Origin of the sequence: Escherichia sp. 93.0816 (genome assembly GCF_013368855.2) — a bacterium.
Taxonomy (GTDB): Bacteria; Pseudomonadota; Gammaproteobacteria; order Enterobacterales; family Enterobacteriaceae; genus Escherichia; species Escherichia ruysiae.
In genome coordinates this window covers 284,256-341,572 of sequence record NZ_JABWNC020000001.1, presented here as the reverse complement: position 1 = coordinate 341,572, position 57,317 = coordinate 284,256, and the positions used below count along the sequence as shown (strand labels likewise).

61 protein-coding genes (2 of these 61 cut by a window edge) are annotated in these 57,317 nt (G+C 50.3%); 38 read left to right on the top strand and 23 right to left on the bottom strand.

Features of this window, described 5'->3' with window-relative positions; all coding sequences use genetic code 11:
* From xthA to ynjE, 9 genes are all read left to right on the top strand, one after another.
* Positions 1-804, top strand: the 3' portion of a protein-coding gene (gene xthA, locus HEM79_RS01775) for an exodeoxyribonuclease III (protein ID WP_176241153.1). 3 nt of this gene lie to the left of the window's left edge; the window shows 804 of its 807 coding nt (coding positions 4-807); its start codon lies beyond the left edge, outside the window; its stop codon occupies positions 802-804.
* A 166-nt stretch (positions 805-970) separates the two neighbouring features.
* A complete protein-coding gene (locus HEM79_RS01770) occupies positions 971-1,681 on the top strand; it encodes a TVP38/TMEM64 family protein (protein ID WP_010356792.1) in 711 nt (236 codons plus the stop codon).
* A gap of 4 nt (positions 1,682-1,685) precedes the next feature.
* A complete protein-coding gene (ydjY, locus tag HEM79_RS01765) occupies positions 1,686-2,363 on the top strand; it encodes a lipoprotein YdjY (protein ID WP_176241154.1) in 678 nt (225 codons plus the stop codon).
* A 14-nt stretch (positions 2,364-2,377) separates the two neighbouring features.
* Positions 2,378-3,085: a TVP38/TMEM64 family protein gene (locus HEM79_RS01760; RefSeq protein WP_176241155.1), complete on the top strand. Its 708-nt coding sequence runs from the start codon at positions 2,378-2,380 to the stop codon at positions 3,083-3,085.
* The gene (locus HEM79_RS01755; protein WP_176241156.1) at positions 3,085-3,633 is read left to right on the top strand and encodes a carboxymuconolactone decarboxylase family protein; all 549 of its coding nucleotides are present in this window, start codon (positions 3,085-3,087) and stop codon (positions 3,631-3,633) included. Before HEM79_RS01760 ends, HEM79_RS01755 begins: the two co-directional genes overlap by 1 nt.
* Before the next feature lie 9 nt (positions 3,634-3,642).
* Positions 3,643-4,809 (top strand): ABC transporter substrate-binding protein, encoded by a 1,167-nt coding sequence (locus tag HEM79_RS01750; RefSeq protein ID WP_176241296.1) that lies wholly within the window; start codon positions 3,643-3,645, stop codon positions 4,807-4,809.
* Positions 4,782-6,317 carry an ABC transporter permease subunit gene (locus HEM79_RS01745; protein WP_176241157.1) on the top strand — a complete coding sequence of 512 codons (1,536 nt, stop codon included), beginning with the start codon at positions 4,782-4,784 and terminating at the stop codon, positions 6,315-6,317. Before HEM79_RS01750 ends, HEM79_RS01745 begins: the two co-directional genes overlap by 28 nt.
* Positions 6,317-6,970: an ATP-binding cassette domain-containing protein gene (locus HEM79_RS01740; protein WP_176241158.1), complete on the top strand. Its 654-nt coding sequence runs from the start codon at positions 6,317-6,319 to the stop codon at positions 6,968-6,970. Before HEM79_RS01745 ends, HEM79_RS01740 begins: the two co-directional genes overlap by 1 nt.
* A gap of 66 nt (positions 6,971-7,036) precedes the next feature.
* Positions 7,037-8,344, top strand: coding sequence for a thiosulfate sulfurtransferase YnjE (gene ynjE, locus HEM79_RS01735; protein ID WP_176241159.1), 1,308 nt, complete (start codon positions 7,037-7,039; stop codon positions 8,342-8,344).
* An 8-nt stretch (positions 8,345-8,352) separates the two neighbouring features.
* Here the strand turns inward: ynjE and HEM79_RS01730 are convergent, their stop codons facing one another.
* A complete protein-coding gene (locus HEM79_RS01730) occupies positions 8,353-8,973 on the bottom strand; it encodes a CDP-alcohol phosphatidyltransferase family protein (RefSeq protein ID WP_176241160.1) in 621 nt (206 codons plus the stop codon).
* 86 nt (positions 8,974-9,059) lie between these two features.
* On the opposite strand from HEM79_RS01730, the gene nudG reads away from it, so the two are divergent.
* Positions 9,060-9,473 (top strand): CTP pyrophosphohydrolase, encoded by a 414-nt coding sequence (nudG, locus tag HEM79_RS01725; protein ID WP_105284794.1) that lies wholly within the window; start codon positions 9,060-9,062, stop codon positions 9,471-9,473.
* Here the strand turns inward: nudG and HEM79_RS01720 are convergent.
* Positions 9,433-9,705, bottom strand: a complete 273-nt coding sequence (locus tag HEM79_RS01720; RefSeq protein ID WP_000085251.1) for a YnjH family protein — start codon at positions 9,703-9,705, stop codon at positions 9,433-9,435. The two genes, nudG and HEM79_RS01720, sit on opposite strands and share 41 nt — an antisense overlap.
* A gap of 323 nt (positions 9,706-10,028) precedes the next feature.
* Here HEM79_RS01720 and gdhA point away from each other — a divergent pair, with 323 nt between their 5' ends.
* A complete protein-coding gene (gene gdhA / locus HEM79_RS01715; RefSeq protein WP_000373052.1) occupies positions 10,029-11,372 on the top strand; it encodes an NADP-specific glutamate dehydrogenase in 1,344 nt (447 codons plus the stop codon).
* Positions 11,373-11,444: 72 nt separating this feature from the next.
* On the opposite strand, the gene topB is transcribed toward gdhA, so the two are convergent.
* From topB to HEM79_RS01700, 3 genes are all read right to left on the bottom strand, one after another.
* The gene (topB, locus tag HEM79_RS01710) at positions 11,445-13,400 is read right to left on the bottom strand and encodes a DNA topoisomerase III (RefSeq protein WP_176241161.1); all 1,956 of its coding nucleotides are present in this window, start codon (positions 13,398-13,400) and stop codon (positions 11,445-11,447) included.
* A gap of 4 nt (positions 13,401-13,404) precedes the next feature.
* Complete coding sequence (gene selD, locus HEM79_RS01705; RefSeq protein ID WP_010345861.1) at positions 13,405-14,448, bottom strand: selenide, water dikinase SelD; 1,044 nt, start codon at positions 14,446-14,448, stop codon at positions 13,405-13,407.
* 116 nt (positions 14,449-14,564) lie between these two features.
* Positions 14,565-15,116 (bottom strand): NAD(P)H nitroreductase, encoded by a 552-nt coding sequence (locus HEM79_RS01700; protein WP_176241162.1) that lies wholly within the window; start codon positions 15,114-15,116, stop codon positions 14,565-14,567.
* A 161-nt stretch (positions 15,117-15,277) separates the two neighbouring features.
* Between HEM79_RS01700 and sppA the strand changes: the two genes are divergently transcribed.
* The 4 genes from sppA (at position 15,278) to pncA (ending at position 19,760) form a co-directional block, all read left to right on the top strand.
* The gene (gene sppA, locus HEM79_RS01695; protein ID WP_001259800.1) at positions 15,278-17,134 is read left to right on the top strand and encodes a signal peptide peptidase SppA; all 1,857 of its coding nucleotides are present in this window, start codon (positions 15,278-15,280) and stop codon (positions 17,132-17,134) included.
* Between the two features lie 115 nt (positions 17,135-17,249).
* The gene (locus HEM79_RS01690) at positions 17,250-17,960 is read left to right on the top strand and encodes an SIMPL domain-containing protein (RefSeq protein ID WP_176241163.1); all 711 of its coding nucleotides are present in this window, start codon (positions 17,250-17,252) and stop codon (positions 17,958-17,960) included.
* Between the two features lie 131 nt (positions 17,961-18,091).
* Positions 18,092-19,108, top strand: coding sequence for an asparaginase (gene ansA, locus HEM79_RS01685; protein WP_176241164.1), 1,017 nt, complete (start codon positions 18,092-18,094; stop codon positions 19,106-19,108).
* Positions 19,109-19,118: 10 nt separating this feature from the next.
* Positions 19,119-19,760, top strand: coding sequence for a bifunctional nicotinamidase/pyrazinamidase (gene pncA / locus HEM79_RS01680; protein WP_176241165.1), 642 nt, complete (start codon positions 19,119-19,121; stop codon positions 19,758-19,760).
* A 156-nt stretch (positions 19,761-19,916) separates the two neighbouring features.
* On the opposite strand, the gene HEM79_RS01675 is transcribed toward pncA, so the two are convergent.
* Entirely contained in the window at positions 19,917-20,189 is a 273-nt protein-coding gene (locus HEM79_RS01675) for a YeaC family protein (protein ID WP_010345857.1), read from the bottom strand.
* 41 nt (positions 20,190-20,230) lie between these two features.
* A complete protein-coding gene (gene msrB, locus HEM79_RS01670) occupies positions 20,231-20,644 on the bottom strand; it encodes a peptide-methionine (R)-S-oxide reductase MsrB (protein ID WP_001284609.1) in 414 nt (137 codons plus the stop codon).
* A 341-nt stretch (positions 20,645-20,985) separates the two neighbouring features.
* On the opposite strand from msrB, the gene gapA reads away from it, so the two are divergent.
* Positions 20,986-21,981 carry a glyceraldehyde-3-phosphate dehydrogenase gene (gapA, locus tag HEM79_RS01665; protein WP_000153502.1) on the top strand — a complete coding sequence of 332 codons (996 nt, stop codon included), beginning with the start codon at positions 20,986-20,988 and terminating at the stop codon, positions 21,979-21,981.
* Positions 21,982-22,065: 84 nt separating this feature from the next.
* On the top strand, positions 22,066-22,950 hold the full coding sequence (locus HEM79_RS01660; protein ID WP_176241166.1) for a D-hexose-6-phosphate mutarotase: 885 nt from the start codon (positions 22,066-22,068) through the stop codon (positions 22,948-22,950).
* Between the two features lie 50 nt (positions 22,951-23,000).
* On the opposite strand, the gene yeaE is transcribed toward HEM79_RS01660, so the two are convergent.
* Together yeaE and mipA are read right to left on the bottom strand one after the other, a co-directional pair.
* Positions 23,001-23,855: a methylglyoxal reductase YeaE gene (gene yeaE, locus HEM79_RS01655; RefSeq protein ID WP_176241167.1), complete on the bottom strand. Its 855-nt coding sequence runs from the start codon at positions 23,853-23,855 to the stop codon at positions 23,001-23,003.
* 89 nt (positions 23,856-23,944) lie between these two features.
* On the bottom strand, positions 23,945-24,688 hold the full coding sequence (mipA, locus tag HEM79_RS01650) for a scaffolding protein MipA (RefSeq protein ID WP_000163764.1): 744 nt from the start codon (positions 24,686-24,688) through the stop codon (positions 23,945-23,947).
* A 435-nt stretch (positions 24,689-25,123) separates the two neighbouring features.
* On the opposite strand from mipA, the gene yeaG reads away from it, so the two are divergent.
* From yeaG to yeaK, 5 genes are all read left to right on the top strand, one after another.
* Positions 25,124-27,058 carry a protein kinase YeaG gene (gene yeaG / locus HEM79_RS01645; RefSeq protein WP_001019882.1) on the top strand — a complete coding sequence of 645 codons (1,935 nt, stop codon included), beginning with the start codon at positions 25,124-25,126 and terminating at the stop codon, positions 27,056-27,058.
* 123 nt (positions 27,059-27,181) lie between these two features.
* Positions 27,182-28,465 carry a YeaH/YhbH family protein gene (locus tag HEM79_RS01640; RefSeq protein WP_000219690.1) on the top strand — a complete coding sequence of 428 codons (1,284 nt, stop codon included), beginning with the start codon at positions 27,182-27,184 and terminating at the stop codon, positions 28,463-28,465.
* A gap of 280 nt (positions 28,466-28,745) precedes the next feature.
* Positions 28,746-30,089, top strand: a complete 1,344-nt coding sequence (locus tag HEM79_RS01635) for a sensor domain-containing diguanylate cyclase (protein ID WP_176241168.1) — start codon at positions 28,746-28,748, stop codon at positions 30,087-30,089.
* A 180-nt stretch (positions 30,090-30,269) separates the two neighbouring features.
* Positions 30,270-31,760 carry a diguanylate cyclase DgcJ gene (gene dgcJ, locus HEM79_RS01630; protein ID WP_176241169.1) on the top strand — a complete coding sequence of 497 codons (1,491 nt, stop codon included), beginning with the start codon at positions 30,270-30,272 and terminating at the stop codon, positions 31,758-31,760.
* 42 nt (positions 31,761-31,802) lie between these two features.
* Entirely contained in the window at positions 31,803-32,306 is a 504-nt protein-coding gene (gene yeaK, locus HEM79_RS01625; RefSeq protein WP_176241170.1) for a mischarged aminoacyl-tRNA deacylase, read from the top strand.
* On the opposite strand, the gene yoaI is transcribed toward yeaK, so the two are convergent.
* Positions 32,307-32,411, bottom strand: a complete 105-nt coding sequence (yoaI, locus tag HEM79_RS01620; RefSeq protein WP_176241171.1) for a small membrane protein YoaI — start codon at positions 32,409-32,411, stop codon at positions 32,307-32,309.
* 168 nt (positions 32,412-32,579) lie between these two features.
* On the opposite strand from yoaI, the gene HEM79_RS01615 reads away from it, so the two are divergent.
* The gene (locus HEM79_RS01615; RefSeq protein ID WP_176241172.1) at positions 32,580-33,026 is read left to right on the top strand and encodes a DUF441 domain-containing protein; all 447 of its coding nucleotides are present in this window, start codon (positions 32,580-32,582) and stop codon (positions 33,024-33,026) included.
* On the opposite strand, the gene HEM79_RS01610 is transcribed toward HEM79_RS01615, so the two are convergent.
* The gene (locus tag HEM79_RS01610) at positions 33,010-33,804 is read right to left on the bottom strand and encodes an AraC family transcriptional regulator (protein ID WP_105284788.1); all 795 of its coding nucleotides are present in this window, start codon (positions 33,802-33,804) and stop codon (positions 33,010-33,012) included. The two genes, HEM79_RS01615 and HEM79_RS01610, sit on opposite strands and share 17 nt — an antisense overlap.
* A 96-nt stretch (positions 33,805-33,900) precedes the next feature.
* Between HEM79_RS01610 and nimT the strand changes: the two genes are divergently transcribed.
* Both nimT and HEM79_RS01600 read left to right on the top strand, forming a co-directional pair.
* A complete protein-coding gene (gene nimT, locus HEM79_RS01605; protein WP_176241173.1) occupies positions 33,901-35,082 on the top strand; it encodes a 2-nitroimidazole transporter in 1,182 nt (393 codons plus the stop codon).
* 54 nt (positions 35,083-35,136) lie between these two features.
* A complete protein-coding gene (locus HEM79_RS01600) occupies positions 35,137-35,484 on the top strand; it encodes a DUF488 domain-containing protein (RefSeq protein ID WP_176241174.1) in 348 nt (115 codons plus the stop codon).
* A 21-nt stretch (positions 35,485-35,505) separates the two neighbouring features.
* On the opposite strand, the gene HEM79_RS01595 is transcribed toward HEM79_RS01600, so the two are convergent.
* The gene (locus HEM79_RS01595) at positions 35,506-35,760 is read right to left on the bottom strand and encodes a putative hemolysin (RefSeq protein ID WP_000691925.1); all 255 of its coding nucleotides are present in this window, start codon (positions 35,758-35,760) and stop codon (positions 35,506-35,508) included.
* Positions 35,761-35,944: 184 nt separating this feature from the next.
* Here HEM79_RS01595 and HEM79_RS01590 point away from each other — a divergent pair, with 184 nt between their 5' ends.
* From HEM79_RS01590 to yoaJ, 3 genes are read left to right on the top strand one after another with little or no spacing between them, the layout of a single operon-like run.
* Positions 35,945-36,970, top strand: coding sequence for a sensor domain-containing diguanylate cyclase (locus tag HEM79_RS01590; RefSeq protein ID WP_010349484.1), 1,026 nt, complete (start codon positions 35,945-35,947; stop codon positions 36,968-36,970).
* Between the two features lie 32 nt (positions 36,971-37,002).
* Positions 37,003-37,101 (top strand): YoaK family small membrane protein, encoded by a 99-nt coding sequence (locus tag HEM79_RS01585; RefSeq protein ID WP_032225340.1) that lies wholly within the window; start codon positions 37,003-37,005, stop codon positions 37,099-37,101.
* A 2-nt stretch (positions 37,102-37,103) separates the two neighbouring features.
* On the top strand, positions 37,104-37,178 hold the full coding sequence (gene yoaJ / locus HEM79_RS01580) for a protein YoaJ (RefSeq protein ID WP_001386836.1): 75 nt from the start codon (positions 37,104-37,106) through the stop codon (positions 37,176-37,178).
* Between the two features lie 57 nt (positions 37,179-37,235).
* Here the strand turns inward: yoaJ and HEM79_RS01575 are convergent, their stop codons facing one another.
* The 5 genes from HEM79_RS01575 to dmlR form a co-directional block, all read right to left on the bottom strand.
* Complete coding sequence (locus HEM79_RS01575) at positions 37,236-37,484, bottom strand: GlsB/YeaQ/YmgE family stress response membrane protein (RefSeq protein WP_000512152.1); 249 nt, start codon at positions 37,482-37,484, stop codon at positions 37,236-37,238.
* Between the two features lie 147 nt (positions 37,485-37,631).
* A complete protein-coding gene (locus HEM79_RS01570; protein WP_000513737.1) occupies positions 37,632-37,814 on the bottom strand; it encodes a DUF1869 domain-containing protein in 183 nt (60 codons plus the stop codon).
* A gap of 3 nt (positions 37,815-37,817) precedes the next feature.
* Positions 37,818-38,177 (bottom strand): DUF1971 domain-containing protein YeaR, encoded by a 360-nt coding sequence (gene yeaR, locus HEM79_RS01565; protein WP_000939314.1) that lies wholly within the window; start codon positions 38,175-38,177, stop codon positions 37,818-37,820.
* 170 nt (positions 38,178-38,347) lie between these two features.
* Positions 38,348-38,986, bottom strand: a complete 639-nt coding sequence (gene leuE / locus HEM79_RS01560) for a leucine efflux protein LeuE (RefSeq protein ID WP_000457207.1) — start codon at positions 38,984-38,986, stop codon at positions 38,348-38,350.
* 132 nt (positions 38,987-39,118) lie between these two features.
* Positions 39,119-40,036 carry a DNA-binding transcriptional regulator DmlR gene (gene dmlR / locus HEM79_RS01555; RefSeq protein ID WP_016158134.1) on the bottom strand — a complete coding sequence of 306 codons (918 nt, stop codon included), beginning with the start codon at positions 40,034-40,036 and terminating at the stop codon, positions 39,119-39,121.
* 102 nt (positions 40,037-40,138) lie between these two features.
* Here dmlR and dmlA point away from each other — a divergent pair, with 102 nt between their 5' ends.
* The 4 genes from dmlA (at position 40,139) to yeaX (ending at position 45,262) form a co-directional block, all read left to right on the top strand.
* Positions 40,139-41,224, top strand: coding sequence for a multifunctional D-malate/3-isopropylmalate/tartarate dehydrogenase (dmlA, locus tag HEM79_RS01550; RefSeq protein WP_000978479.1), 1,086 nt, complete (start codon positions 40,139-40,141; stop codon positions 41,222-41,224).
* A gap of 250 nt (positions 41,225-41,474) precedes the next feature.
* Positions 41,475-43,085 carry a BCCT family transporter YeaV gene (gene yeaV, locus HEM79_RS01545; RefSeq protein WP_016158133.1) on the top strand — a complete coding sequence of 537 codons (1,611 nt, stop codon included), beginning with the start codon at positions 41,475-41,477 and terminating at the stop codon, positions 43,083-43,085.
* 31 nt (positions 43,086-43,116) lie between these two features.
* Entirely contained in the window at positions 43,117-44,241 is a 1,125-nt protein-coding gene (yeaW, locus tag HEM79_RS01540) for a carnitine monooxygenase, oxygenase subunit YeaW (protein ID WP_176241175.1), read from the top strand.
* A 55-nt stretch (positions 44,242-44,296) separates the two neighbouring features.
* Positions 44,297-45,262, top strand: a complete 966-nt coding sequence (gene yeaX, locus HEM79_RS01535; protein WP_176241176.1) for a carnitine monooxygenase reductase subunit YeaX — start codon at positions 44,297-44,299, stop codon at positions 45,260-45,262.
* Between the two features lie 53 nt (positions 45,263-45,315).
* Here yeaX and rnd read toward each other — a convergent pair whose 3' ends face one another.
* The 5 genes from rnd to HEM79_RS01510 form a co-directional block, all read right to left on the bottom strand.
* Entirely contained in the window at positions 45,316-46,431 is a 1,116-nt protein-coding gene (gene rnd, locus HEM79_RS01530) for a ribonuclease D (RefSeq protein WP_176241177.1), read from the bottom strand.
* 81 nt (positions 46,432-46,512) lie between these two features.
* Positions 46,513-48,198: a long-chain-fatty-acid--CoA ligase FadD gene (fadD, locus tag HEM79_RS01525; protein WP_010349478.1), complete on the bottom strand. Its 1,686-nt coding sequence runs from the start codon at positions 48,196-48,198 to the stop codon at positions 46,513-46,515.
* Positions 48,199-48,402: 204 nt separating this feature from the next.
* The gene (yeaY, locus tag HEM79_RS01520) at positions 48,403-48,984 is read right to left on the bottom strand and encodes a Slp family lipoprotein YeaY (RefSeq protein ID WP_176241178.1); all 582 of its coding nucleotides are present in this window, start codon (positions 48,982-48,984) and stop codon (positions 48,403-48,405) included.
* 39 nt (positions 48,985-49,023) lie between these two features.
* Positions 49,024-49,719 (bottom strand): tRNA (adenosine(37)-N6)-threonylcarbamoyltransferase complex dimerization subunit type 1 TsaB, encoded by a 696-nt coding sequence (gene tsaB, locus HEM79_RS01515; RefSeq protein ID WP_176241179.1) that lies wholly within the window; start codon positions 49,717-49,719, stop codon positions 49,024-49,026.
* A 57-nt stretch (positions 49,720-49,776) separates the two neighbouring features.
* On the bottom strand, positions 49,777-51,687 hold the full coding sequence (locus tag HEM79_RS01510; protein ID WP_176241180.1) for an ATP-dependent DNA helicase: 1,911 nt from the start codon (positions 51,685-51,687) through the stop codon (positions 49,777-49,779).
* Positions 51,688-51,818: 131 nt separating this feature from the next.
* On the opposite strand from HEM79_RS01510, the gene HEM79_RS01505 reads away from it, so the two are divergent.
* Entirely contained in the window at positions 51,819-52,163 is a 345-nt protein-coding gene (locus HEM79_RS01505) for a RidA family protein (RefSeq protein ID WP_024191110.1), read from the top strand.
* A 441-nt stretch (positions 52,164-52,604) separates the two neighbouring features.
* Positions 52,605-52,904 carry a DUF1889 family protein gene (locus tag HEM79_RS01500; protein WP_001111982.1) on the top strand — a complete coding sequence of 100 codons (300 nt, stop codon included), beginning with the start codon at positions 52,605-52,607 and terminating at the stop codon, positions 52,902-52,904.
* A gap of 185 nt (positions 52,905-53,089) precedes the next feature.
* On the opposite strand, the gene HEM79_RS01495 is transcribed toward HEM79_RS01500, so the two are convergent.
* Positions 53,090-53,269, bottom strand: a complete 180-nt coding sequence (locus tag HEM79_RS01495) for a YoaH family protein (protein WP_000457334.1) — start codon at positions 53,267-53,269, stop codon at positions 53,090-53,092.
* 73 nt (positions 53,270-53,342) lie between these two features.
* Between HEM79_RS01495 and pabB the strand changes: the two genes are divergently transcribed.
* From pabB to HEM79_RS01475, 4 genes are all read left to right on the top strand, one after another.
* Entirely contained in the window at positions 53,343-54,704 is a 1,362-nt protein-coding gene (gene pabB / locus HEM79_RS01490; RefSeq protein WP_176241181.1) for an aminodeoxychorismate synthase component 1, read from the top strand.
* 3 nt (positions 54,705-54,707) lie between these two features.
* Positions 54,708-55,286 (top strand): CoA pyrophosphatase, encoded by a 579-nt coding sequence (locus HEM79_RS01485; RefSeq protein ID WP_176241182.1) that lies wholly within the window; start codon positions 54,708-54,710, stop codon positions 55,284-55,286.
* A 183-nt stretch (positions 55,287-55,469) separates the two neighbouring features.
* Entirely contained in the window at positions 55,470-56,834 is a 1,365-nt protein-coding gene (gene sdaA, locus HEM79_RS01480; protein WP_000624293.1) for an L-serine ammonia-lyase, read from the top strand.
* A 129-nt stretch (positions 56,835-56,963) separates the two neighbouring features.
* Positions 56,964-57,317 carry the start of an EAL domain-containing protein gene (locus HEM79_RS01475; RefSeq protein WP_021550657.1) on the top strand. The gene runs 1,245 nt beyond the window's last position, so 354 of the gene's 1,599 nt are visible here — the first part of the coding sequence; the start codon lies at positions 56,964-56,966; its stop codon lies beyond the right edge, outside the window.

Here is a 57,317-nt window from a genome sequence, read left to right as displayed (position 1 = left end):
AAATTTGTCTCTTTTAATATCAACGGTCTGCGCGCCAGACCACACCAGCTTGAAGCCATCGTCGAAAAGCACCAACCGGATGTGATTGGTTTGCAGGAGACAAAAGTTCATGATGATATGTTTCCGCTCGAACAAGTAGCAAAGCTTGGCTACAACGTCTTTTATCACGGGCAGAAAGGCCATTATGGCGTGGCGCTGCTGACCAAAGAGACGCCGATTGCTGTGCGTCGCGGCTTCCCCGGTGACGGCGAAGAGGCTCAACGACGAATTATTATGGCGGAAATTCCCTCGCCGCTGGGTAATGTCACCGTAATCAACGGTTACTTCCCGCAGGGCGAAAGCCGTGACCATCCGATTAAATTCCCGGCGAAAGCGCAGTTCTATCAGAACCTGCAAAACTACCTGGAAACCGAACTCAAGCGTGACAATCCGGTGCTGATTATGGGCGATATGAATATCAGCCCCACCGACCTCGATATCGGCATTGGTGAAGAGAACCGCAAACGCTGGCTGCGTACCGGTAAATGCTCTTTCCTGCCGGAAGAACGCGAATGGATGGAGAGACTGATTAACTGGGGTCTGGTGGATACTTTCCGCCATGCGAACCCGGAAACGGCAGATCGCTTCTCGTGGTTTGATTACCGCTCAAAAGGTTTTGATGATAACCGTGGTCTGCGCATTGACCTGCTGCTCGCCAGCCAGCCGTTGGCGGAATGCTGCGTAGAAACCGGCATTGATTATGAAATCCGCAGTATGGAAAAACCGTCAGATCACGCCCCGGTGTGGGCGACCTTCCGCCGCTAATTTCTCTGTTCTCCTGACTCGCTCTGGGTCAGGAGAATTAACCTTGAGAAAAATCAACAAACTGTCAGTAATGATTTGTTGCCTGCCGTCCTTTGTTATACCGTCACTGCGTTTTTAGTTGTCTGACCACTTCTCTATTATCAAGTTTGATATAGGAAACTCCACGATGAACGCTGAGCGTAAATTTCTTTTTGCCTGTCTTATTTTTGCGCTGGTCATTTACGCTATCCACACTTTCGGTTTATTCGATCTGCTCACCGATTTACCTCACTTACAGGCGCTTATTCGCCAGAGCGGATTTTTCGGTTATAGCCTCTATATTCTGTTATTCATCATCGCCACTCTCTTTCTGTTACCGGGTAGCATACTGGTGATCGCCGGAGGAATAGTCTTTGGCCCGCTCTTAGGGACGTTTCTTTCATTAATTGCCGCCACGCTGGCCTCGTCATGCTCCTTCCTTTTGGCACGCTGGCTGGGACGTGATTTACTGCTGAAATACGTTGGTCATAGCCACACTTTTCAGGCCATAGAAAAAGGTATTACGCGTAACGGTATCGATTTTCTTATTTTGACCCGCTTAATCCCGCTATTTCCTTACAATATTCAAAATTATGCTTATGGATTAACCGCCATCGCCTTCTGGCCTTATACCCTTATTTCGGCATTAACTACTCTGCCCGGAATAGTTATTTATACCGTAATGGCAAGCGATCTCGCCAGTGAGGGCATTACGCTGCGCTTTATTTTAAAACTCTGTCTGGCAGGACTGGCGCTGTTTATTCTCGTTCAGTTCGCCAGACTCTACGCCCGACACAAACACGTGGATCTGTCTGCTTCGCGCCGCAGCCCACTAACTCACCCCAAAAATGAAGGATAGAACGATGTTGCAACATTATTCAGCGTCATGGAAAAAAGGACTGGCTGCACTGTGTTTACTGGCAGCCGCAGGGCTTAGTGGCTGCGATCAAAAAGAAAATACGGTGGCAAAAGTGGAATACGACGGGCTTTCCGCCAGCCAGCCACTGCGTGTCGATGCCAATAACCATACGGTCACCATGCTGGTGCAAATTAATGGCCGTTTTCTGACAGACGATACCCGCCACGGCATTGTGTTTAAAGATGGCTCCAACGGACATAAATCGCTGTTTATGGGTTATGCGACCCCGAAAGCATTTTATGAAGCTCTGAAACAGGCCGGTGGCACGCCGGGCGAAAACATGACGATGGATAATAAAGAAACGACCCATGTGGCGGGCAGCAAACTGGATATTTCGCTCAACTGGCAAGGGGCGGCAAAAGCGTATTCCTTCGATGAGGTGATTGTCGATAGCAATGGCAAGAAACTGGACATGCGCTTTGGCGGTAATTTAGCGGCGGCAGAAGAGAAGAAAACTGGCTGCCTGGTGTGTCTCGATAGCTGCCCGGTCGGTATCGTCAGCAATGCGACATACACTTATGGGGCAGTGGAAAAACGCGGTGAAGTGCAATTCAAAGGCAATGCGTCGGTTCTCCCGGCAGATAACACGCTGGCAACGGTTACCTTTAAAATCGCCGAATAAAACCAGGATAAAGGATGATGAAAATGCAATCGCGTAAAATCTGGTACTACCGTGCCACCATCATCATCCTGTTGTTCGCTGTGCTGCTGGCATGGGCGCTGCTTCCCGGCGTCCATGAGTTTATCAATCGCAGCGTTGCGGCGTTTGCCGCCGTGGATCAACAGGGTATAGAACGTTTTATTCAGTCTTACGGCACACAGGCGGCTGTGGTCTCGTTCTTCTTGATGATCTTACAGGCCATTGCCGCACCGCTGCCTGCGTTTTTGATAACCTTTGCCAATGCGTCGCTGTTTGGCGCATTCTGGGGCGGTTTGCTATCGTGGACCAGTTCGATGGCGGGTGCGGCGCTGTGCTTTTTTATCGCCAGAGTGATGGGTCGCGAAGTAGTGGAAAAGTTAACCGGTAAAACCGTGCTTAACAGCATGGATGGCTTTTTTACCCGCTACGGCAAACACACCATCCTGCTATGTCGGTTATTGCCTTTTGTCCCTTTCGATCCTATCAGCTATGCTGCCGGATTGACTTCAATACGTTTTCGCTCGTTTTTTATCGCCACCGGGCTTGGTCAGCTACCCGCAACCATCGTCTATTCCTGGGCGGGCAGCATGTTAACGGGAGGCACATTCTGGTTTGTCACCGGGCTGTTTATTCTGTTTGCCCTGACCGTGGTGATATTTATGGCGAAAAAAATATGGCTTGAACGCCAGAAGAGGAATGCCTGATGGGTTTACCGCCGCTTAGCAAAATTCCTTTGATTTTACGTCCGCAGGCGTGGCTGCATCGTCGCCATTATGGCGAGGTGCTAAGCCCAATTCGCTGGTGGGGGCGAATTCCGTTTATCTTTTATCTGGTGTCGATGTTTGTCGGCTGGCTGGAGCGCAAACATTCACCGCTCGATCCGGTGGTGCGATCGCTTGTCAGTGCTCGTATAGCGCAAATGTGTCTGTGTGAATTTTGCGTAGATATCACCAGTATGAAAGTCGCGGAGCGTACCGGTAGCACTGACAAACTGCTGGCGGTAGCTGACTGGCGGCAAAGCCCGCTGTTCAGCGATGAGGAGCGGCTGGCGCTGGAATACGCCGAAGCCGCGAGCGTCACACCGCCAACGGTCGATGATGCCCTGCGTACCCGACTGGCTGCCCATTTTGATGCTCAGGCGCTCACCGAGCTGACAGCATTGATCGGTTTGCAAAATCTGTCAGCCCGTTTTAATTCTGCCATGGACATTCCCGCTCAGGGGCTGTGCCGTATTCCTGAAAAACGTTCTTAAGGAGAGATGATGCGCCATTGTGTGTGGTTGCTGGGATTGTTATCACTGTTTTCTTTGGCAACACATGCCAGTGACTGGCAGGAAATCAAAAACGACGCCAAAGGGCAAACCGTCTGGTTTAACGCCTGGGGCGGCGATACGGCAATTAACCGCTATCTCGACTGGGTTAGCGGCGAGATGAAAACCCATTACGATATAAACCTGAAGATTGTCCGTCTGGCGGATGCCGCAGACGCAGTAAAACGCATTCAGACGGAGGCCGCTGCCGGGCGCAAAACAGGCGGTTCGGTGGATCTTCTGTGGGTAAATGGTGAAAACTTCCGCACCTTAAAAGAGGCCAATTTATTACAAACGGGCTGGGCGGAGACTCTACCCAACTGGCATTACGTCGATACGCAACTGCCAGTACGGGAAGATTTTTCTGTACCTGTCGAAGGTGCAGAATCTCCGTGGGGTGGCGCACAACTGACGTTTATCGCCCGCCGCGATGTTACTCCACAGCCACCACAAACGCCGCAAGCGTTACTGGAGTTTGCCAAAGCCAATCCCGGCACGGTTACTTATCCGCGCCCACCGGACTTCACAGGCACGGCGTTTCTGGAACAGTTGCTGATTATGCTGACGCCAGACCCCGCAGCATTAAAAGCAGCGCCGAACAATGCGACTTTCGCCCGCGTCACTGCGCCCTTATGGCAATATCTTGATGCACTGCATCCGTATTTGTGGCGCGAAGGAAAGGATTTTCCGCCTTCGCCAGCACGGATGGATGCCCTGCTAAAAGCCGGTACATTGCGTCTGTCGCTAACCTTTAACCCCGCTCATGCCCAACAAAAAATAGCCAGCGGCGATTTGCCAGCAAGCAGTTACAGCTTCGGCTTTAGCGAGGGGATGATTGGCAACGTCCATTTCGTCACCATTCCTGCCAACGCGAATGCCAGTGCTGCGGCGAAAGTTGTCGCCAACTTCCTGCTCTCACCCGATGCGCAACTGCGTAAAGCGGATCCCGCTGTCTGGGGCGATCCTTCCGTTCTCGATCCGCAAAAACTGCCTGACACGCAGCGCGAAACATTGCAATCAAGAATGCCGCAGAATCTGCCGTCGGTACTGGCGGAACCACATGCAGGCTGGGTAAATGCGCTGGAACAAGAATGGCTACGCCGTTACGGTACGCATTAATCTTTCTGCTGTGGGCGATGGTGGCGGTGATTTACGCTCCGCTGATCCCGGCAGCTTTCACGCTGATAGCGCCTGCCCTGTCGCTGACACACTGGCAGGCGTTATTTGCCGATCCGCAGTTACCACAGGCATTACTGGCGACGCTGGTTTCGACGACTATCGCGGCGGTCGGGGCGTTGTTGATTGCCCTGCTGGTGATTGTCGCGCTGTGGCCTGGCGCAAAATGGCTGCATCTGTGCGCCCGTCTGCCGTGGCTGCTCGCAATTCCCCACGTGGCTTTTGCCACCAGCACCCTTCTGCTCTTTGCTGACGGCGGCCTGCTTTACGACTATTTCCCGTATTTCACTCCGCCAATGGACAAATTGGGTATTGGGCTGGGTTTCACTCTGGCGGTGAAAGAAAGCGCATTTCTGCTGTGGATCTTGTCAGCCGCGTTAAGTGAAAAACGGCTGCTACAACAGGTTATAGTGATGGATTCACTGGGCTACAGCCGCTGGCAATGCCTGAACTGGCTGCTGTTGCCTTCCGTCGCTCCTGCTCTGGCAATGGCGATGCTGGCGATTGTCGCATGGACGCTGTCGGTCGTGGATGTAGCAATTATCCTTGGGCCAGGTAATCCACCGACGCTGGCGGTAATTAGCTGGCAGTGGTTAACTCAGGGTGATACAGATCAACAGATTAAAGGCGCGCTCGCCAGCCTGCTGCTGATGCTGTTACTCGCCGCCTGTGTTTTGCTGGGCTATCTGTTATGGCGCGCCTGGCAGAACACCATTCCTCCTGAAGATGGCGTTCGCAAACCAGCCACGCCTTTACTGCCCGGCTATACGCTGGCGAGGTTATTACCATTAACGGGGGTGCTCTGTGTGGTTCTGCTGGCGATCCTCGCGGATCAGTCGACTAACAATCACGAGGCGCTCATCAATAGCCTGACGATGGCTCTGGTCGCGACATTCATCGCTCTGCTTCTGTTACTGCTGTGGCTGGAATGGGGGCCAAAGCGTCGCCAGTTATGGTTATGGATGCCCATTTTATTACCGGCACTGCCATTAGTGGCAGGTCAATACACGCTGGCGTTATGGCTCAACCTGGATGGTAGCTGGACGGCGGTGGTCTGGGGGCATCTGCTGTGGGTGATGCCGTGGATGCTGTTTATCCTGCAACCCGCCTGGCGGCGCATCGACTCGCGATTAATTTTGATTGCACAAACGCTGGGCTGGTCACAAGCCAAAATATTCTGTTATGTGAAATTCCCGCTTATGCTACGCCCCGCGCTAATTGCGTTCGCTGTCGGATTTTCAGTGAGTATTGCGCAATATATGCCGACGCTGTGGCTCGGTGCGGGACGTTTTCCGACGCTCACCACAGAAGCGGTGGCGTTAAGCAGCGGCGGCAGCAATGGTATCCTCGCCGCCCAAGCTTTATGGCAACTGCTGTTACCGCTTATTATTTTTGCCCTGACCGCCCTGCTTGCAAAATGGGTAGGTTATGTCAGACAAGGACTCCGCTAATGCTCTGCGTGAAAGATGTTTCGCTACGTTTGCCAGGAACCAGCTTACTAAAGAACGTCAACTTTACGACCACTAAAGGTGACATTGTCACGTTAATGGGGCCATCAGGCTGTGGTAAATCCACGCTGTTTTCCTGGATGATTGGCGCGCTGTCCGGGCAGTTTTCTTGTACAGGTGAGCTATGGCTCAATGAGCAGCGGATCGACATGCTGCCGACTGCACAGCGCCAGATTGGCATTCTTTTCCAGGATGCGCTGTTATTTGACCAGTTCAGCGTCGGGCAAAATTTACTGCTGGCGCTACCGGCGACACTCAAAGGTGTTGCAAGGCACAATGCCGTGAATGATGCGCTTGAGCGCGCGGGACTTGGTGATACTTTCCATCAGGATCCGGCGACTCTGTCTGGTGGTCAGCGGGCACGGGTAGCTCTGCTACGCGCCCTTCTCGCCCAACCCAAAGCATTATTACTCGATGAACCATTCAGCCGTCTTGACGTGGCTTTGCGCGACAGTTTTCGCCAGTGGGTGTTCAGCGAAGTTCGCGCCCTGGCGATCCCGGTCGTTCAGGTAACCCATGATTTACAGGATGTTCCCGCTGGTGGCCTGGTTCTGGATATGATGCAGTGGTCAGAAAATTACAACAAACTGCGATAACGCAAAGTTTTTCCTCATGCGCCAGTTCAGAATGGCGCACTCAAAACTACAATGTCGGGATTTTCGATGAAACGTGTTTCTCAAATGACCGCGCTGGCAATGGCTTTAGGGCTGGCTTGCGCTTCTTCGTGGGCCGCTGAACTGGCGAAGCCTCTTACTCTTGACCAGCTTCAACAACAAAATGGCAAAGCGATAGATACTCGCCCCAGTGCGTTTTATAACGGCTGGCCACAAACTTTAAATGGCCCTTCCGGTCATGAACCTGCCGCCTTAAACCTTTCTGCAAGCTGGCTCGACAAAATGAGCGCCGAACAGCTCAACGAGTGGATCAAGCAACATAACCTGAAAGCCGATGTGCCGGTGGCGTTATACGGTAATGACAAAGATGTCGAAGCCGTCAAAACGCGTCTGCAAAAAGCAGGCTTTACGCATATCTCCATCCTGAGTGACGCGCTAAGCGAACCTTCCCGCCTGCAAAAACTGCCGCACTTTGAGCAACTGGTTTACCCGCAATGGCTGCATGACCTGCAACAAGGTAAAGAGGTTACGGCAAAACCTGCCGGTGACTGGAAAGTCATTGAAGCAGCCTGGGGCGCACCAAAGTTTTACCTTATCAGCCATATTCCCGGCGCTGACTACATCGATACCAACGAAGTTGAAAGCGAACCGCTGTGGAACAAAGTTTCTGATGAGCAACTGAAAGCAATGCTGGCAAAGCACGGCATTCGCCATGACACCACGGTCATTCTGTACGGGCGAGACGTTTACGCAGCAGCACGTGTGGCGCAGATTATGCTGTACGCAGGCGTGAAAGATGTACGCCTGCTGGATGGCGGCTGGCAAACATGGTCTGATGCGGGGCTGCCCGTTGAGCGCGGTACGCCACCGAAAGTGAAACCGGAACCTGACTTCGGCGTGAAGATCCCGGCGCAACCGCAACTGATGCTCGATATGGAACAGGCGCGTGGGCTGCTGCATCGTCAGGATGCTTCACTGGTCAGCGTTCGTTCATGGGCTGAATTTATCGGCACCACCAGCGGCTATGACTACATCAAGCCAAAAGGTGATATCCCGGGTGCTCGTTGGGGTCATGCGGGTAGCGACTCAACGCATATGGAAGATTTCCATAACCCGGACGGCACCATGCGTACTGCGGATGACGTCGCGGCAATGTGGAAAGAATGGAATATCCTGCCAGATCAACAAGTCTCGTTCTATTGCGGCACCGGCTGGCGCGCCTCAGAAACCTTTATGTATGCGCGCGCAATGGGCTGGAAGAATATCTCCGTTTACGACGGCGGCTGGTATGAATGGAGCAGCGATCCGAAAAATCCGGTAGCAACCGGTGAACGCGCTCCGGACAGTAGCAAATAACACGGCAATTACTGACGCTGAAGCGACTTCAGCGTCAGATATCCACTCCACACTCGCGTAAATGTTGTCATCCAGCACAGCGCGCCAAATATCCACGCAAACCATGGGAAATAGGCAGGAAAGAGGCAACTCAGGACAAACAGCAAAATCGTCTCGCTGCCTTCGGTTAATCCCCCCAGATAGTAAAAAGACTTATGTGCATAGCCGGGGTTATCAATCTGGTGCTTCGCCGCCAGCGCAGCAAACGCGAGAAAACTGCTGCCCGTGCCGATAAACGCAAACAACAGCCAGCCTCCGGCCAGCGCGTTTTGTTCTGGTGCGGCGAGAATAAAACCGAACGGCACCAGCGCGTAAAAGAGGAAATCGAGAGAAATATCAAGAAAACCGCCTGCGTCAGTTAACCCTCTGCGCCTCGCCAGCGCGCCGTCCAGACCATCAAGCAACCTGTTGAGCAAAATGGCAATCATCGCCGCCAGATACCATCCCAGTGCCAGAAACGGCAAGGCCAGCACGCCGATGGCAAACCCCACTAACGTTAAACTATCTGGCGTTATACCGGGTCTATCAAGAACCCGCACGCACTGATGCAACAACGGTTTAATTCGCGGATGAAGATGGCGGTCTAACACGGGCACTCCTTAAATATAAAGCCCTTCTGATCGGGCAACACTGCGGATATTATGGCATTTTTCCTGTATTCGACCGTGGGTAATTTATGAAAATGATTGAAGTTGTTGCTGCCATTATCGAACGAGATGGCAAAATTTTACTCGCACAACGCCCCGCCCATAGCGATCAGGCGGGGTTATGGGAGTTTGCCGGTGGCAAAGTCGAGCCAGATGAAAGTCAGCCACAGGCGCTGGTACGGGAATTACGCGAAGAACTGGGCATTGACGCAACGGTTGGTGAATATGTTGCCAGCCATCAGCGGGAAGTGTCTGGCCGGATTATCCATCTTCATGCCTGGCACGTACCGGACTTCCACGGTACGTTACAGGCACACGAACATCAGGCGCTGGTCTGGTGTCTGCCAGAGGAAGCATTGCAATATCCGCTGGCTCCTGCTGATATTCCACTACTTCATGCGTTTATGGCTTTACGCGCCGCCAGACCAGCGGATTGGTGCTAATGGTTTTGTCATCCCTCTGACATTGCAGCAGTATCCCCTCCGCTTTAATCACTGCGCCCTCCGAATAATTTTGATCCTGATAAACGCAGCACTGGTTACAGGGCTGCGCCGATTTCCCGCCAGAACTAAACACCTCCGGCGGCACATTCACTTCCACATCCGGACGATATTGCGGGTTAGCCAGCGCAAATAATGGAAATACCAACGCTACGGCGAGTAATGCTCGACTCACAGGAAACTCCTTATTTTTCGTTGCCTCTGGTTCTGATAACGGTAACCAGGCGGGAAAACTTTAGCGTCTGGTTGCCGGATGCGGCGTGAACGCCTTATCCAGCCGACGGATCACTCTTGAAAATGCGCCCGGTTTTCCAGGTCTGATAAAACGCACCTGACATTAGGTGACTTTTATAACTTCCATACATTATTAATTTGCTTTCCGGTGTCATTTTTTTCTTGCTTACCGTCACATTCTTGATGGTATAGTCGAAAACTGCAAAAGCACATGACATAAACAACATAAGCACAATCGTATTAATATATAAGGGTTTTATATCTATGGATCAGACATATTCTCTGGAGTCATTCCTCAACCATGTCCAAAAGCGCGACCCGAATCAAACCGAGTTCGCGCAAGCCGTTCGTGAAGTAATGACCACTCTCTGGCCTTTTCTTGAACAAAATCCAAAATATCGCCAGATGTCGTTACTGGAGCGCCTGGTTGAACCGGAGCGCGTGATCCAGTTTCGCGTGGTGTGGGTTGATGATCGCAATCAGGTACAGGTTAACCGCGCCTGGCGTGTCCAGTTCAGCTCCGCCATCGGTCCGTATAAAGGTGGTATGCGTTTCCATCCGTCCGTAAACCTCTCCATTCTTAAATTCCTCGGCTTCGAGCAAACCTTTAAAAATGCCCTGACTACCCTGCCGATGGGCGGTGGTAAAGGCGGCAGCGATTTCGATCCAAAAGGGAAAAGCGAAGGCGAAGTGATGCGTTTCTGCCAGGCGCTGATGACCGAACTGTACCGTCACCTGGGTGCAGATACCGACGTTCCGGCGGGCGATATCGGCGTTGGTGGTCGTGAAGTCGGCTTTATGGCGGGGATGATGAAAAAGCTCTCCAACAATACCGCCTGCGTCTTCACCGGCAAGGGGCTATCTTTTGGCGGCAGTCTGATTCGCCCGGAAGCTACCGGTTACGGTCTGGTTTATTTCACGGAAGCGATGCTGAAACGCCACGGTATGGGTTTTGAAGGAATGCGTGTTTCCGTTTCTGGCTCCGGCAACGTCGCCCAGTACGCTATCGAAAAAGCGATGGAATTTGGTGCTCGCGTGGTTACAGCATCAGACTCCAGCGGCACCGTGGTTGATGAAAGTGGATTCACGAAAGAGAAACTGGCGCGTCTTATCGAAATCAAATCCAGCCGCGATGGTCGCGTGGCAGATTACGCCAAAGAATTTGGTCTGGTCTATCTCGAAGGCCAACAGCCGTGGTCTGTGCCGGTTGATATCGCCCTGCCATGCGCGACCCAGAACGAACTGGATGTTGACGCCGCACATCAGCTTATCGCCAATGGTGTTAAAGCGGTGGCGGAAGGGGCAAATATGCCAACGACCATTGAAGCAACTGAACTGTTCCAGCAGGCAGGCGTACTGTTTGCACCGGGTAAAGCGGCTAATGCTGGCGGTGTAGCAACATCGGGGCTGGAAATGGCGCAAAACGCTGCGCGTCTGGGCTGGAAAGCCGAGAAGGTTGATGCGCGTTTACACCACATTATGCTGGATATCCACCACGCCTGTGTTGAACACGGTGGTGAAGGTGAGCAAACCAACTACGTGCAGGGCGCGAATATTGCAGGTTTTGTGAAGGTTGCGGATGCGATGCTGGCGCAAGGCGTGATTTAAGTCATCAGGCGTTTGTGCCGGATGCGGCGTGAACGCCTCATCCGGCCTACAAAAATCTACTACATCAGACCTTTATGTTATCGCTCCACTGCCCGCGTCTTCTGATGGCGGGCTTTTTTTCACCGCTCGCTTGCGTGGTGAAGCCTTTTTCTTCTCTTCTCCACTACCCGGTGCCACTATGCCGCGAAACTGCCGCACTGGCGTACGTTTTGCCTGATCAATCAATTGGTAAAGCGTCCCCACCAGCGGCTGCATAAAGTCCTGGTAGCGACATTGCTTTTCGCTGATTTGCGTCAGCACCGATTCCCAGTGTGCCGTCATGTCCGGTCGCGTCGCCATCTCTGGCAGCGAATGGAATAACGCTTTTCCGGCGTCGGTGGAGTGGATGTAGCGCCCTTTTTTGGTCAGGAAACCACGCTTGAACAGCAGTTCAATAATCCCGGCACGCGTTGCTTCCGTCCCCAGGCCATCGGTCGCACGAAGGATCTTTTTCAGATCTTTGTCCTGCACAAAGCGCGCGATCCCGGTCATCGCTGAAAGTAGCGTTGCATCGGTGAAATGACGTGGTGGCTGAGTTTGCCGCTCTACCACTTCACCTTTTTCACACAATAACTCATCGCCTTTCGCTACCACCGGCAATGGCGTGCCATCGTTTTCTTCATCACGCTCTTTGCTGCCTAACAGCGTGCGCCAGCCTGCTTCAGCAAGAAAACGCGCTTTAGCGACAAATTTGCCTTTGGCAATGTCCAGTTCGATAACACATTTGCGGAATACCGCATCCGGACAGAACTGCATCAAATACTGACGGGCAATCAGGTTATAGACCTTCGCTTCGTTCTCCGTCAGGTTGATGGCAGAACTCCGCGCGGTCGGGATGATGGCGTGGTGCGCATCGACCTTTTTGTCATCCCAGCAGCGGTTGCGTAAATTCGGATCAACCACCGGCTGCGGCAGGAGATCCGGTGCATGAACGCTGATAGCATTCATCACCGCCTGACGTCCGGCAAAATGTTCTTCCGGCAAATAACGACAATCGGAACGCGGATAAGTGATCAGTTTGTGCGTTTCGTACAGCTTCTGGCAGATATCAAGTACGTTCTGCGCACTCAGACCAAAGCGTTTTGCCGCTTCAATCTGCAACGCCGAAAGCGAAAACGGCAGCGGCGCGGATTCTGATTCCCGTTTATCGTTATAACTGGTGACAATCGCCGGTTGGCCGTTGATGCGGTTGACCACATGCTCCGCCAGCGGACGATGCAACAAGCGCCCTTCTTCATCCTGGTACGGCTCACACGCTTCGCTCGGTTGCCAGATAGCGGTAAATCGCTCATCGGCAGGCGTCACAATGTGCGCTTTGACCTCAAAGAAATCTTTCGCCACGAAGTTTTCAATTTCTTCGTCGCGGCGCACCACCAGCCCGAGCACGGGCGTCTGCACGCGTCCCACGGAAAGTACGCCCTGATAACCCGCATTGCGACCGAGAATGGTGTACGCGCGGGTCATATTGATGCCGTACAGCCAGTCGGCTCGCGCTCGCGCCAGCGCAGAAACGCACAGCGGCACAAACTCGCTATTGGAACGAAGACGATCGATCGCCCGCTCAACCGCCTGCGGGTTCAGGTCGTTGATCAAGCAACGCTGCACCTGCTGGCGCTTTTCCGGTGCCAGTTGCAGATAGTCCAGCACTTCATCCACCAGCAATTGCCCTTCACGATCCGGGTCTCCGGCATGAACGATTTCGCTGGCTTCATGCAGAAAGCGTTTGATGACATTAAGTTGTTTGGTCACGGAGGGGCGTGGCTGTAATTGCCACTTTTCCGGGACAATCGGCAAATCCGCAAGATTCCAGCGCGCATAGCGACTGTCGTAGGCGTCTGGCTGCGCCTGCTCAAGCAGGTGACCAATACACCAGGTCACCACCTGACCGTTACCGCACTCGATAAAGCCATCGCCTTTACGGTGCGGTTTGGGCAGGACATCAGCAATAGCGCGTGCCAGACTCGGTTTTTCGGCAATAAATAACCGCATTGAATTAACGGATCTCAACCATGGCACGACCAGCGCGCGCAGGCACCAGTTCGCCAATCGCCGTCAGTTCGATACCAAATTCGGCAGCGGTAGCTTTTACTTCGTTTTCAGCCTCTGGCATCACCGCCAGCAGCAGACCGCCGGAAGTTTGCGGATCGCACAGCAGATCGCGCACTTCACGCGGCATTTCGCCCATCAGATGACCGTAGCTGGCAAAGTTGCGTTCGGTGCCGCCAGGTACTGCGCCCAGCTTAATGTACTCTTCCACGCCCGGCAGTTTCGGGATCGCGTCATAGTCAACGCGCGCCTGTACGCCTGCGCCCTGACACATTTCGCTCAAATGCCCCAGCAGACCAAAACCAGTCACGTCAGTCATCGCTTTTACGCCTTCGATGTTGGCAAAGGACGCGCCTGCGATGTTCATCCGGCACATCACTTCCGTCGCCAGTCCCTGATGTTCCGGTTTCAGGAGTGATTTTTTCTCCGCAGTGGTAAGAACGCCAATCCCCAGCGGTTTCGTCAGGAACAGTTTACATCCGGCTTGTGCGGTACTGTTTTTCTTCACCCGCTCAGTTGGAACGATCCCCGTTACCGCCAGACCGAAAATCGGTTCCGGCGCGTCGATGGAGTGACCGCCAGCCAGCGCAATACCCGCCTGACGACATGCGTAGCGACCACCTTCGGTGACTTCGCGGGCAATTTCCGGGGACAGTTTGTTTATCGGCCAGCCGAGGATCGCAATTGCCATAATCGGTTTGCCGCCCATCGCAAAGATATCGCTGATGGCGTTAGTCGCCGCAATGCGACCAAAATCGAAAGGATTATCAACGATCGGCATAAAGAAGTCGGTGGTACTGATAACGCTGGTGCCATTGCCCAGATCGTACACCGCCGCATCGTCGCGGGTTTCATTACCCACAAGCAAATTCGGATCAACAAACTTCGCCTGCTCGCTGTGCAGGATGGTTTCCAGCACTTTTGGGGAAATTTTACAGCCGCAACCGGCTCCGTGGCTGTATTGGGTCAAACGAATCGAGTTCTCGCTCATGGACATCTCCTGTCAATGCAATCCGGGTATGGTAACCCTCATTCCGTGAAGTGATAAGTGAGAGTGTCTGAATTACTGCGCCTTTGCTCACAATCCACACAGTTTTGCCGTTTTTATCAAAAATAAGTCACAAACGGTGTCGGGTCCGGAATGTTTATCGACGTTGACGCTTTCAGTTGTGGCGTACCGAGATAGAGAAATCCGACAATTTTATCCTGCTCGCGACAGCCGAATGCGTCACGCACCACCGGGCTTTCAGTTAATGCGCCACTGCGCCAGATGCCGCCAAAGCCCTGGGCAACCGCCGCCATTTGCATTGCCATAACCGCGCAACCCGCCGACATTTCCTGCTCCCAGCGCGGGACTTTATGATTTTCTTCGCATTTCGCCACCACCGTTATGATGAGCGGCGCCCGGAACGGCGCATTACGCGCTTTGTCGATTGCTTTTTCATCGTTACCGGCAGCAATCGTCCCCTGCTCCAGAACGGCGCTGAAACGCTCACGCCCTTCCCCTTCAATCACAAAGAAATGCCACGGTTGCATGGATTTATGGTCTGGCGCACGCATACCCGCGCGCAGGATATTTTGCAGTTGCTCACCCGTTGGCGCTGGCTCAGCCAGACGGGAGGCGCTACGGCGGTTGATCAATAGTTCGAGTGCATCCATTTGATTAACTCCTGTCATGATGTTTATTCACAAAATTAACACGAGAGTGGATTTTGTTACAGCACAGTCCATGATTCCTGCTGACAAGTGCCGGTTGGGTCATTACGATAACCACATCACTTGCACCTGCAACAGGTGTAACTTTTAGTCTGGGAGAATACATGCGAACCCTTTGGCGATTTATTGCCGGATTTTTTAAATGGACGTGGCGTCTGCTGAATTTCGTCCGTGAAATGGTACTTAACCTGTTCTTTATTTTTCTCGTACTGGTTGGTGTGGGGATCTGGATGCAGGTCAGCGGTGGTGATTCGAAAGAAACCGCCAGTCGTGGCGCACTGCTGCTTGATATTTCTGGCGTGATCGTCGATAAACCCGACAGTTCTCAGCGGTTTAGTAAATTAAGCCGCCAACTACTTGGTGCCAGTTCCGATCGTCTGCAGGAAAACTCACTGTTTGATATCGTCAACACCATTCGGCAGGCGAAGGACGACCGGAATATCACCGGTATCGTGATGGATCTGAAAAACTTCGCGGGCGGCGATCAGCCTTCCATGCAGTACATCGGCAAAGCACTGAAAGAGTTTCGTGACAGCGGTAAACCGGTTTATGCCATTGGCGAGAACTACAGTCAGGGGCAGTATTATCTTGCCAGTTTCGCCAATAAAATCTGGCTTTCCCCGCAGGGTGTGGTCGACCTACATGGCCTTGCCACCAACGGTCTGTACTACAAATCGTTGTTGGATAAGTTAAAAGTTTCCACTCATGTGTTCCGCGTTGGTACGTATAAATCTGCCGTTGAACCATTTATTCGTGATGATATGTCACCGGCAGCCCGCGAAGCTGACAGCCGCTGGATTGGTGAGCTGTGGCAAAACTATCTTAATACCGTTGCCGCTAACCGCCAGATCCCTGCCCAGCAGGTATTCCCTGGGGCGCAAGGTTTGCTTGATGGTTTAACCAAAACTGGCGGCGATACCGCGAAGTATGCGCTGGATAACAAACTAGTGGATGCGCTGGCGTCAAGTGCCGAAATCGAAAAAGCCCTGACCAAAGAGTTCGGCTGGAGTAAGGCGGATAAAAATTATCGCGCCATTAGCTATTACGATTATGCATTGAAAACGCCGGCAGATAGCGGTGACGGCATTGGTGTAGTGTTTGCCAATGGTGCAATTATGGATGGCGAGGAAACTCAGGGGAATGTAGGCGGTGATACCACTGCGGCACAAATCCGCGATGCTCGTCTTGATCCAAAAGTGAAAGCGATTGTTCTGCGTGTTAATAGCCCTGGCGGCAGCGTTACGGCCTCTGAGGTGATCCGCTCTGAGCTGGCAGCAGCCAGAGCAGCGGGCAAACCTGTGGTTGTGTCAATGGGCGGCATGGCGGCATCCGGTGGCTACTGGATCTCCACTCCAGCTAATTACATTGTGGCTAACCCCAGCACCCTGACCGGCTCTATTGGTATTTTCGGCGTGATCACCACCGTAGAAAACAGTCTGGATTCGATTGGTGTTCATACCGATGGCGTCTCAACTTCGCCGCTGGCGGATGTTTCCATCACTAAAGCACTGCCGCCGGAAGCGCAGCAGATGATGCAGCTAAGCATTGAGAATGGCTACAAACGCTTTATCACGCTGGTTGCCGATGCGCGCAAATCGACGCCGGAACAGATTGATAAAATTGCTCAGGGGCACGTCTGGACTGGTCAGGATGCGAAAGCTAACGGCCTGGTCGATAGCCTTGGTGATTTCGATGATGCGGTCGCAAAAGCGGCAGAACTGGCAAAACTGAAGCAGTGGCATCTGGAATATTACGTCGATGAACCGACCTTCTTCGACAAAGTGATGGACAACATGTCAGGTTCTGTCCGGGCGATGTTGCCAGATGCGCTCCAGGCCATGTTACCTGCCCCGCTGGCTTCGGTAGCCTCTACCGTGAAAAGCGAAAGCGACAAGCTGGCTGCCTTTAACGATCCGCAAAACCGTTATGCGTTTTGCCTGACCTGCGCCAACGTGCGTTAATTTCTGTAAATATGTGGCCGATATGCTGTCGGCCACATTCCTGAACCGGACTGTCTTTCACTTCCACCCTCCATTACATTGCCTTGCTCATTTAGCATCTGATAAGGAGTCATCAGTGAATAAGGCACCCTCTTTAATTGCCGCTATTGTCCTCGGACTGGGGATCAGCGCCTGTGGTTATTTCGTTGGCGATGGTGTTAAACATTTAAAAACCAACAACCGCTATGTAAACGTGCGGGGGCTTTCGGAAAAAGAAGTTCGCGCAGATACGGCAGAATTAACAATTGCGATTAACTTTAAGGGTAATGTTCCCGGCGAGCTTTTCCCAAAACTGGAAGACGCACAGAAAAAAATTGTTGCCGAACTCAACGCTCAGGGGATTAACGAGAAAGAGATAAACCTCGGTCAGTGGACCAGTAAACGAACAGATTCCTTTTATCTCAAAGATGATCCCACAATGCCACACTATAACGCCGACGGCTCCGTTACGATAAAAACTCATAACGTTGCTGCTGTCGAAAAAGTCGTCGCTAAATTAAACGACCTGCAAGTCGCTACGGATGGTGCTATCGCCGAGAGCAAAGTCGCCTATCGCTTTAATGGTATTGGCGCACTGCGCGCTGAGATGATTGCTGCCGCCACCAAAGATGCACGCAACGCGGCATTACAATTTGCAACGGACTCAGGTAGCCAGGTAGGCTCCATTAGCGATGCATCACAAGGCGTATTCCAGATCTTCGCCAGTGGCAGTGACGAAGATGATCCTACGGCGATTAATAAAACAGTGCGCGTAGTCACGACCGTAACCTATGCGTTGCAGGATTAACCACTTTTATCCGGCGGGACGCCAGTTCCTCTGTTCCGCCGTACTTTTCTCATATCCACAGAGTATCCAGGTGCGCTCCCCCTGCCTCACGTATATACTTTTGCTCTTTCTACATCATTCATATCAATATCATGCAAAAGAAATCTATCTATGTCGCCTACACGGGCGGGACCATCGGGATGCAGCGTTCCGAGCAGGGTTATATTCCGGTGTCAGGTCATTTGCAACGCCAACTGGCGCTGATGCCGGAGTTCCATCGCCCGGAGATGCCAGATTTCACTATTCATGAATATACGCCGCTGATGGATTCTTCTGATATGACGCCGGAAGACTGGCAGCATATTGCTGAAGATATTAAAGCGCACTATGACGACTATGATGGTTTTGTCATTCTGCACGGCACCGATACGATGGCCTATACCGCTTCTGCGCTGTCGTTCATGTTGGAGAACCTCGGCAAACCGGTCATTGTGACAGGGTCACAAATTCCCTTAGCCGAATTACGCTCTGACGGACAAATCAATCTGTTGAATGCGTTATACGTTGCGGCGAATTACCCGATCAACGAAGTAACACTCTTTTTTAATAACCGTCTGTATCGCGGTAACCGCACCACCAAAGCCCATGCCGATGGTTTTGATGCCTTTGCGTCACCAAATCTTCCCCCATTGCTGGAAGCCGGTATTCACATCCGTCGTTTAAATACGCCACCAGCACCGCACGGCGAAGGTGAATTGATCGTTCATCCGATCACGCCACAACCGATCGGTGTGGTAACAATTTATCCGGGGATTTCTGCTGACGTTGTGCGCAATTTTCTCCGTCAACCGGTAAAAGCGTTGATTTTGCGCTCATATGGCGTGGGTAATGCGCCACAAAACAAAGCCTTCCTGCAAGAATTACAAGAGGCGAGCGATCGCGGTATTTTGGTGGTCAACCTGACACAATGTATGTCCGGTAAAGTGAACATGGGGGGTTACGCTACCGGTAACGCCCTCGCCCATGCCGGGGTTATTGGCGGCGCGGATATGACTGTAGAAGCCACATTAACCAAACTGCACTACCTGCTTAGCCAGGGACTGGATACCGAAACCATTCGTAAGGCCATGAGCCAAAACCTGCGCGGCGAACTGACGCCGGATGATTAAGGAGACTGCAATGCCCCATCGCGCCCTGTTACTGGTCGATTTACAAAATGATTTCTGTGCTGGTGGCGCGCTCGCCGTACCGGAAGGTGACAGCACTGTGGATGTTGCTAACCGCCTTATTGACTGGTGCCAGTCGCGCGGAGAAGCGGTTATTGCCAGTCAGGACTGGCACCCGGCTAACCATGGCAGTTTTGCCAGCCAGCATGATGTAGAGCCTTATACGCAGGGGCAACTCGACGGCCTGCCGCAAACTTTCTGGCCTGAACACTGTGTGCAGAACAGTGAAGGCGCACAATTACATCCGTTACTGAATCAAAAAGCGATCGCCGCTGTGTTCCATAAAGGCGAAAACCCTTTAGTTGACAGTTATAGTGCTTTTTTTGATAACGGACGTCGGCAGAAAACCGCGCTTGATGACTGGTTGCGCGAACATGAAATCAATGAATTGATCGTTATGGGGCTGGCTACCGACTATTGCGTGAAGTTTACCGTGCTGGACGCATTGCAGGCAGGTTATAGCGTGAACGTGATTACCGATGGCTGTCGCGGCGTGAATATCCAGCCACAGGACAGTGCGCACGCATTTATGGAGATGTCAGCCGCTGGGGCAACGCTATACACGCTGGCGGACTGGGAAGAGACGCAGGGATAATTTTACGCTGGCCTACAGTTTTGTACTGACGTTGTAGGCCAGATAAAGTGCGTCAGCGGTGCATCTGGCATGTTGGTTGTTAAATCAAACAACCAACATGTGACAGTAAAGATTATCCCCTCCCTTCGTAAACGCTCTACAAAGGGGACAATTCATTTACTTAAACATGGCTATCGGCTTTGCCGTGATACCAAAATCTTCTTTCAACTGTTGTTTGCTCTTCATGACCATCTGACCGTTCGTATCGATAGTCATATGTTGCGCATCGGTATTGTTTCGCGCTTGCCACAGCATCACCAGTTGCAGACAGTTCTCTTTTTGTTCTTCAGTCAATGCAACACCATCAGGCCATTTACCCAGTTCAACGGCTGTCGATAAACGCTGGTAAACCTCAGGCGTCATACTGTTGATTATTTCATCAAGATTCATAATTTTCCCGCTCCTGTGGAATAAGTTGCTGAATCGTTTTTTCAACCGTTGATTTCTTCGCCATTTTCGTCATCAGTAAAGCGCAACGATGCCGAGTTAACACAATAACGTTCGCCTGTGGGTTGTGGGCCGTCGGGAAAAACATGGCCCAGATGAGCATCACAGTTTCCACAACGAATTTCTATCCGCTGCATTCCATGTGACAAGTCTTTGATATAACGGATTGAATCTTCACTCACCGGCTCATAAAAACTGGGCCAGCCACAGCCTGAATCATACTTGGTTTGAGAATGAAACAGAGGGGCGTCGCAGATCAAACAGTGGTAAATGCCGTCGCGCTTATTATGCAATAAACGTCCAGTAAATGGCGGCTCCGTCCCGTGATTCTGTGTCACGTAAAACTGCATCTCGGACAAATTTTTTTTCAGTTCTTCTGCCGAAGGTTTGTTAGCCATTTGCTCACATCTCACTTTAATCACGCTCACATTACGTGACTTATTCTAACAAAACATTAACACCAACTCGCAAAATTTTGTTCTAAACTTGATCTCAACGAAATGGCAGCACTTAAAACGTGATAAAAATCACATTTTTATCGTAATTGCCCTTTAAAATTCTGGGCGCCGACCCCATGTGGTCTCAAGCCCAAAGGAAGAGTGAGGCGAGTCAGTCGCGTAATGCTTAGGCACAGGATTGATTTGTCGCAATGATTGACACGATTCCGCTTGACGCTGCGTAAGGTTTTTGTAATTTTACAGGCAACCTTTTATTCACTAACAAATAGCTGGTGGAATATATGACTATCAAAGTAGGTATCAACGGTTTTGGCCGTATCGGTCGCATTGTTTTCCGTGCTGCTCAGAAACGTTCTGACATCGAGATCGTTGCAATCAACGACCTGTTAGACGCTGATTACATGGCATACATGCTGAAATATGACTCCACTCACGGTCGTTTCGACGGCACCGTTGAAGTGAAAGACGGTCATCTGATCGTTAACGGTAAAAAAATCCGTGTTACCGCTGAACGTGATCCGGCTAACCTGAAATGGGACGAAGTTGGTGTTGACGTTGTCGCTGAAGCAACCGGTCTGTTCCTGACTGACGAAACTGCTCGTAAACACATCACCGCTGGTGCGAAAAAAGTGGTTATGACTGGTCCGTCTAAAGACAACACTCCGATGTTCGTTAAAGGCGCTAACTTCGACAAATATGCTGGCCAGGACATCGTTTCCAACGCTTCCTGCACCACCAACTGCCTGGCTCCGCTGGCTAAAGTTATCAACGATAACTTCGGCATCATCGAAGGTCTGATGACCACCGTTCACGCTACTACCGCTACTCAGAAAACCGTTGATGGCCCGTCTCACAAAGACTGGCGCGGCGGTCGTGGCGCTTCCCAGAACATCATCCCGTCCTCTACCGGTGCTGCTAAAGCTGTAGGTAAAGTACTGCCAGAACTGAATGGCAAACTGACTGGTATGGCGTTCCGCGTTCCGACCCCGAACGTATCCGTAGTTGACCTGACCGTTCGTCTGGAAAAAGCTGCAACTTACGAGCAGATCAAAGCTGCCGTTAAAGCTGCTGCTGAAGGCGAAATGAAAGGCGTTCTGGGCTACACCGAAGATGACGTAGTATCTACCGATTTCAACGGCGAAGTTTGCACTTCCGTGTTCGATGCTAAAGCTGGTATCGCTCTGAACGACAACTTCGTGAAACTGGTATCCTGGTACGACAACGAAACCGGTTACTCCAACAAAGTTCTGGATCTGATCGCTCACATCTCCAAATAAGTTGAGATGACTTTGTGATCTAAAAAGAGCGACTTCGGTCGCTCTTTTTTTTTACCTGATGAAATGAAGTTAAAGGACTGCGTCATGATTAAGAAAATTTTCGCCCTTCCGGTCATCGAACAAATTTCCCCTGTCCTCTCCCGTCGTAAACTGGATGAACTGGACCTCATTGTGGTCGATCATCCCCAGGTAAAAGCCTCTTTTGCATTACAGGGCGCACACCTTCTCTCATGGAAGCCTGCGGGTGAAGAAGACGTTCTGTGGTTGAGCAATAACACTCCGTTCAAAAATGGCGTCGCCATTCGCGGTGGTGTGCCAGTTTGCTGGCCGTGGTTTGGTCCGGCAGCACAACAAGGTCTGCCTGCGCACGGTTTTGCCCGTATTCTGCCGTGGACGCTGAAATCGCATAGTGAAGATGCCGATAGCGTGACACTGACTTTCGAACTGACGCAAAGCGACGAGACGAAAAAATACTGGCCGCACGACTTTACGCTGTTAGCGCATTTCCGCGTGGGTAAAACCTGTGAAATCGATCTTGAAGCGCATGGCGAATTTGAAACCACCTCTGCTCTGCATACCTACTTTAACGTGGGTGATATTGCTAAGGTAAGCGTCAGTGGTCTGGGCGATCGCTTCATTGATAAAGTGAATGACGCGAAAGAAGATGTACTGACCGACGGTATTCAGACCTTCCCTGATCGTACCGATCGCGTGTATCTGAATCCGCAAGATTGCAGTGTGATTAATGACGAAGCGTTGAATCGTATTATTACCGTTGGTCACCAGCATCATCTGAACGTCGTCGGCTGGAACCCCGGCCCGGCTCTTTCAATCAGCATGGGCGATATGCCAGATGATGGTTACAAAACCTTTGTCTGCGTAGAAACCGCTTACGCCTCTGAGGCACAAAAAACGACCAAAGAGCAACCTTCACATCTGGCACAATCCATTCGCGTTGCGAAACGTTAATTTGTGCTAGTTTTATATGCCGGGTGCGATGCATCCGGCATTTCCCAACATCACACCATATCCAGCGCAGTTTTACCTTTTGGTGCCGGATACGCTTCATCCAGCATGGCTAATTCCTCTGACGAAAGCACAACCTCAAGCACTGCTGCATTTTGTTGAACATGCGCAATAGTTGCCGCTTTTGGAATCGCCATCACGCCCTGATGGCTGATTACCCACGCCAGCAATACTTGTGCCGCGCTGATATTGTGAGCTTGCGCAATTTTATTGACCACCGCGTTTTTTAGCAGCCCATTGCGCAGCCGCCCGGCCTGGGCTAACGGACAGTAAGCCATCACCGGCATCTGCTGTTGCTGGCACCAGGGGAGTAGATCATACTCAATCCCTCGTGAGCCGAGATGATAAAGCACCTGATTAGTGGCACACTGATTTCCTCCCGGCACCTGCCAGAGCTCCTGCATGTCAGAATAATCAAGATTAGAAACACCCCAGCGACGAATTTTGCCCTGAGCGATCAGTTTTTCCATCGCTGCGACAGTGTCTTCAAAAGCGAAACTGCCAGACCAGTGTAATAAGTAAAGATCGAGATAATCCGTATTGAGTCGGCGTAAACTGGCTTCACATGCGTTAATCGCTTTTTGTCCGCCGGCATTCCACGGATAGACTTTAGAGACGAGAAAGACTTTATCACGCAGACCGGTTAATGCTTCACCGACCACCTTCTCGGCACCGCCATCGGCATACATTTCGGCGGTATCAATGAGGGTTAAACCAAGGTCAATGCCCGCGCGTAGTGCAGCCACTTCGGTTTTGCGCTGGCTGGCGTCTTCGCCCATATACCATGTTCCCTGCCCTACGGCTGGCAGTGAGACATCGCCACTAAACGGAATCATTTTTCGTTGCATTGTTTCCTCCAGGTTTTTGCCCCACCGTAATGCAAAACAGGGCGTCACGCCCTGTTTTTATGCACAAAATGCCCTGGAAAGATGCATTATCAGAATTTGTAGGTGATCCCGGTCGAAATCAGACCCGTCCAGGATTTATCCACCATCGGGCTGTCGGTAACTTCATCAGACAGACGAGTGTAGCGTGCGGTGCCGTAAACACTCCAGTCGCCGAGGAAGTTGTAGCTGGCACTCAGCTCCAGGTAAGGACTCCAGCTGTCATTCGGGTTATAGCCACGCAGACCGCTGCGAGCGGATTCTTTGCGCGATACGCCATAATAGTATTCGTTATGGTTTTCGCTGTTCCACTGCACACCGATACCCGGAGTCACGGTCAGGCCGCCGTTGGTGTAACGGTACAACCAGGCCATATCCCACACGATACCGTTGCTGTTATCCAGTGTGTCGCCTGCCAAAGTGGTACGCAGATAACCGTACTGGGTAAAGTGTGCGTAGGACAGACCGGCCATCATGGTGCTCTTACGGTCATCCAGGTGGCGCATTTGGTGATCGCCACTGTCTTTGGCTTTGAAGTAAAGCGGCGACCAGTAAGCGGTAATAGAAAGTTTATCCGTTGCGTCATTCCACAGGTAGTAACCACCACCTAAGCCACGGAACCAGAAGTTATCGCCTTCATAGTTGATTACCGGTACTGGGTAAACATCGGTATCGTAATCTTTATAGGGGTGTTCAACGACACCTACGCCTGCGCCCAGGGAAAAACCTTCAGCGTGCGCTACGCCTGCAGACGTTGCGATAAGCACTCCAAGTGCCAGAAGTTTGAGTTTGGTCACAATTAATCATTCCTTAAACAAATGTTTAGCGGGCGACAAAGTTTACCCGTCAATACATCGAAACCCAACCTTTTTACATTTTCATTTCTAAAGGTAACTGTTTAATTTTCCTGACGCTGATGACATCGGGCTTACACCTGAATGAATTTTGCGTTACTGGCGGCAATATTCTTTACATTAATTATGCAATTTTTATGGATGAGTTGTTGATATGCCATTGAAATCCAGAAAGCCATGCAGGCAAGTTTTCCATTTGCCATCTACGCTTAATTTTGAAGGTGTATCACCGGGCACGTTGTTCTCGCAGTCGGTAAGATGGCATGAGAGTTGCTGTGTTTTAGCAAGAGACGTCGTTCAGTTTACCTCTTCCGGGAGCCTCTACTATTCATATGAACGGCTCTTAACCTGTGCTAAAAAACGAAAGGACGGCATACCATGAATATATTCGATCACTATCGCCAGCGATATGAAGCTGCCAAGGACGAAGAGTTCACACTGCAGGAGTTTCTTACCACTTGTCGGCAAGATCGCAGTGCTTATGCCAACGCGGCTGAGCGGCTATTGATGGCTATTGGTGAGCCAGTCATGGTCGATACGGCCCAGGAGCCCAGACTTTCTCGACTCTTTTCCAACCGGGTCATTGCACGTTATCCGGCGTTTGAAGAGTTTTACGGCATGGAAGACGCGATTGAACAGATTGTCTCTTATCTGAAACACGCGGCTCAGGGGCTGGAAGAGAAGAAACAAATCCTGTATCTGCTGGGGCCTGTAGGTGGGGGTAAATCATCGCTTGCTGAGCGACTGAAATCATTAATGCAGCTCGTGCCTATTTATGTATTGAGCGCCAACGGTGAGCGCAGCCCGGTCAACGATCATCCGTTCTGTCTGTTCAATCCACAGGAAGATGCGCAGATCCTGGAAAAAGAGTATGGCATTCCTCGCCGTTATCTCGGCACCATCATGTCGCCGTGGGCTGCGAAACGTCTGCATGAGTTTGGCGGCGACATCACTAAATTCCGGGTTGTGAAGGTCTGGCCGTCTATTCTGCAACAAATTGCCATCGCCAAAACGGAGCCGGGCGATGAGAACAACCAGGACATCTCCGCGCTGGTAGGGAAAGTCGATATTCGTAAACTCGAACACTACGCGCAGAACGATCCGGACGCCTATGGTTATTCCGGTGCGCTGTGCCGTGCAAACCAGGGGATCATGGAATTTGTCGAGATGTTTAAAGCACCGATAAAAGTGCTGCATCCCCTGTTGACCGCCACCCAGGAAGGTAACTACAACGGGACGGAAGGTATCTCCGCCCTGCCATTCAACGGGATTATTCTCGCCCACTCGAACGAATCCGAATGGGTCACTTTCCGTAATAACAAAAACAACGAAGCCTTCCTCGACCGTGTTTACATCGTGAAGGTGCCGTATTGCTTGCGCATTTCCGAAGAGATCAAAATCTACGAGAAACTGCTTAATCACAGTGAATTGACTCACGCCCCATGCGCGCCTGGTACGCTTGAAACGCTGTCACGTTTTTCCATTCTTTCGCGTCTGAAAGAGCCAGAAAACTCCAGCATTTATTCAAAGATGCGCGTTTACGATGGCGAAAGCCTGAAAGATACCGACCCGAAAGCCAAGTCGTATCAGGAATATCGTGATTACGCAGGCGTCGATGAAGGGATGAACGGTCTGTCCACGCGTTTCGCGTTTAAGATCCTCTCCCGCGTGTTTAACTTCGATCACGTGGAAGTGGCGGCTAACCCGGTTCACCTGTTCTACGTTCTTGAACAGCAGATTGAGCGCGAGCAGTTCCCGCAAGAGCAGGCAGAACGCTATCTGGAGTTCCTGAAAGGTTATCTGATCCCGAAATATGCCGAGTTTATCGGCAAAGAGATCCAGACGGCTTATCTCGAATCCTATTCCGAATATGGGCAGAACATTTTCGACCGTTATGTCACCTATGCGGATTTCTGGATCCAGGATCAGGAGTATCGCGACCCGGATACCGGGCAGCTGTTTGACCGCGAATCTCTTAACGCCGAGCTGGAGAAAATTGAAAAACCGGCGGGGATCAGCAATCCGAAAGATTTCCGCAACGAGATTGTCAACTTCGTGCTGCGCGCCAGGGCGAATAACAGCGGACGCAATCCGAACTGGACCAGCTACGAAAAACTGCGCACGGTTATTGAGAAGAAAATGTTCTCCAATACCGAAGAGTTGTTGCCGGTCATTTCGTTTAACGCCAAAACCTCAACCGACGAGCAGAAGAAACACGACGATTTTGTCGACCGTATGATGGAAAAAGGCTACACCCGTAAACAGGTGCGTTTACTGTGCGAATGGTATTTGCGCGTACGTAAATCGTCTTAACAACAAAGGCCCGGTGCACATGCTACCGGGCCTACAACGACAGCGAACCGTAGGCCGGATAAGCGAAGCGTATCCGGCAATACAGGTGCAGCATACAGTTGGCAAATGCAGTACGGGGGGCATATGACCTGGTTTATTGACCGGCGTCTGAACGGCAAAAACAAAAGCATGGTGAATCGCCAGCGTTTTTTACGCCGTTATAAAGCGCAAATCAAACAGTCGATCTCCGAGGCCATCAATAAGCGTTCGGTGACCGACGTCGACAGCGGCGAATCCGTTTCTATCCCAACGGAAGATATTAGCGAACCGATGTTTCATCAGGGGCGTGGCGGCCTGCGCCATCGCGTTCATCCGGGCAATGACCATTTTGTACAGAATGACAGAATTGAACGTCCCCAGGGCGGCGGCGGTGGCTCCGGCAGTGGTCAGGGTCAGGCCAGTCAGGACGGTGAAGGTCAGGATGAATTTGTCTTCCAGATTTCGAAAGACGAATATCTCGACCTGCTGTTTGAAGATTTAGCCTTACCAAATCTGAAACAAAACCAGCAACGCCAGTTGACCGAATATAAAACGCATCGGGCAGGCTACACCGCTAACGGCGTTCCTGCCAATATCAGCGTGGTGCGTTCATTGCAGAACTCACTGGCGCGACGTACCGCGATGACCGCAGGCAAGCGGCGGGAACTTCATGCTCTGGAAGAAAATCTGGCCATCATCAGCAACAGTGAACCTGCGCAATTGCTGGAGGAGGAACGGCTGCGCAAAGAGATTGCCGAATTACGCGCCAAAATTGAACGTGTTCCGTTCATCGACACCTTCGATTTACGTTACAAGAATTATGAGAAGCGCCCCGATCCCTCCAGTCAGGCGGTGATGTTTTGCCTGATGGACGTTTCCGGGTCGATGGATCAATCCACCAAAGATATGGCCAAACGTTTTTATATATTACTGTATCTGTTTCTCAGCAGAACCTACAAGAACGTCGAAGTCGTTTACATCCGCCACCATACCCAGGCGAAAGAAGTTGATGAACATGAGTTTTTCTACTCACAGGAAACTGGCGGCACCATTGTTTCCAGCGCCCTGAAATTGATGGATGAGGTAGTGAAAGAGCGTTATAACCCGGCGCAGTGGAATATCTACGCGGCACAAGCGTCGGACGGCGATAACTGGGCTGATGACTCTCCACTTTGCCATGAAATTCTGGCGAAAAAATTGTTGCCCGTTGTTCGTTATTACAGCTATATCGAAATTACCCGCCGCGCTCATCAAACATTGTGGCGGGAATATGAGCATCTGCAATCTACTTTCGAAAACTTTGCGATGCAGCATATCCGCGATCAGGATGATATTTATCCTGTGTTCCGCGAGCTATTCCATAAACAAAATGCAACTACTAAAGACTAAAACCATCAGCCGGGTCATTATTGCCTGGCTGATTTTTAGCTCACTGTAAATTAATTCATTTATTACATACGTTAGTTTACAATTGCTTTAAATATGTCGGCATCAGCTTTACAGAATTTAGTTCCATAAAAAAATCATTCGGAAAAAATAATTCTGTTAACACGTTTTTTTTCAGGGGTATTCTTTAATTATTTTTTTATCGATAAGGAAATTTGATCCTGGTCAAAACTATATATCTCTGCCATCAATAAAATCCAGCACTCACATTGCTCTCCTTTTTATGGTTTCTATGGGTACACAAAAATTAAAAGCTCAAAGCTTTTTTATTTTCAGCTTATTACTGACATTAATTTTATTTTGCATCACCACTTTATATAACGAAAACACCAATATAAAACTCATCCCACAGATGAATTACCTGATGGTTGTTGTGGCTTTATTTTTCCTCAACTCCATCATCTTTCTTTTCATGCTAATGAAATATTTCATTAAGCGTGATATTTTCCCAACACTCATTTTAAGTCTTGCTTTTTTAAGTGGTCTTTTCTATTTAACTGAAACCATTTTCATTATTCATAAGCCTATCAATGACAGCACACTTATTCAGACGAAGTCGAATGATATTTCCATATTATATCTATTTCGCCAGCTAAGTTTCATTTGCTTAACCGCACTGGCTCTCTACTGTTATGGACGAAATAGCATCCTGACGAACAACAAGAAAAAAACCTGTATCTTGTTGCTGGCGCTGATACCTTTTATATTTTTCCCTTTTCTGGCACACAACCTGAGCAGCTATAATCCTGACTACTCTTTGTATGTCGTAGATTATTGTCCGGATAGTCATACGGCGAGCTGGGGAATTAACTACACCAAGATTTTGGTTTGTCTGTGGGCGTGTTTACTGTTTTTTATTATCATGCGTACACAATTAGCAAGCGAGATGTGGCCGTCAATTGCATTATTATGCCTGGCATCGCTCTGCTGTAACTTATTACTACTGACTCTGGATGAATATAATTATACCATCTGGTATATCAGTCGTGGCATTGAGGTTTCGAGTAAACTGTTTGTTGTCACCTTCTTGATATATAATATATTTCAGGAACTACAACTTTCCAGCAAACTAGCGGTTCATGATGTACTGACCAATATTTATAACCGTCGTCACTTTTTCAACAGTGTAGAGTCATTACTCTCTCGCCCTGTTGTGAAGGATTTTTGTATTATGCTGGTAGATATTAACCAGTTCAAACGTATAAATGCTCAATGGGGCCATCATGTGGGCGATAAAGTTCTGGTTTCCATTGTCGATATTATCCAGCAAAGTATCCGCCCCGATGACATCTTCGCACGTCTGGATGGTGAAGTGTTTGGCTTGCTATTTACCGAATTGAATACCGCCCAGGCAAAAATTATCGCCGATCGGGTGCGTAAAAATGTCGAACTCCTGACCGGTTTTAGTAATAGATATAATGTCCCTGAACAAATGACCATCAGCATTGGCTGTGTTTTTTCCACGGGTGATACGCGTAATATCTCGCTTCTCATGACGGAAGCAGATAAAGCGTTATGTGAGGCGAAAACCGATGGCGGCAACAAAGTGATTATTCATTATATTTGAGTGCAAAATTATTCAAAGCCATGCATTTTGCATGGCTCTGGCATACAATTTATTACCAATACCCCTAAATTTCCCCTCCCCAGCGGCGCAGAGATGAGTATAATTAGCGCCCCTGTACCAGGCCGCAATCGAACTTTATCTGGTTTTCTCGTTTCACTAACCGAAGGAGTGCCATTTATCATGAAATTGCACCATAGAATGCTCCGGCATTTTATCGCCGCAAGTGTCATTGTGCTGACATCTTCCTTCCTTATTTTTGAACTTGTCGCCAGCGACAGGGCTATGAGTGCTTATTTGCGCTATATCGTCCAGAAAGCAGACTCCTCCTTTCTCTATGACAAGTATCAAAATCAGAGCATTGCCGCACACGTGATGCGCGCGCTTGCTGCGAAACAGTCTGAGGTGTCGCCAGAACAGCGACATGCCATCTGTGAGGCTTTTGAGTCTGCCAACAATACCCATGGCTTAAACCTGACTGCCCATACTTATGCGGATTTACACGGAACATTGCAGACTGCATCCACTGACTGCGACACAATTGTCGAAGCAGCGGCGCTATTACCGGCATTTGATCAGGCGGTGGAAGGTAACCGCCACCAGGATGATTACGGTTCCGGTCTTGGGATGGCCGAAGAGAAATTTCACTATTATCTCGATCTCAATGACCTCTATGTCTATTTTTATGAGCCGGTTAATGTTGAATACTTCGCGATGAATAACTGGTCCTTCTTGCAGTCAGGAAGCATTGGTATTGATCGTAAAGATATTGAAAAAGTGTTTACCGGTCGCACCGTATTATCGAGCATTTACCAGGATCAGCGTACTAAACAGAACGTGATGAGTTTGCTGACGCCAGTCTATGTTGCCGGGCAATTAAAAGGTATTGTGTTGCTGGATATTAGTAAAAACAATCTGCGCAATATTTTTTACACTCATGACCGCCCTCTCCTCTGGCGTTTTCTCAATGTTACGCTAACCGATACAGATTCGGGACGCGACATTATTATCAATCAGAGCGAAGATAATCTGTTTCAGTATGTCAGTTACGTCCATGACTTGCCTGGCGGCATTCGTGTTTCGTTATCCATTGATATTCTTTACTTTATTACATCATCATGGAAAAGCGTTGTATTCTGGCTGCTGACAGCATTGATATTACTCAATATGGTACGGATGCACTTCCGCCTGTACCAAAATGTGACTCGTGAAAATATCAGTGATGCGATGACCGGGCTGTATAATCGCAAAATATTAACGCCTGAACTTGAGCAGCGTTTACAGAAACTGGTGCAGTCCGGTTCTTCGGTGATGTTTATTGCAATTGACATGGACAAGTTAAAGCAAATAAATGACACCCTCGGTCATCAGGAGGGCGATTTAGCCATTACGTTATTAGCTCAGGCGATTAAACAGTCGATTCGTAAAAGCGATTATGCCATCCGGCTCGGTGGCGACGAATTTTGCATTATTCTCGTCGATTCGACGCCGCAAATTGCAGCACAACTGCCTGAACGTATCGAAAAACGTCTGCAACATATCGCGCCGCAGAAAGAGATCGGCTTCTCTTCCGGTATTTACGCGATGAAAGAAAACGATACGTTGCATGATGCATATAAAGCTTCCGATGAGCGTTTATATGTCAATAAGCAGAACAAAAACAGCCGTTCATGATAATCTTCTGTGGTTGTTTGCTTGTAATCCCAGGAGCGTGAAATGACTGAAATGGCTAAAGGAAGCGTGACGCATCAGCGGTTAATCGCTTTATTATCACAAGAAGGCGCTAACTTTCGCATCGTTACCCACGAAGCGGTGGGTAAATGCGAAGCGGTGTCAGAAATTCGTGGCACCGCTTTGGGTCAGGGTGCTAAGGCACTGGTGTGTAAAGTCAAAGGTAATGGCGTAAATCAGCATGTTCTGGCGATCCTCGCTGCCGATCAACAAGCTGAGCTTAGCCAACTCGCCAGCCACATCGGCGGGTTACGTGCTTCGCTGGCCAGTCCGGCGGAAGTCGATGAACTGACAGGCTGTGTCTTCGGTGCTATCCCTCCATTCAGCTTCCACCCAAAACTCAAACTGGTCGCCGACCCGCTACTCTTTGAGCGATTCGATGAGATCGCCTTCAATGCGGGTATGCTGGATAAATCCGTTATTCTGAACACCGCAGATTATTTACGCATTGCACAACCCGAACTGGTCAAATTCCGTCGTACTACGTAACTAGCGGGTTCGTTCAATAAGCAGAACAGATAGCACCAGCACAACCGCAATGGCAAAAAACGATGACGTGATAATCAGTGTCTCAACGAACATTTGATCGTTCATGGTTTTACCCCAGGAGATACCTGTTTTCACGTTATTGTTAGCGCGCATAAATGGCAATTTGATGACAATTTGCCTGATTTTTATGCATAACGCGTAATTGTTCTCTGCTTCCTCTCATCAGCAGGCGTAAAGTAGGCAGGCTTATTATTTTTTGGCAAGGAAACCACGATGTTTGATGTCACTTTGCTGATCCTGCTCGGGTTAGCTGCGCTGGGCTTTATCAGCCACAACACCACTGTCGCCGTTTCAATACTGGTGTTGATCATTGTCCGCGTCACACCGTTAAGCAACTTTTTCCCGTGGATCGAAAAACAAGGACTGAGTATCGGGATAATCATTCTGACTATTGGCGTTATGGCCCCCATCGCCAGCGGGACACTGCCGCCCTCAACCCTGATTCACTCGTTTCTGAACTGGAAATCGCTGGTGGCAATTGCAGTAGGCGTTATTGTCTCCTGGCTGGGTGGGCGCGGCGTGACGTTAATGGGCAGTCAGCCGCAACTGGTTGCCGGGCTGCTGGTGGGCACGATTTTAGGCGTGGCGCTGTTTCGCGGTGTGCCGGTCGGTCCGCTTATTGCCGCAGGTCTGGTCTCTCTGATCATCGGGAAACAGTAGTTAATCCCGCAATATACCGGCCTGGCGTTTGCCCCAGGCCTTTCTTAAACATGGTAATAAAAGCCGTTGTTGAATCATACCCCAGCATATGCGCCACTTTCTGAACACTATCGCCGTTCACTAACCTCTGAAGTGCCAGAATGAGCTGCAACTGATGACGCCACTGACGAAAGCTCAACCCCGTCTCTTTAACTATCAACCTGGCAAGATTACGTTCACTCATCGCAAAAAAATTTGCCCATTGTCCTAATGTCCCCCATTCAACGGGCTCTTTTGCCATCGTATCCACCATCACGCGGATTTTGGGGTGTGAAGAAACGGGTAACTGCAACTGTTGTTGCGGTTGCTGAGGGAGTTCATCAAACAGCACCTGAATTAATCTGCGCGTCATTGGTTCAGCACGTTGAGCTGCTGTTCTTTTTGCCAGCGTTAAAATTAATTCACGACATAAAGGCGCAATTTTCAGCGTGCAACATTTGCCCGGCATTATCACCGCACTGGATTCAATAAATAAAAAACAAAGCTCGGCATTCGCTGTCACCTGATTACTATGCTCCACACCGCCAGGAATCCATACCGCATATTGTGGCGGCACCATCCACAGCGCATTTTCCACCGTACAGGTAATGGCTCCACGCAGCGCCAGTATCAGTTGTCCTTTGCGGTGCTGATGCACAGGACTGGTCAATTCATCCTTTCCGGCATGAATACAAAATGCGACCGCCGTTTCATGGTGAAGATCGGGTTCATAACCATTGAGATTTAACCTGTGCATCATTTTGTCCGAATTTAGCGATAATTTGTCATTTTAGCTTGATTCAACATAGCAATAAAAACGCTAAGGTACAGCCTCGCTTGTAACAATGAGATATCTATGATCCGTTCAACTTCATTAAGCGGCAAAAACAGGATTGTCCTGATAGCCGGCGTTCTAATGATTGCCACCACACTCCGTGTTACCTTCACCGGCGTAGCACCGTTACTGGATACCATTCGTTCCGCTTACTCACTGACGACGGCGCAAACAGGGTTACTGACGACCTTACCTTTATTAGCCTTTGCGCTGATATCCCCTCTTGCCGCGTCGGTGGCACGTCGTTTTGGTATAGAGCGCAGCCTGGTGGCAGCATTACTTTTGATTTGTGCTGGCATAGCAATTCGCTCTCTTCCTTCGGCTTACTTATTATTTGGCGGTACGATTATCATTGGCTGTGGGATTTCATTAGGGAATGTCTTGCTACCTGGTCTCATTAAACGCGATTTTCCCCATTCCGTCGCCAGACTTACCGGCGCATATTCCCTGACGATGGGCGCTGCAGCGGCTCTGGGGTCAGCTCTGGTGGTGCCGCTGGCTTTGAACGGTTTTGGCTGGCAGGGCGCGTTGCTCATGCTGATGTGTTTTCCTCTGCTGGCTCTATTTATATGGCTGCCGCAATGGCGTAATCAACAACATGTGAATTTGAGTACCTCACGCGCCTTACATACCCGGGGTATCTGGCGTTCGCCGCTTGCCTGGCAGGTAACATTGTTTCTTGGGATCAACTCACTGGTCTATTACGTGATTATCGGCTGGCTTCCGGCGATCCTCATCAGTCACGGCTACAGCGAGGCACAGGCAGGTTCGCTGCATGGTTTGTTGCAATTAGCCACTGCTGCTCCCGGTTTGCTGATCCCACTTTTCTTACATCATGTGAAAGATCAACGCGGTATTGCCGCTCTGGTCGCCTTAATGTGCGCAGTGGGCGCGGTTGGGCTCTGCTTTATACCTGCGCACGCGATCACCTGGACTCTGCTTTTCGGTTTTGGTTCCGGCGCAACAATGATACTGGGGTTGACGTTCATTGGTCTGCGGGCTAGTTCTGCGCATCAGGCGGCGGCACTCTCGGGGATGGCACAATCCGTCGGGTATTTGTTGGCAGCCTGTGGGCCGCCGCTAATGGGCAAAATACACGATGCTAACGGTGACTGGTCCACCCCACTGATTGTTGTCGCAATTCTTTCACTGCTGATGGCGATTTTTGGACTTTGCGCCGGAAGAGACAAAGAAATTCGTTGATGTCCGGTGCTATAGTGACGATGCAAATCATGCGTGAAAGGGAGAACAAACACGATGAATATTCAGTGTAAACGCGTTTATGATCCGGCTGAACAGAGCGATGGTTATCGCGTACTGGTCGACCGTCTCTGGCCGCGTGGTATCAAGAAAACTGATTTAGCACTTGATGAGTGGGATAAAGAGATCACGCCGTCAACGGAGCTGCGCAAAGCCTTTCACGGCGAAGTGATCGATTTTAAAACCTTTCGCGAACAATATCTTGCAGAACTGGCGCAACACAAGCCAGAAGGGAAACGGCTGGTGGAAATCGCCCAAAAACAGCCGCTGACCCTGCTCTACTCGGCAAAAAATACCACGCAAAACCATGCGCTGGTGCTGGCCGACTGGCTGCGAAGCTTGTGATTTTAGCCTGGCATCCGGCGGTTATTTTTCACCCGCCGGATGATCCCGTCGCCATAATGCCCATTCATCAATCGTTTCACCGCCCGGTAATTTGCAATTGTTGCTGACCCCTTGCGATGTCTGCACGGGAATGAGCGTACCGCCTTTCTGTTGGCAGTAGACCGACGCCGGATTCGCCATCCCAACATGCGGCGGTTTTGGTGCATCGGGTTGAGAAGTGGTTGAACATCCCGCAAGGATTAACAGGCAAGGCAGAGTAAAACTGATAATTTTCATTCGTTGATCTCACACGTTTATCTACGCCTTAGAGTATCGCGGTATCGTTTTGTTTTGCAGCACTATTTCCTTTACATTCACTTTAAATATATTACGGCTAGTTTCATCTTCTTTGATGATGTTTTATCATGCCTGCAAAGATTAAATAATCAGCATTTTACCCGCCGTATCCTGGAGTTCTTTCGTGTCAGATCAGATTATTGCCCGCGTCTCGCAGTCACTCGCCTCAGAACATTCTCTGGAAAGTCTGGTTCGGCAACTTCTGGAGATGCTGGAAATGGTCACCGACATGGAATCGACCTATTTGACAAAGGTGGATATTGACGCGCGACTGCAACATATCCTGTTTGCCCGTAACAGCCAGAAAATGCACATCCCGGAGAATTTTACCGTCTCGTGGGATTACTCGTTGTGCAAACGCGCCATTGATGAAAACTGTTTTTTCAGCGATGAAGTTCCAGGCCGTTGGGGTGACTGCATTGCGGCACGCAATCTTGGTATTACCACATTCCTGAGCACACCAATTCACTTACCGGATGGATCATTCTATGGCACGCTTTGCGCCGCCAGCAGTGAAAAGCGCCCGTGGAGTGAACGCGCAGAGCAGGTTTTGCAGCTATTCGCCGGACTGATTGCACAATATATTCAAAAAGAGGCGCTGGTTGAGCAATTACGTGAAGCCAATGCCGCTCTGATTGCGCAATCTTACACCGACTCTTTGACCGGCCTGCCGAATCGGCGGGCGATTTTTGATAATCTGACGACGCTGTTTTCCCTCGCTCGGCATCTGAAGCGTAAGGCAATTATTGCTTTTATCGACCTGGATAACTTCAAATTAATCAACGACCGATTTGGTCACAATAGCGGCGATCTGTTTCTTATTCAGGTTGGCGAGCGCCTCACCAGGCTACATCAGAATGGCGAGATTATTGGTCGTCTCGGCGGCGATGAATTTTTGGTCGTTGCCCTGGCTAATGAAAATGCCGATATCCAGTCACTGCGTGAGCGTATCCAACAGCAAATACGTGGAGAATATCACCTGGGTGATATTGATCTGTTTTATCCTGGCGCCAGTCTTGGCGTAGTAGAAGTGGATCCTGAAACCACCGATGCAGACAGTGCCCTACATGCTGCCGATATCGCGATGTATCAGGAGAAAAAACACAAACAGAAACCCCCTTTTGTCGCGCATTCAGACAGGCACTCCTGAGGCGTATTCACATCCTTTTCTTTGGTGGTAACATGCGAATCGGTATTGTTTTTCCCGTCGTGATCTTTATTACGGCAGTCGTATTTTTAGCGTGGTTTTTTATTGGCGGCTATGCGGCCCCAGGGGCATAAAGATGAAAAAAACAACGATTATTATGATGGGCGTGGCGATTATTGTCGTTCTTGGCACCGAGCTGGGATGGTGGTAATAGCGCGTCGATAAAATAACAAAGGCTGCCTGTAGGCAGCCTTTGTGCTTTTCAGCATTAACTTTTGACTTTTCTGTAGATAAACAGCACGACCAGCGCACCAATCACGGCAACCACAAAACTACCAAAGTTGAAGCCATCGACTTTGCCAAAACCAAACAGTGTACTGATCCATCCACCAACTACGGCACCGATAATTCCCAGCAGGATGGTCATAAAGAATCCACCACCATCTTTACCAGGCATGATCCACTTCGCCAGAATACCGGCAATAAGTCCAAAAATAATCCATGACAGAATGCCCATTGTTTCCTCACTTATCTGTTTTGCATTAGCGGGTTAGTCGCTGATAAAAAGCATAGCACAACATAAGAGAGGCAAGAATTGTGATATGTGTCACAGAGCATTTTTTTTACGATGGCGCAGAATTAGCGCCATCTACATTAGCAATAATTACCAACCACACACATCATGTTCATTTTCCGTGTCATAAGAACGCACGGTATTGACGAGATCTTTTATCACTTCGGCCGCCACTTCTGGCACCAGTAATGTCATCGGCGTCTCTGTTTCGTAATCGACAGAAACGCCATTACTGTTATTGGTGACGGTTACGGTATACGTTGCTTTGCCCATAATTCATTTCCCGCTATGAATGACTTTCCGTTGTTTTGCACCTTCCATCAGGACTTCAGGAGCAACGAAGAAGTCGATGTTGAAATAAGTATCGTCAGTCATGGCTTCAATATTGTGCCACTTTTCCGGCGGGAACACTGCGAATTGACCTGCTTCGATGAGGATCACCTGATCAGGTTCTGCGCTGTGTTCATCGGCGTAGCCGAGATATTTGACCGCCCCATGCATAACGGACAGGCGTGGATAAACACCCGGACGCGTTCCTTTATCAAGATGACGTTCGAATATTCCGGCAGGCGCAGTTTGTTTATTCCAGAAAGGTGTTGAGCGCGTATGAATGTAATTTTGTGGGATTTGCAGCATCCTTTTCCCTCCTTCGGTAAATGTGCTGAAAACCATTTATTCCAGCCGTTTCAGGGTACGCCTGATAATTTGCATTTTAAATACCATTTATTGGTTACTTTTTAGCGTCATCCAGGCGGAATATAGATGTATTTCAGGAGGGAAGCCCGCAGCATCGCGGGCTGAAAGCATCAGGATTGCAGCGTCGCCAGTCGGGCAGCGAAACCCACGAACATCAGGCCAATCAGCGAGTTGCCCACTTTAGCCAGTTTCTTTTTGGTTCGAATGTACTGCGTGACAAAAGCACCAGAAATAATCAGGAAGCTCAAATAACAGAAGCTTACCAGTTCCAGAGTTGTCGCCAGAATAAAGAATGAAATCCCCGTATGTGGCGCATTAACATCGATAAACTGTACGAAAAACGACACATAGAACAAAATGGCTTTTGGATTGGTCAGACTCAAAATTAACGCACGCTTGAAAATAGCGCCATATTGAGGTTCATCTGATTTAGCCTCGCTATTTTTACCCTTCAGGGTAGCGTAAAGAATTTTACTCCCCAGATAGAGCAAATAAAACGCACCAAGATAACGTACAATGTTGAATAATATCGGGGTGGTCTTAATTAATGTCGCCACTCCAGCCCATGCCAGAAACATCAATACCGCATCGCCAATAAATACACCGCAGGCCGCAAGATAACCGCCTTTCATACCGCTGCTAACGCTATTTTTAAGCACAAACAGGGTATTTGGCCCTGGCACCAACACAATAAAAATGGCCCCAACCAGATAGGTCCAGTAATTCAGAACCCCGTATTCTGCGAACACATTAACCTCTTTAATTCTCTTTGGATCATGCGCGATTAAAGGTGAATATGCTAACCAATCTGTAGCGGCTTAGAAAGGAGAAAATCAGGTTTTAACCTGATATAAACCTGAGAATAGAGTAAAAAATTGCGCTCATTCCAGTGAAAAATTCGGGTAATGATTTGCAAAATACTGGCGCAAAAACTCTACCGTAATCCGTACTTTTGCGGATGTCGCCAGCCTTGAGACATAAACAGCCCAGACATTTGCTGGCTGATAATATTCAGGTAAAACCTGTACCAGATGTCCACTGGCAATATTTTCACTAACGTCCCACCAGGAGCGCAGCGCAATTCCCTGCCCATCGAGACACCACTGATGGACAATTTCACCATGATTTGACGACATCGGTCCGGTGACTTTAATGGCATGGTGCCCCTCTTTATTGCGCAACTGCCAGACACCAAACGGATGATCGCGCTCTTTTATGACCAGGCAGGGTAACGCAGAAAGATCCGTTAAATGTTTCGGTGCACCATATCGCGCAATAAACTCCGGCGACGCGCAGAGAATACGGTAATTGGTCGCCAGTTTACGGGCAATTAAGTTAGGTGCAATGTCGTCGCCAATACGAATATCCAGATCGACCCCTTCATTGACTAAATCGACCAACCGGTCTTCCACATCAAAACGTAACTCCAGTTGCGGATACGCCTTCGCCAGTGCTGACAGTGCCGGGGCTACCACCTGCCGTCCAAAACCAAAACTGCTGATAATACGCAACATTCCCTGCGGCACCTGACGCACGTCGGAAAGCTCATCCATCATCTGCCCGACATCCTGCAAAATCCGCTGCGCCCATTCATAAATCCGCTCGCCTTCCTCGGTAATGGTGACGCGACGGGTGGTGCGGTGTAATAGCACCACGTTCAGAGTTTGCTCCAGCAAGGCGATGCGCTTGCTGACGAAGGCCGGTGAAACGCCTAATTCTTCCGCCACGGCGGCAAAACCAGCCCGGCGAGCCACCAGCATAAAGACGCGCAAATCGTTCAGCAGCGGTAAATTATTCATGATTCGTGTTTTATGTTTCACCAGTTGCGGGGATTAATTCCTGATCAGTCAATTATAGGATGGTGGAGTTGTCAATTTTGCTGATCAGGAAGTGAGAACCTAATGATGAAAACGATGCGTATTGCTGCGATCCCTGGAGACGGGATTGGCAAAGAAGTCCTTCCTGAAGGGATTCGAGTGTTACAGGCTGCTGCTGAACGCTGGGGCTTTGCCTTAAGTTTTGAGCAGATGGAGTGGGCAAGCTGCGAGTATTACAGCCATCACGGCAAAATGATGCCGGACGACTGGCATGAACAACTCAGCGGTTTCGACGCTATCTACTTTGGTGCCGTCGGCTGGCCGGATACCGTTCCGGACCATATTTCGTTATGGGGATCGCTGCTGAAATTTCGCCGCGAGTTTGATCAGTACGTCAACCTGCGCCCGGTACGCCTCTTTCCCGGCGTACCCTGCCCACTGGCGGGTAAACAGCCTGGCGACATCGATTTTTACGTGGTGCGCGAAAATACGGAAGGCGAATACTCGTCTCTGGGCGGTCGACTGAATGAAGGAACGGAACATGAAGTTGTCATTCAGGAATCGGTATTTACCCGCCGTGGCGTCGATCGCATTTTGCAATATGCTTTTGAGCTGGCACAAAGCCGCCCGCGCAAAACCCTGACTTCTGCCACGAAATCTAACGGTTTAGCCATTAGTATGCCGTACTGGGATGAGCGAGTAGAAGCAATGGCAGAAAATTACCCGGAAATCCGCTGGGACAAGCAGCATATTGATATTCTCTGTGCGCGCTTTGTGATGCAACCGGAACGCTTTGATGTGGTGGTAGCGTCTAATTTATTTGGCGATATTCTTTCCGATCTTGGCCCGGCCTGCACCGGCACCATCGGCATTGCCCCATCCGCCAACCTGAATCCGGAACGCACTTTCCCGTCGCTCTTCGAACCAGTCCACGGCTCTGCGCCGGATATCTACGGTAAAAATATTGCCAACCCTATCGCGACGATTTGGGCCGGGGCAATGATGCTGGATTTCCTTGGCAATGGCGATGAGCGTTTCCAGCAAGCGCACAACGGCATTCTGGCAGCGATTGAAGAAGTGATTGCTCACGGGCCGAAAACACCCGATATGAAAGGTAATGCCACCACGCCACAGGTTGCCGACGCGATTTGCAAAATTATTTTGCGTTAAGGTCGAACCAGTTTATTTGAACCGCGTCACTGACGCGGTTTTTTTATTCGTTCTTTACAGTAAATAACCTGCGTCATTTCACCTTTTATTGTTTCCGTTTCGTGTTTTATGGCTTTCCGTATTCTTAATTGTTTAATTTATGTAACATGCAAATAATCAATTTGTTAAACACAACAAAAAGTTCATTACCCTGCAAATAATTACAACTGGCAAAAGCCAGCGACGGGCTTTTATGCCCAGGAGATGACTCATGATGAGCAATGTTAAGAAAAAAGATTTACCACTGATTAGCATCAGCCTGGTGGCCATTCTTTTCATCGCAGCCACATTAAGCCTTTTTCCGCAACAGTCGGCCGACGCGGCCAACGCAATATACAGTTTAGTTACCCGCACGCTGGGTTCCGCCGTACAGGTATTAGTTTTGCTGGCAATGGGGCTGGTAATTTATTTAGCCACCAGCAAATATGGCAATATTCGTCTTGGCGAAGGTAAGCCGGAATACAGTACGCTCTCCTGGCTGTTTATGTTTATTTGTGCCGGATTAGGTTCCTCCACGCTTTATTGGGGCGTAGCGGAGTGGGCCTATTATTATCAAACGCCTGGTTTAAATATCGTGCCGCGTTCACAGCAGGCACTGGAATTTAGCGTTCCCTACTCCTTTTTCCACTGGGGCATCAGCGCCTGGGCAACTTATACGCTGGCCTCATTAATCATGGCTTACCACTTTCATGTGCGGAAAAATAAAGGTCTGAGTCTTTCCGGCATTATTGCTGCCATTACCGGTGTTCGCCCGCAAGGCCCATGGGGAAAACTGGTCGATTTGATGTTTCTGATCGCCACTGTCGGCGCGCTGACCATTTCTCTGGTGGTGACGGCGGCAACCTTTACCCGTGGGCTTTCCGCGCTGACCGGTTTGCCGGATAACTTCACCGTGCAGGCATTTGTGATCCTGCTTTCCGGCGGCATTTTTTGCCTTAGTTCGTGGATAGGTATCAACAACGGTTTACAACGTCTGAGCAAAATGGTCGGCTGGGGCGCATTCCTGCTGCCATTGCTGGTTTTGATTGTCGGTCCAACCGAATTTATTACTAACAGCATCATCAATGCCATCGGCCTGACCACACAAAACTTCTTACAGATGAGCTTATTCACCGATCCGCTTGGCGATGGCTCATTTACCCGCAACTGGACCGTTTTCTACTGGCTCTGGTGGATCTCTTACACCCCCGGCGTGGCAATGTTCGTCACCCGCGTATCACGTGGTCGTAAGATCAAAGAAGTTATCTGGGGGCTGATCCTCGGTAGCACCGTCGGCTGCTGGTTCTTCTTCGGCGTGATGGAAAGTTTTGCTATTCATCAGTTTATCAAAGGGATAATCAACGTTCCGCAGGTGCTGGAAACGTTGGGCGGTGAAACGGCCGTTCAACAAGTTCTGATGTCGTTGCCAGCCGGTAAATTGTTCCTCGCCGCTTATCTGGGCGTGATGATTATTTTCCTCGCCTCGCATATGGATGCAGTGGCCTACACCATGGCAGCGACCAGCACGCGGAATCTTCAGGAAGGTGATGATCCAGACCGTGGCCTGCGTCTGTTCTGGTGCGTGGTAATCACCCTGATCCCGCTTTCAATTCTGTTCACCGGCGCATCGCTGGAAACCATGAAAACCACCGTGGTACTTACAGCCCTTCCCTTCCTCGTCATTTTACTGGTGAAAGTGGGCGGATTTATTCGCTGGCTGAAACAGGATTACGCCGATATTCCGGCTCATCAAATTGAACATTATCTCCCGCAGACACCGGTTGAAGCCCCGGAAAAAACGCCAGTGCTCCCTGCGGGAACCGTATTCAAAGGCGACAACTGAGCGCCATCATCCTAACGATAAAGGTATCCCTATGAGCAATCTGAGCCCTGACTTTGTACTACCCGGAAATTTTTGCGCTAACCCGCAAGAGGCGTGGACCATTCCTGCCCGTTTTTATACCGATCAGAACGCCTTTGAACACGAAAAAGAGAACGTCTTTGCCAAAAGCTGGATTTGCGTCGCTCACAGTAGCGAACTGGCGAATGCCAATGATTACGTAACGCGTGAGATCATTGGCGAAAGCATCGTGCTGGTACGCGGTCGTGATAAGGTTTTGCGCGCGTTCTATAACGTTTGCCCGCACCGTGGCCATCAGTTATTGAGTGGTGAAGGGAAAGCGAAAAATGTGATTACCTGCCCGTATCACGCCTGGGCATTCAAACTCGATGGCAACCTGGCCCATGCGCGTAACTGTGAAAACGTCGCCAATTTCGATAGCGACAAAGCGCAACTGGTTCCGGTGCGTCTGGAAGAATATGCCGGATTCGTCTTCATCAACATGGATCCCAACGCCACCAGCGTAGAAGATCAGCTACCAGGCCTGGCGGCAAAAGTGCTGGAAGCCTGCCCGGAAGTCCACAACCTGAAACTGGCGGCTCGTTTTACTACCCGCACACCTGCCAACTGGAAGAACATTGTCGATAACTATCTCGAATGCTACCACTGTGGTCCGGCGCATCCAGGTTTCTCCGACTCCGTTCAGGTTGATCGTTACTGGCACACCATGCACGGCAACTGGACGCTGCAATACGGTTTCGCCAAACCGTCCGAACAGTCGTTTAAATTTGAAGAAGGTACAGACGCTGCGTTCCACGGTTTCTGGCTGTGGCCGTGCACTATGCTGAACGTCACGCCAATCAAAGGGATGATGACGGTCATTTATGAATTCCCGGTGGATTCTGAAACTACCCTACAAAACTACGATATCTACTTCACCAATGAAGAGCTAACCGACGAGCAAAAATCGCTGATTGAGTGGTATCGCGATGTGTTCCGCCCGGAAGATTTACGTCTGGTTGAAAGCGTACAGAAAGGGCTGAAATCGCGTGGCTATCGTGGGCAGGGACGCATCATGGCCGACAGTAGCGGTAGCGGAATTTCCGAACACGGTATCGCCCATTTCCATAATCTGCTGGCGCAGGTGTTTAAGGACTAATGACATCGGCGGCGGTATTTTCCGCCGCCGGGCTGATTTTTGATGGAGTGCAGCAATGTCAGACTATCAAATGTTTGAAGTACAGGTGAGCCAGGTTGAACCGCTTACCGAACAGGTGAAATGCTTCACGCTGGTGACAACCGATGGCAAACCGCTGCCTGCGTTCACCGGCGGAAGTCACATCATTGTGCAGATGAGCGATAATGATAACCAGTACAGCAATGCTTATTCACTACTAAGTTCGCCGATCGACACCTCTTGTTATCAGATTGCCGTTCGGCTGGAAGAAAACTCGCGCGGCGGTTCGCGCTTTTTGCATCAGCAGGTAAAAGCGGGCGATCGATTGACCATCTCGACACCCAATAACCTGTTTGCTCTGGTTCCCTCGGCTCGAAAGCATCTGTTTATCGCGGGCGGCATTGGTATCACCCCTTTCCTGTCGCATCTGGCAGAGTTGCAACACACGGACGTCGACTGGCAGTTACATTATTGTTCGCGGAGTCCAGAAAGTTGCGCGTTTCGTGATGAATTAAACCAACATCCGCAGACTGATAAGATTCATTTTCATCACTCATCGATCGGAACGCGACTCGAATTAGTGCGATTATTGGCGGATATCGCCCCTGGCACACACATTTATACATGTGGCCCCGAGGCTCTGAATGACGCGGTGAGAAGTGAAGCAGCGCGTCTGGGCATCGCCTCCGACACGCTACACTTTGAACAATTTGCCATAGAAGACAAAACCGGCGATGCCTTTACGCTGGTACTCGCCCGTTCCGGGAAAGAGTTTGTAGTACCAGAAGAGATGACCATTTTGCAGGTCATTGAAAATAACAAAGCGGCAAAAGTGGAATGTTTATGTCGTGAAGGGGTATGCGGAACCTGTGAAACAGCAATTCTGGAAGGTGAAGCCGATCATCGGGACCAGTATTTTAGCGATGAAGAGCGCGCCAGCCAGCAGAGTATGTTGATCTGTTGTTCGCGCGCGAAGGGTAAACGACTGGTGTTGGATTTGTAGTTTATCCGAGCCGGATGCGGCGCTGGTTGCGCCTTGTCCGGCTTACGAACGTTTTACTGCGGATATTCCTGCAATAAATTATGTAATGCTTCCGCCATCAACTCACCACGCCAGCCGGAAATCAGCTCAGGCAAATTGTTCTGCGGTTTTAATTTCCAGTGCCAGTTCAGCAGTTGGTTGATTTGCCGACGCGATGCCAGCAATTCGACGCTGATCTTGTGCGTTTCGCTCACGTCAGTAATCAGCGACTTAATCGCTTTAAACGCTTTGCGATAACCGGGCATATCCATCAGGTTAAGCATTGGCTGCGGTAAGGCCTCTTCCGGCAATGCCTGCGCTTTCTCTACCAGCGCCAGCAGCGTTTTACCGTGGAAGCGAATTTCACTACCGGATAAGCCCAGACTGTCCAGTTCGCCCAGACTCCCTGGCATATAACGCGCTACCGACCACAAATGTTCTTCACGCACGACAAAGTTTACCGCCAGATCGCGCTCCCGCGCCTTGCGCAGTCGCCAGTCGGCTAACAGTTGCAAACAGGCCAACTGACGTGTACGTAGCTGCCAGGCATTGGTGATATCACGCCAGGCATCTTCCGGCGCAACGACCTCCTGACGACGCATTTGCATCAGGCGACATTCATCCAGCGCCGCAGGTAGCCAGCCAGAGGCTTCGGTTTCAACCATCAGCTTTGCGGTGATCGGTAACAGATACCAGACATCCGCCGCCGCATATTCGCACTGACGTTCGGTTAGCGGTCTGGCGAGCCAGTCGGTGCGCGATTCACTCTTGTCCAGCATAACGCCGGAATACTCTTCTACCATGGAGGCAAAACCCCATGACATCGGACGTCCGCAGAATGCGGCGAGGATTTGCGTGTCAATCAGGGGTTGTGGTAATTCACCAAAGACATTGAGGAACACTTCCAGATCTTCACTGCCCGCATGGAGAAATTTGGTGATGGAAGGATCGCGCAGGATCGCTTTCAGCGGTGACCAGTCGGTGATCCCGAGTGGATCGATTAGCGCCAGATGCTCGCCATCAAAAAGTTGAATCAACCCCAGTTGCGGGTAATAGGTGCGCGTACGTACAAATTCAGTATCCAGGGCTATCGCCGGAAAGGCACGGACGGCTTCACACAAAGAAGCCAGCGCATCGTCCGTGGTAATCATTTGGTAATTCAAATTGTATTCTCTTTAGTGGGCGTCAAAAAAAACGCCGGATTAACCGGCGTCTGACGACTGACTTAACGCTCAGGCTTTATTGTCCACTTTGCCGCGCGCTTCGTCACGTAATTCTCGTCGCAAAATTTTTCCAACATTAGATTTCGGTAACTCATCACGAAATTCCACCAGCTTCGGTACTTTGTAGCCTGTGAGCTGACGGCGGCAAAAGGTCACCAGTGACTCTTCAGTGAGCGACGCGTCTTTTTTCACCACAAAGATTTTCACCGCTTCACCACTGGAGCCAGAAGGTACGCCAACAGCCGCCACTTCCTGTACGCCTGGGTGCTGCATGACCACATCTTCAATCTCGTTGGGATAGACGTTAAAGCCGGAAACCAGAATCATGTCTTTTTTACGATCGACAATGCGCAGGAATCCTTCTTCATCCATCACTGCAATATCGCCAGTGTGTAACCAACCATTTTTGATGATTTCATCGGTGGCATCCGGGCGCTGCCAGTAGCCCAGCATCACCTGTGGACCTCTGACACAAAGTTCGCCCGGTTGCCCCGGTGGTACTTCGTTATCATCATCATCCACCAGTTTGGCTTCCGTCGATGGCACCGGTAATCCAATGCTACCGCTGTGATAATCAATATCATACGGGTTAACGCTCACCAGCGGCGCACACTCGGTTAAGCCATAACCTTCCAGCAGATATTGTCCGGTCAGTTTCACCCAACGTTCTGCTACCACTTGCTGAACGGGCATCCCGCCGCCTGCGGACAAATGCAAACTGGAGAAATCCAGTTGCTGGAACTCTTTATTGTTCAGCAACGCGTTGAACAAGGTGTTAACGCCGGTGATAGCGGTAAACGGATATTTCGCTAACTCTTTCACCAGCCCCGGAATATCGCGTGGGTTGGTTATTAATAAGTTCTGCCCGCCCAGCTCAATAAACAGCAGGCAGTTAATGGTTAGTGCAAAGATGTGATACAGCGGCAGCGCCGTCACCACCAGCTCTTTACCCGGATGCAGTAGCGGCCCATAGGTCGCGTTAACCTGTTCCAGATTCGCCAGCATATTGCGGTGAGTCAGCATCGCGCCTTTCGCCACACCAGTGGTGCCGCCGGTGTATTGCAGGAAGGCTAAATCTTCCGGCACCAGTTCAGGTTTGACGTACTGCATCCGGTATCCGTTATGCAGGGCGCTACGAAATGAAATAGCATCTGGCAGATGGTATTTCGGCACCAGACGTTTGATGTATTTAACAACGAAGTTAACTACCGTGCCTTTTGCCGTGGAAAGCTGATCGCCCATACGGGTCAGAATAACGTGCTGGACGGCGGTTTTATCGACCACTTTTTCCAGGGTATGGGCAAAGTTAGACACTATGACAATCGCCGATGCGCCGCTGTCGTTGAGCTGATGCTCAAGTTCGCGTGGGGTATACAACGGGTTAACGTTTACGACGATCATCCCGGCACGCAGAATACCAAACAGCGCCACCGGATATTGCAATAAGTTAGGCATCATCAGCGCAACGCGATCGCCCTTCTTCAGCCCCAGCCCTTGTTGCAAATAAGCGGCAAATGCGCGACTGCGCTCTTCCAGCTTGCGGAAGGTCATCACCTCCCCCATATTCACAAACGCTGGCTGATCGGCGTAGCGCGCGACCGACTGCTCAAACATATCCACCAGAGATTGATAACGGTCAGGGTTGATCTCCGTCGGAACATCGGCGGGATAACGGTTAAGCCAAACCTTCTTCAATTCTTCACCTCTAAAATGCGTGTTCGTCGTCATCGCAACCCCAAGTGATATACATGCTGTTAACATAATATTAACTCATCATACCAGCTTGATAATTCCCCAACGAAAAGGTTGCGAAGCGCGTCACTATTTATTTTTATATTTACCGTAAGAATGCAGAAACAGCGGACCAGCCGCTGTTTCTTTTTCTTTAAAAACAAGCAATTATTCAGTTACAACTGTTTGTACTCTCGCGGAGCCTGGATTATACCAGCCCCATCCGCCATAACCATAGGGCCAGCCACGACCGCCATAAAACCACGGATCAATCGGCTGAGGCGGCATAATCACCTGCTGGGTTAAATGCCAACGTTTATAACCCGTTACCTGCATCACCATAAATTTATAGGCCGTGTTGCCGATTTTGCCGTCAACCGCACCGGTGATTGGACCGACAACTGTAACCAGTTGTCCACGGAAATCGACCGGATCAAGAAAACCATTCACATCTGCATAAATGCGCCCGCGAGAAGGCTCTCCCAGCGTCGGCCTGGCTCCGCTATCGAGCGGTACGGTGGCAATTTCCAGACGGGTTTTACCCTGCTGGTTTTGCACCGCGACCACTTTGCCGCCAAAGCGCGCCTCCTGACCAACGTACAGCTGCGGCGCACTCATCACCCGAACTAAATCTTGTTGCGGCGTGGGACTGCTGCCTTTAATGGCGTCCGGCACGGTGACACAACCGCTCAGCATTAGCGCAAACGTACCTGCCAGTATGCCTTTGATAACATTCTTTTGAACCGCCATGATGCGACTCCTTTTTTTCTCAGGGCATACTCTTAAGATTCATTCTTTGCCCGGAAGTTTCTTCCACGCGACGTTGTTACGTAAATAAACCGGCTCGGCATGTTCCACCGCCACTGTTTTACCTTCAGCAAACATCTGACAGGCAATCGGCAGCATATCTTCTGCGGCAGGCAGTAACACTTCGCCATCGCGCAGAACCAGCCCGCTCTCTTTACCGAGATCCGGCCAGGCTTGCCAGCCCGTCCCCACCGTCACCCAATCACCGGAAAGATGCTGCATCCGTTCATGAACGAGTTCTGGTTTGAGTACGGCTTCGGTTTCTTCACCGTGCCAGATACCGTTTTCATCTCGCTGATATTCAGCCCAGTAAACTTCGCCCATCCGCGCGTCAATGGCTGCCAGCACGCGGGTTGCGCCGTTTTTGCGCCACGCCCCTTGCGCCATCGTCATTAGCGTGGAGACGCCAATCATCGGCAACTCCGCGCCAAGCGCCAGCCCTTGCGCAATGCCAATACCAATACGCACGCCGGTAAAGCTACCGGGGCCGCGTCCGTAAGCCAGAGCATTAATGTCAGTCAGGGAGGTTCCGCTGGTGGTCAGGATATCCTGCACCATCGGTAAGATTCGTTGAGTATGTTCACGAGGGCAAAGCTCAAAATGAGCGTTGACAGTACCGTCGTTCCACAGGGCGACAGAGCAGGCCTCTGTCGCGGTATCGATAGCCAGAATTCGCATGGGTCTTCGTGCTTAGATCAATAAAAAGGCGCGCATCATACCATACTCAATAACAAATTACCTGGAGGATGGTATCGCAAGGAAGCGAACCGCACGGGCAATGTCACGGGTACGCGGCGCGGGCGGCAGGCTGGCGAGGAACGTCGCACCGTAAGGGCGCATCACCAGTCGATTGTCACAAATCACCAGCACGCCGCGATCGTCGGCGTCGCGAATCAGTCGCCCTACGCCCTGCTTGAGAGTAATGACCGCATCCGGCAGTTGCACTTCATCGAACGGGTCGCCACCGCGCAAACGGCAATCTTCCATGCGCGCTTTTAACAGTGGGTCATCCGGCGAGGTAAACGGCAACTTGTCGATAATCACCAGCGACAGCGTATCGCCGCGCACGTCCACCCCTTCCCAGAAACTGCTGGTCGCCACAAGAAGCGCGTTACCTGCGCTGACAAACTGCTGCAACAGTTGTCCTTTGCTGGTTTCGCCCTGTAACAACACAGGAAGCGTCATGGTGGCGCGAAATTGCTCAGCCAGATCGCGCATCATGGCGTGCGAGGTACAAAGCATAAAACAACGACCATTGTTGGCTTCGATGATCGGTCGTAGTATTGCCGCCAGTTGCCGTGCGGAACCCGGTTGATTGGTTTGCGGCAGGTTACGCGGCACACAGAGTAACGCCTGGCGGCTGTAATCAAACGGGCTGGGTAACAGCAACGACTCCGCCTGTTCTATCCCAAGCCGCGAGGTGAAATGATGCAGATCGTCATTCACCGACAATGTTGCCGAGGTAAAGATCCAGCTACCGGGCTTTTGTTCCATTAATTCTTTGAATTTATCCGCCACGCTTAGCGGCGTCAGCGCCAGAGTGAAATGGCGCGAAGTACATTCGTACCAGTAACTGTAGCCTGGCTGATTGATCTCTTTTAGCCGTTTCAGTCGTGTGCGATATAACGTGGCGCGCTCAAATGCCGCATCCAGCAACGCGGAACGCCCCAGCGACAATTTCGCCACGTCATAACAGAGTTCAAGGGTGTCATCGAGCAGTAAAAATGCCCGCTGAATTTGCGGATTAGCTAACAGCTCACGCAGGTTACCGCGATAACCTGGCTCACCGAGTTGCAGACGAAAATCCTGCGCACTCTGGGCAAGACGGTCAGCGCACTTTTGTAACTGTTGAGTGTCTTTTAATTCGGTGCGATAAGCGATGGTGATATCTTTTGCCAGATCGAGCAGTTGTCGACTGGAGAGTGACTGCCCAAAATACTGGCTGGCAATGTCCGGCAACTGGTGGGCTTCGTCGAAGATCATGACGTCTGCTTCCGGGATCAGTTCGCCAAAACCACTCTCTTTCACCACCATATCCGCCAGAAACAGATGATGGTTTACCACCACCACATCGGCATCCATCGCTTTTTTGCGTGCTTTGACCACAAAGCAATCTTTATACATCGGGCAGTCGCTGCCGAGGCAGTTATCGTTGGTGCTGGTGACCAGCGGCCACGCCTGTGAATCTTCCGCCACGCTAACGCAGGTGCTGATATCACCATCGACTGTTTGATTAGACCAGGAGCGTAGCAGAATTACATCGCTTAAAATTTGTACCGGCAGATCGCCACCCGCCAGCGCCTGCTGTTCGAGACGTTCGAGGCAGAGATAGTTTGAGCGCCCTTTCAGCAATGCCATGTTGCCCGTGTATTTCAACGCCTTTGCCACCGTCGGCAAATCGCGGCTGTAGAGCTGATCCTGCAATGCTTTTGAGCCGGTCGAGATAATGACTTTCTTTTTCGCCCGCAGCGCAGGGGCAAGATAAGCGTAGGTTTTGCCCGTCCCGGTTCCCGCTTCCACCACCAGCGGCTGGCTTTTTTCTATCGCCCCAGCGACGGCTACCGCCATCTGTCGCTGTGGTTCACGCGGCTTAAAGCCAGGTATCGCTTTCGCCAGTTGACCGTCTGGTGCAAAATCGTCCGTCACACTACCCCCTGTTGATTTGAACAGGGATTATGTCAGGCCAGGTTGCTTTTCGCCAGCTGAAGTGGTGACGGCGACCTTACATTGTGGCAGTCTTTGCAGCACAAAAATGGAATGATGATGAGGACAAAATGATGACTATCGTTCGTATTGACGCCGAAGCCCGCTGGTCTGATGTGGTGATCCACAACAACACGCTCTACTACACCGGTGTACCGGAAAACCTCGATGCCGATGCGTTTGAGCAGACCGCGAATACGCTGGCGCAAATTGACGCAGTGCTGGCAAAACAGGGCAGCAATAAGTCGAGTATTCTGGATGCCACGATTTTCCTGGCCGATAAAAACGACTTCGCTGCAATGAATAAAGCCTGGGACGCATGGGTTGTCGCGGGCCATGCACCTGTGCGCTGCACGGTACAAGCGGGATTGATGAACCCGAAGTATAAAGTTGAAATTAAAATTATTGCGGCGGTTTAATTCCGAAAGATAATTATATCAAGGCAAAAATCACACGATAATTTATCGGAAAACTGGTCGATTATGAACAAATCGGCCAGTGCTTAAGATCTTACTTTAGATGGGTAGCACCCTGGCTGATAATTTATTTTTATGATTTCCACCTCATTTATACAAAAATGATATTAATCGCAAAAACCAAAGCATTATGTTAATCACTCGATTAACTTACGCTGCTTTTCTTTCTTGTCCTTCCTTGCCTGAACAATCTGGCTGGGGCACTACGATTCGCTGTTAATTTTCGGCACATCACTAGATAACCCGCCATGACCTGCTACCTTTAAAATACCTGAATGTCAACAGGTTAACTAATGAGATATCGTTATAATCCTTTTGATATTAGGCGCAATTTAATGTCATATATAGCCTTATCGATCACGTGGTTAATTTAAGGACAAGAATATGCCTGCTGTAATAGATAAAGCCCTGGATTTTATTGGTGCCATGGATATATCAACACCAACCCCCAGCTCTATGAATGAAAGTACGGCGAAGGGAATATTTAAATATTTGAAAGAACTGGGAGTACCCGCGAGTGCCGCCGATATTACTGCGCGAGCCGAACAGGAAGGCTGGAATCCTGGATTCACGGAAAAAATGGTGGGATGGGCAAAAAAAATGGAGTCTGGTGAACGCGTGGTGATTAAAAATCCAGAATACTTCTCGTCTTATATGCAGGAAGAGCTCAAAGCACTGGTATAAGTTAAATCTCTACCAACAAAAATGAGCCAGGACGCTTTTTTATCACAGAAAAGCGTCCTTTTTTCTAACCATCAAAAACACGGCTTAATTCATTCAACCAGTACAGCCCCACAATTTTCTGGTTCAAACGCTACGGGCCAAATGGTTCGCTTGTCATAATGCGCCCTGTTGAAACCAACATTGTATTACTCGTCTTCATCCTCAAAACGCGCCACGATCCGCTCGCCGGAATGGTTGGCGCGTAACTCTTCGGCTACCAGTGCGATTGCCTGACCGCTGCTCATCCCCTGTGCCATCAGTTCCTGAATACGCTCAACGGCTTTTTGCTGCTGTTCATGGGTGAGTGAAGGTAAACCTGCAAACATTGTTAACTCCTGCTAAATTGTTGGCGCTAATTATTTCATGCTACCCGGCACATAGCCAGTAGAGTCAGGACTGATGAAGACGTTATCTCCCGCTGTGATTACTTTACCCTGGCGTCAGGACGCCGCTGAATTTTATTTTGCCCGCTTAAGCCACCTGCCGTGGGCAATGCTTTTGCACTCTGGCTATGCCGATCATCCGTATAGCCGCTTTGATATTGTGGTGGCAGACCCGATTTGCACCTTAACAACTTACGGCAGTGAAACTGTTTTGTGTAAAGGAGAAACCCGCACAACAACCACTGACGATCCGTTAACAGTACTCCAGCAGGCGCTGGAGCGTGCGAACATTCACCCGTCACATAACGATGATTTGCCATTTCAGGGTGGCGCGCTGGGTTTATTTGGTTACGATCTGGGTCGCCGCTTTGAGTCACTGCCAGAAGTGGCGCTGAGAGATATCGACCTGCCTGATATGGCGGTAGGTATCTACGACTGGGCACTGATTGTCGACCACCAGCGCCAGGCTGTTTCTTTGCTGAGTCATGATGATGTCAATGCCCGTCTGGCCTGGCTGGAAAACCAGCAAATCACACCGCAGGGTGATTTTGCGCTAACCTCTGCCTGGCAATCTAATATGAACCGCGAACAGTATGGCGAAAAATTTCGTCAGGTGCAGGAGTATCTGCACAGTGGCGACTGTTACCAGGTGAATCTCGCCCAGCGTTTTCAGGCTACCTATTGCGGTGATGAATGGCAGGCATTCATTCAGCTTAATCAGGCCAATCACGCGCCGTTTAGTGCCTTCCTGCGTCTGGAACAAGGCACAATTTTAAGCCTCTCGCCAGAGCGTTTTATTCTTTGTGATGACGGTGAGATCCAGACCCGTCCGATTAAAGGCACACTGCCGCGTCTGCCAGATCCTCAGGAAGATAGCAAACAGGCAGAAAAACTGGCGAACTCGCCAAAAGATCGCGCTGAAAACCTGATGATTGTTGATTTAATGCGTAATGATATTGGTCGCGTTGCTGTGCCAGGTTCAGTCAAAGTGCCGGAACTGTTTGTGGTGGAACCTTTTCCCGCTGTGCACCACCTGGTGAGCACCATTACGGCTCAACTACCTGAACAACTTCATGCCAGCGATCTGCTGCGCGCGGCTTTTCCCGGAGGCTCAATCACCGGAGCACCGAAAGTACGGGCAATGGAAATTATCGATGAACTGGAACCGCAGCGACGCAACGCCTGGTGCGGAAGCATTGGCTATTTGAGCTTCTGTGGCAATATGGATACCAGCATCACCATCCGCACGCTGACTGCCATTAACGGTCAAATTTACTGTTCTGCGGGCGGCGGTATTGTCGCCGATAGTCAGGAAGAAGCGGAATATCAGGAAACTTTTGATAAAGTTAATAGGATATTACGCCAACTGGAGAAGTAAGACGTGGACTACCGTAGCCTGACGCTTGATGAATTTTTATCGCGCTTTCAACTTTTGCGCCCGCAAATAAACCGGGAAACCTTAAATCATCGTCAGGCTGCCGTGTTAATCCCCATCGTTCGCCGATCGCAGCCGGGGTTATTGCTCACACAGCGTTCGATTCATCTGCGCAAACACGCCGGACAGGTGGCATTTCCTGGTGGTGCTGTAGATGATACTGATGCGTCAGTTATCGCCGCCGCGCTGCGCGAAGCTGAAGAAGAGGTCGCTATTCCCCCTTCCGCCGTCGAAGTTATCGGTGTGCTGCCGCCTGTCGATAGCGTAACGGGTTACCAGGTAACGCCAGTGGTCGGCATTATCCCGCCTGATTTACCTTATCGTGCCAGTGAAGATGAAGTTTCCGCAGTGTTTGAAATGCCGCTCGCCCAGGCATTACATCTGGGTCGTTATCACCCGTTAGATATCTACCGCCGTGGTGATTCACATCGGGTATGGCTTTCCTGGTACGAACAGTATTTTGTATGGGGAATGACCGCAGGCATAATTCGTGAGCTGGCGCTGCAAATTGGTGTGAAATCCTGACTATACTTATCTTTACATCTACAAAACACTACTTGAGACAATCATCGCAATATTAGTTAAATCGCGGTTTTTGATTAGTTTAATTCATGTGAATAGTTAAGCCTGTCGCCGCGTTCCCTCTTACACTATGCGTTGTTATTAGTTCGTTACTGGAAGTCCAGTCACCTTGTCAGGAGTATTATCGTGATTAGTCTATTCGACATGTTTAAGGTGGGGATTGGCCCCTCATCTTCCCATACCGTAGGGCCTATGAAGGCAGGTAAACAGTTCGTCGATGATCTGGTCGAAAAAGGCTTACTGGATAGCGTTACCCGCGTTGCCGTGGACGTTTATGGTTCACTGTCGCTGACGGGTAAAGGCCACCATACCGATATCGCCATTATTATGGGTCTTGCAGGTAACGAACCTGCCACCGTGGATATCGACAGTATTCCCGGTTTTATTCGCGACGTAGAAGAGCGCGAACGCCTGCTGCTGGCGCAGGGACGGCATGAAGTGGATTTTCCGCGTGACAACGGAATGCGTTTTCATAACGGCAACCTGCCGTTGCATGAAAACGGTATGCAAATCCACGCTTATAACGGCGATGAAGTCGTCTACAGCAAAACTTATTATTCCATCGGCGGCGGCTTTATCGTCGATGAAGAACATTTTGGTCAGGATGCCGCAAATGACGTGAGTGTGCCGTATCCGTTCAAATCCGCCACCGAGCTGCTGGCGTACTGCAATGAAACCGGCTATTCCCTTTCCGGCCTGGCAATGCAAAACGAACTGGCGCTGCACAGCAAAAAAGAGATCGATGAATATTTTGCTCATGTCTGGCAAACCATGCAGGCATGTATTGATCGCGGGATGAATACCGAAGGCGTATTGCCTGGCCCGCTGCGCGTGCCACGCCGTGCGTCTGCCCTGCGCCGGATGCTGGTTTCCAGCGATAAACTGTCTAACGATCCGATGAATGTCATCGACTGGGTAAATATGTTTGCGCTGGCGGTAAACGAAGAAAACGCTGCGGGTGGTCGCGTGGTAACTGCACCAACCAACGGTGCGTGTGGCATCGTTCCGGCAGTGCTGGCTTACTATGACCACTTTATTGAATCGGTCAGCCCGGACATCTATACCCGCTATTTTATGGCGGCCGGGGCAATTGGCGCTTTGTATAAAATGAACGCCTCTATTTCCGGTGCTGAAGTAGGTTGTCAGGGCGAAGTGGGTGTTGCCTGTTCAATGGCTGCTGCGGGTCTTGCAGAACTGTTGGGCGGTAGCCCGGAACAGGTTTGCGTGGCGGCGGAAATTGGCATGGAACACAACCTTGGTCTGACTTGTGACCCGGTTGCAGGTCAGGTTCAGGTGCCGTGCATTGAACGTAACGCCATTGCCTCTGTGAAAGCGATCAATGCCGCACGCATGGCCTTACGCCGCACCAGTGCACCGCGCGTCTCGCTGGATAAGGTCATCGAGACAATGTACGAAACGGGTAAAGACATGAACGCCAAATACCGTGAAACCTCTCGCGGCGGTCTGGCAATTAAAGTCCAGTGTGACTAATACTTTTCTTTCGCCCATCTGCAACGGATGGGCGAATTTCTCCCGCTTTCTCGTCTGCTGTAAATTTCCCCACTACACTTCCACTGTTGCGTCAGGCGTTTGTTGCCATGCGCTTACAGGGCGGCCCGCATGCAAAAAGCACAACGGATCATTAAAACCTATCGCCGTAATCGAATGATTGTTTGTACAATTTGCGCACTCTTTACGCTTGTGGCGACACTAAGCGTGCGGTTTATTTCACAGCGTAACTTAAATCAACAGCGGGTGATCCTCTTCGCCAATCACGCTGTTGAAGAGCTGGATAAAGTCTTACAACCCCTTCAGGAAGGACGCGAGCTTTTACTTCCGTTGATTGGCCTCCCGTGCTCAGTTACTCATTTGCCTCTACGCAAGCAGGCCGCCAAACTGCAAACCGTGCGTTCTATTGGCCTGGTTCAAAACGGTACGCTCTATTGCTCCAGTATCTTTGGCTATCGAAATGTC

Bases quoted from the DNA above. Each gene is read 5' to 3' on its own strand.
- HEM79_RS01700 (WP_176241162.1), bottom strand. From the start codon at position 15,116: ATGGATGCACTCGAACTATTGATCAACCGCCGTAGCGCCTCCCGTCTG.
- ynjE (WP_176241159.1), top strand. From the start codon at position 7,037: ATGAAACGTGTTTCTCAAATGACCGCGCTGGCAATGGCTTTAGGGCTG.
- gdhA (WP_000373052.1), top strand. From the start codon at position 10,029: ATGGATCAGACATATTCTCTGGAGTCATTCCTCAACCATGTCCAAAAG.
- dmlR (WP_016158134.1), bottom strand. From the start codon at position 40,036: ATGAATAATTTACCGCTGCTGAACGATTTGCGCGTCTTTATGCTGGTG.
- HEM79_RS01585 (WP_032225340.1), top strand. From the start codon at position 37,003: ATGCGAATCGGTATTGTTTTTCCCGTCGTGATCTTTATTACGGCAGTC.
- nudG (WP_105284794.1), top strand. From the start codon at position 9,060: ATGAAAATGATTGAAGTTGTTGCTGCCATTATCGAACGAGATGGCAAA.
- rnd (WP_176241177.1), bottom strand. From the start codon at position 46,431: ATGATTACCACGGACGATGCGCTGGCTTCTTTGTGTGAAGCCGTCCGT.
- dgcJ (WP_176241169.1), top strand. From the start codon at position 30,270: ATGAAATTGCACCATAGAATGCTCCGGCATTTTATCGCCGCAAGTGTC.
- msrB (WP_001284609.1), bottom strand. From the start codon at position 20,644: ATGGCTAACAAACCTTCGGCAGAAGAACTGAAAAAAAATTTGTCCGAG.
- HEM79_RS01750 (WP_176241296.1), top strand. From the start codon at position 3,643: ATGCGCCATTGTGTGTGGTTGCTGGGATTGTTATCACTGTTTTCTTTG.
- yeaY (WP_176241178.1), bottom strand. From the start codon at position 48,984: ATGGCGGTTCAAAAGAATGTTATCAAAGGCATACTGGCAGGTACGTTT.
- yoaI (WP_176241171.1), bottom strand. From the start codon at position 32,411: ATGAACGATCAAATGTTCGTTGAGACACTGATTATCACGTCATCGTTT.
- dmlA (WP_000978479.1), top strand. From the start codon at position 40,139: ATGATGAAAACGATGCGTATTGCTGCGATCCCTGGAGACGGGATTGGC.
- nimT (WP_176241173.1), top strand. From the start codon at position 33,901: ATGATCCGTTCAACTTCATTAAGCGGCAAAAACAGGATTGTCCTGATA.
- ansA (WP_176241164.1), top strand. From the start codon at position 18,092: ATGCAAAAGAAATCTATCTATGTCGCCTACACGGGCGGGACCATCGGG.
- pncA (WP_176241165.1), top strand. From the start codon at position 19,119: ATGCCCCATCGCGCCCTGTTACTGGTCGATTTACAAAATGATTTCTGT.
- HEM79_RS01505 (WP_024191110.1), top strand. From the start codon at position 51,819: ATGACTATCGTTCGTATTGACGCCGAAGCCCGCTGGTCTGATGTGGTG.
- selD (WP_010345861.1), bottom strand. From the start codon at position 14,448: ATGAGCGAGAACTCGATTCGTTTGACCCAATACAGCCACGGAGCCGGT.
- HEM79_RS01610 (WP_105284788.1), bottom strand. From the start codon at position 33,804: ATGATGCACAGGTTAAATCTCAATGGTTATGAACCCGATCTTCACCAT.
- HEM79_RS01570 (WP_000513737.1), bottom strand. From the start codon at position 37,814: ATGGGCAAAGCAACGTATACCGTAACCGTCACCAATAACAGTAATGGC.
- HEM79_RS01675 (WP_010345857.1), bottom strand. From the start codon at position 20,189: ATGAATCTTGATGAAATAATCAACAGTATGACGCCTGAGGTTTACCAG.
- HEM79_RS01495 (WP_000457334.1), bottom strand. From the start codon at position 53,269: ATGTTTGCAGGTTTACCTTCACTCACCCATGAACAGCAGCAAAAAGCC.
- HEM79_RS01660 (WP_176241166.1), top strand. From the start codon at position 22,066: ATGATTAAGAAAATTTTCGCCCTTCCGGTCATCGAACAAATTTCCCCT.
- HEM79_RS01745 (WP_176241157.1), top strand. From the start codon at position 4,782: ATGGCTACGCCGTTACGGTACGCATTAATCTTTCTGCTGTGGGCGATG.
- topB (WP_176241161.1), bottom strand. From the start codon at position 13,400: ATGCGGTTATTTATTGCCGAAAAACCGAGTCTGGCACGCGCTATTGCT.
- HEM79_RS01640 (WP_000219690.1), top strand. From the start codon at position 27,182: ATGACCTGGTTTATTGACCGGCGTCTGAACGGCAAAAACAAAAGCATG.
- ydjY (WP_176241154.1), top strand. From the start codon at position 1,686: ATGTTGCAACATTATTCAGCGTCATGGAAAAAAGGACTGGCTGCACTG.
- gapA (WP_000153502.1), top strand. From the start codon at position 20,986: ATGACTATCAAAGTAGGTATCAACGGTTTTGGCCGTATCGGTCGCATT.
- sppA (WP_001259800.1), top strand. From the start codon at position 15,278: ATGCGAACCCTTTGGCGATTTATTGCCGGATTTTTTAAATGGACGTGG.
- HEM79_RS01755 (WP_176241156.1), top strand. From the start codon at position 3,085: ATGGGTTTACCGCCGCTTAGCAAAATTCCTTTGATTTTACGTCCGCAG.
- yeaK (WP_176241170.1), top strand. From the start codon at position 31,803: ATGACTGAAATGGCTAAAGGAAGCGTGACGCATCAGCGGTTAATCGCT.
- HEM79_RS01500 (WP_001111982.1), top strand. From the start codon at position 52,605: ATGCCTGCTGTAATAGATAAAGCCCTGGATTTTATTGGTGCCATGGAT.
- HEM79_RS01760 (WP_176241155.1), top strand. From the start codon at position 2,378: ATGATGAAAATGCAATCGCGTAAAATCTGGTACTACCGTGCCACCATC.
- yeaE (WP_176241167.1), bottom strand. From the start codon at position 23,855: ATGCAACGAAAAATGATTCCGTTTAGTGGCGATGTCTCACTGCCAGCC.
- HEM79_RS01635 (WP_176241168.1), top strand. From the start codon at position 28,746: ATGGTTTCTATGGGTACACAAAAATTAAAAGCTCAAAGCTTTTTTATT.
- HEM79_RS01575 (WP_000512152.1), bottom strand. From the start codon at position 37,484: ATGGGCATTCTGTCATGGATTATTTTTGGACTTATTGCCGGTATTCTG.
- pabB (WP_176241181.1), top strand. From the start codon at position 53,343: ATGAAGACGTTATCTCCCGCTGTGATTACTTTACCCTGGCGTCAGGAC.
- yeaW (WP_176241175.1), top strand. From the start codon at position 43,117: ATGAGCAATCTGAGCCCTGACTTTGTACTACCCGGAAATTTTTGCGCT.
- tsaB (WP_176241179.1), bottom strand. From the start codon at position 49,719: ATGCGAATTCTGGCTATCGATACCGCGACAGAGGCCTGCTCTGTCGCC.
- yeaR (WP_000939314.1), bottom strand. From the start codon at position 38,177: ATGCTGCAAATCCCACAAAATTACATTCATACGCGCTCAACACCTTTC.
- HEM79_RS01600 (WP_176241174.1), top strand. From the start codon at position 35,137: ATGAATATTCAGTGTAAACGCGTTTATGATCCGGCTGAACAGAGCGAT.
- yeaV (WP_016158133.1), top strand. From the start codon at position 41,475: ATGATGAGCAATGTTAAGAAAAAAGATTTACCACTGATTAGCATCAGC.
- yeaG (WP_001019882.1), top strand. From the start codon at position 25,124: ATGAATATATTCGATCACTATCGCCAGCGATATGAAGCTGCCAAGGAC.
- yeaX (WP_176241176.1), top strand. From the start codon at position 44,297: ATGTCAGACTATCAAATGTTTGAAGTACAGGTGAGCCAGGTTGAACCG.
- HEM79_RS01595 (WP_000691925.1), bottom strand. From the start codon at position 35,760: ATGAAAATTATCAGTTTTACTCTGCCTTGCCTGTTAATCCTTGCGGGA.
- HEM79_RS01615 (WP_176241172.1), top strand. From the start codon at position 32,580: ATGTTTGATGTCACTTTGCTGATCCTGCTCGGGTTAGCTGCGCTGGGC.
- HEM79_RS01770 (WP_010356792.1), top strand. From the start codon at position 971: ATGAACGCTGAGCGTAAATTTCTTTTTGCCTGTCTTATTTTTGCGCTG.
- HEM79_RS01740 (WP_176241158.1), top strand. From the start codon at position 6,317: ATGCTCTGCGTGAAAGATGTTTCGCTACGTTTGCCAGGAACCAGCTTA.